Genomic DNA, 57,671 nt, shown 5'->3' on the forward strand with positions numbered 1-57,671 from the left:
AGTTGAGGTAACTCATCAAGGCTCGCTTTTCTGAGCAGGTTTCCAATGCCGGGAATGATCCGAGGATCGTTTTTCAGTTTCTGATTGAGATCCCACTCAGTCTTCATCTCCGGATGTGCATTGAGATAGTCGATGAGTGCCTGATCTGCATTCACGACCATTGTACGAATCTTCCATGCACGGAAGGTTTTTCTGTCTTTTCCGACCCGATCCTGGCTGTAGAAAATCGGACCTGGCGAGTTCCACTTCATACAGACATACGTGACGATGAAGAGAGGAACGAGAATGGGGCTCAGCAGCAGGGACCCCAAAAGCACTGCAGAAATATCAAAAGCTCGTTTACAGAATTGTGCCCAAGGATCGAGTAGCCGTTCTCGATAGCAGATCCCCAGCAGTCCGCCAATATCCTGAGTGTGGTTCCACAAACTCGGGTATTCACTGAACCCCGGAATCACGACGACATTCGGGATCTCTTTGCAGTGGTGGACTAGCTCAGACACCGTTTCAGAATGATTCTCACTTGGGGCAATCACCGCCCAGCTGATGTGGTGTTTACGGGCGATTGCTGAGAGATTGTGCAATGTGCCCAGTGAGTCAGCATTGTTCGGGCCGAGGAGATGGTCTTGGATGTAACCGACAGGTCGGAGGCCAATTGAAGATTTTTGCTTAAGAACTTGAATCAGTCGTTCGCACGAATCTTTGGGGCCAATGACGACCGCAGGCTGACCCCACCAAGATAGGTAAGAGAGAACAGAACGCGCGGTGCATCGCACTGGAGGGCAGATCATCAGTGCAAGCATTGAAAGGACGACAGCGAAGACTGAGCGGTAAAACACATCGTGGCCTGACGCGACCGCAAAAATGAACAGCACCACTCCCGCCGCTAATGTCCCACGAGCGATTGTTCGCATCTCGGTGATCGGGTTCAGGCCGATTCCGGGGTACAACGACAGGAGTGTGAATATGCTGATAAACACCAAGCTGTAGAGACACAAATGGGGCCCCAAAGCGATTGATTGGGGGGCATTCGGAAGGAAAAAAGTCAGTGCAGTCGAGGCGACCAGCGTGCAAAGTAGCAGTCCGACGACATCCAGAAAAAGCAGCGGCAATGCAGACTTAAAATTGTCAAAAGACCTCTTCAGGCCTCGAACAATTGAAGAGGTTTCGGCGCTGGATGGTGATGATACTGGGACGCCAACTTTTACTGGTGATGGAGCTTCGTGCTGAAGATTCGACTTTGAATTCCCTTTCGCAGGGGGGCCATCCGATACAGCGATCGTCGTTTCGCTTGAATCTGAATCAAGGGAACTTCGAGTAGCAGAAGAATGCTGTGTCATATTAACTATCGTCCTCAGTAATCTCGAGAACTCATCAAGGTTCGGTCGCAGACCCGACGCCATTTGTTCTGAATAAAGCTCGCGTCCAAGAATCCATGCAAAACATTTGACGCGAGTCTAACTAACAACCCAATTGTAACCGAAACGCTGCGTCCAAATCCGTCTGGAAATCGCGTGCCAAAGGCTCCAAATTTTCAATATTTGAGGGCTGTAGAGCATTTTCGGCTTCGAATGCTTGTGCGCTCATGGGTTTTGGCCGGTTGACGCCGTAAGCTGTGGTGTTTGGGAGTTCTAACTGCAATCCCATGGAAAGCCTGAGTCGACCCGCTTACATCTTTTCCAGCCCCTCCACCAAAAACAATCGAAAAGTGTGAAATTCTGATTTATTCGAAGATCTGATGCGAGTTGTACAAACGGCCCATGTCGCAGTAGATCGATGTTCGGGATGTGTCGGTTTCAGCGAATCCAATGGAATATCCAGCAATATTCGTTTTGCCTCAGCTACTAACTGAGAAGACTACGGATTTCCCCTAGATTCACTCGCGGGTATTGGCTGATTGCGGGTAAAGGCCCTGTGAACAGATCGTAAATGCATCAATTTCTATTTGTGCAGAATCTGTTTTAAAACAAAAGCACGCCATTGTGCCCTGCTCATGTGCGTCCTGTATTGGTTCGTCTCAGATGGTGTGGTTTTGCGACACAGCTGACAAGTGGCAACTTGTATGCAGTGTTTAATCGATTCTGTTTTTTCCTGTGGCTCTGAGCCCTGTTGATGTTAGCGTCTCGGCGCACACGTTTCTCAATGAGTGAATCGGACCGACAAGGGGGTGCTTCTTTACGGAAGTGGGAGCATTGATTGTCGCTTAGCCTTTTTTGATCTCCCAATATGCCATCTGGGTGGACGTCGTACTTACCAGAGGCAGGTGAGGTGCGAGGAGGTTGCAAATTTGAACTCTCAGTTTATAGACAATAAGGGTGCGATTGTGGTCCCAGCGGATGGCGTGTTTGAAGTGAAGCGCCGCTTTTCCACGTGTCTGAACCTGATTTCGGGATGAACATTACGAAATTTGGAAAGACTTCGTGCAAAGGGTCAAAGCTCGATCTAGAATTTAACTCATTGCGCAGTAGTGACTAATGGATATTGACTTGTGGTTCAGTACCACTCCAAATTTTCTTGCATCGACCGACGTATGCCCGCGTGATGCTGGCTACGGAGATTATTTAGACGGGGGGTTGGCGTAGTATGCGTGAAAAGCGGTACTCGCTACTAACTGGGGGAACAGGTCTGGTCGGGCAAAGTGTGCTGCTTGACCTCATGCGATGTGGATTGCCAGTCGCAGTGTTGGCGAGAGCCACGCGTGACCAAAACGCAGCGGCGAGGATCGAGCTGCAAATGCGTGCAGCTGAAAAGCAATTCAACCGTACCTTTCCGAGACCAGTTGTTATCCCGGGTGAATTGACTCATTCCGAGTTGGGGATGTCGGAGGCAGACCAGCTTTGGGTTCGACGCCATTGTCAGAATGTGATCCACTCCGGAGCGTCGTTATCGTTTCGTCCAGCGCATGTGCATCCACAAAATGAACCGTTTACAACGAATGTGGATGGGACGCGCTCTTTGGCGGAATTCTGCCTGAATCACGGAATTCAGGAGTTTCATCACATTTCTTCTGCTTATATCTGCGGGCGGAGAACTGGTCGGGTCTTCGAAGATGAAACGAACGTGGGGCAGGACTTTTCCAATGACTATGAGAAGAGTAAATGTCAGGCTGAGGACCTGCTGAAAGAAGCATTTCGTCATCAGTCTTTGACGATCTATCGCCCTTCGATTGTCATCGACCCACGCCCAGGGGCGATGCAACTCGGGGATCGTACGATTTACCTGGCATTCAGTTTACTTCAACTGATGGCGAAGAAGTCCGGGTTGCCCGACATTTCAAAAGTTGTTGAAGGGTTGGGACTGACTGGGACTGAGCATAAAAACATCGTTCCGGTTGAGTGGATTTCTCGCATCATCGTGCAAATTGTGCGGCGTCCAAATTTGCACCAGAGTACGTACCATCTTACACATCCAGTCGGTACAACATTTCGAGAGTTGATGACCGGCTTTTATGAAGCCCTCAAATCACAAGGATTCCGGAAGTCAGTTGTTGAGGCTGATGTGGGAGATACTGCAGGGCTGAATCTTTTGATCAGCCAATTCGTTGGAACCTTTCAGCCATATTTTCGCGACGACCCTGTTTTCGATCAGACCAACCTGCTGAAAGCACTTGACGTTTGCGGCGACGAAAATTGTCCGGACATGAGCCGTGTATCGGTGTGTTCATTGGGACAACGACAAATCCACGTCGACCAATCTGCATCGCCGGAATTCAAACATGCGGTCAATTCAGCGGGAATCTGGCGCGGTTTGGCAGGGGAGAATTCGTCTTTTTCAGAGATAGATCGTTGCGACACTGAGGCTGAATGGGGGCTGGTCCTTTCTGGAGAGAATGGCGGAGATTGGGTGATTTCCAGTCGAACTGATGGATTCGTCCGCGCTGAAGGTGGAGCAGAGTCCGCGTCGATGAGAATTTACTGCTCAGCACAGACATGGGAACAGGTTTTGAGGAAGCAGGTGTCGTTGATCGACGTCTACGAGGACGGGCAGATCCATCTCGAATGTTGTCAGTCAAACATCGAAGAGAGTGAGCTGAAGTCACGGTTTATGAAACTTGCTGAGCAGATCATGCAGGAAGCTCATTTTGATTGTGATGGAAGAGATGTGAGCCTTGATGTCCGCTAAATTTGCAAACTCTGGTCACTCAATTGAGTCGAGTCATCCAATTGCGCTCGCAATTGTCGGGATGGACTGCTGTTTGCCCGGTGCATCGAATCTCGCAGAGTTCGAAACGTTGCTGTTTGCTGGAAAGAGAGGGTTTTCTCATCTTCCAGAGGGGAAACTTGAACGAGAACTTTATTTCGACGAACGCCGAGGACAGCCCGGAAAGACCTATACGACTCTGGGAGGAATCGTTCCAGATCGTGTGCTTCGACTTCAGCAGTGGGGGATGAGTGCCAAAGAGATTGCATCCATCGACGTCGTCCATCAGCGTTTTTGTGACGTTGCTCTGAGTGCCTGGGAGTCCGCGGGTTTGCGAGGAGGAGATTCTCGGTGGCGGAAGACAGGAGTATTCGTTGGACATTCTGGAGCGACACAGAATGGCGGCAAACTGAATCTCGCTTCACTCATTGAAGAAGGTCTCGACTTTCTCAATGATCAAGCTGAGATTCAGAAAATCCCGGCAGGAGTCCGGGCAGAAATGCTGCATCGGGTTGCCTCAAAGATTCGATCATCTCGTCCTCGGCGAGATGAAATACAAAATCCCCGCTATCAGGCGTACACTGCTGCATCATTACCGGCGACGCTGCTGGGGTTTGATGGTCCGAGGATCGTCTGCGATGCTGCCTGCGCCTCTTCTCTATTCGCCATGCAGCAGGCGATTCACGCGATTCGCCATGGTCGCATCGAAGCAGCGATTGTCGGTGGAGCGACGACCAATGGGGTCGACAATCTCATTCTGTTTTCACAATCGCAGGCGTGTAGCGATCGCGGTTCTTATCCATTTGATCAAGACGCAAGCGGTCTGATCAGTTCGGAAGGATATGCTGCTGTCGTCATTGTCCCACTGGAGACAGCGAGAGAACTGAAGCTGCCGATCCGCGGTGTGATTGAAGGGCTGGGAACATCCTCTGATGGGCGTGGGAAGTCTTTATGGGCACCACGTGCTGAAGGACAGCAGCTTGCAATCAGACGGGCGTATCCAGACGACCATCCCCTGCAAATCGACTATCTGGAGGCTCATGCCACCAGTACGCAGCTGGGGGACGCGACGGAATTGCAGGCTGTCAACGGAATCCTGCAGTCAATCGATGCTGGTGTCAACGGAGAGCCGTTACTGATCGGAAGTTTAAAGTCGAATCTCGGTCATACATTGGAAACCGCCGGCGTTGCGGGGTTGGTGAAAATTCTCCTCGCGATGAAGAGAGGGGAAATTCCTGAGACGGTCGGCTACACCTCACCTAATACGGGATTCGATTGGTCATCGAAGTCGATTCAGGTCGTCAACAAACGTCGACCGTGGAAACCGAAAACAGATGTTCGACGGGCAGCTGTCAGCGCATTTGGTATCGGGGGACTCAACGCCCATTTGTATGTACGCGAGCCGGGCAATGGAACGGGGTCGAGTGTCGAACGCCGATTGCCGTTATCTCATCTTGATGAACCTATCGCGATTGTTGGGCGCGGAGCGGTCCTACCCGGCGCGCATCATTTGGAGCAATTTCGCCAGTTGCTCAGGTCGAAGACATCAGCGATCGGCCCTGCTCCTGCAGATCGATGGCGAAACCAAATCGGAGTGAAGTCCTCTTCACAACCGGCTCCGTTTCAGACACCGACTTGTCTGGGCGGCTTTATCCACGATTACGAATTTGATAGTCAGAAATATCGAATTCCACCAAAGCAGGTTCGACAGGCGAATCCGTTGCAGATGATGCTGCTGGATGCGGTGAGTCAGGCGATTCACGAGGTTGACCAAGGACTCTGGAATTTCAATCGCCAGAAGACTGGCGTCGTCATCGGGACGATTTTCAGTGGAGATTTCGGAAGTCAGCTGCAATTGGGACTCAGACTTCCCGAGATTTCCAAAGCGATTCGGTCCGAACTTCTCGGGTGGGGGCTCTCGAGTGACCAGGCGGAAAAAATTCTCACGAAATATCGTGAGGATGTACTTGCCAACCGCCCTGCTCTTCTTGACGAAACAGGCAGTTTTACAGCGAGTACACTGGCGTCACGCGTTGCAAAGACCTTCGATTTGATGGGTGGAGCATGCGCGATCGATGTCGATGATGCATCTGGTCTGGCGGCGTTGAATCATGCTCTCGATCAACTTCGATCAGGTGTTTGGGACGTTGCAGTTTGTGGAGCAGCAGAACGTGCAATGGATCTTGCAAAGTTCGAGCAGCTCGATCGGAAAGGTGCTCTTCTTCGCACTAACAACCCATCGGATATTAATGATCAATCCAATCGACTCCTTCCGGGAGAAGGAGCGGTTGTCTTCATACTCGAGCGATTAAGCGTTGCGAGAGAACGGGGGCATTCTGTCTTGGGGGTGATCGATGGAGTCCATTGTGACATGCGACAAGTGAGCGTCGATCAAGATGATCAATCCCAGCGGAAATTTGACCGTTCGTTGGTCCGTCAAATCGGATATTTGACAGGAGCCCAGACGTGTGTTGAGTTGTTGAAACAGACGATACTCTGGGAAGAGAATCCGGACGTCCCTCAGTTGCCGCAGATCAGCTGCCAGGCTGAGGATGGTTTACACTATCAGCTCGATTATCGAACTGCTTCCCAGCCAGAGAAGCAAGATTTGAAACAGACGTTGAATCAAATGGCTCCGACTTCGTCACAAAGCGATTCGAAACCCGACGTGCATAGCCCCCAAGCGGATCAGATGTCTCTGGAGACAGCGCCTCCCCAGGACAATCCTCATTTGATCCGGACAGAATACAAATATTCCATGGCACCGACAGATTCTCAAGATGTTCTTGTTCGTCTCGCTGGCGCGAATACACAGCGGTTGATTGAACAGATTGATCTCGCACTGCAACGACCAGATCAGGCGATGATGAATCGCTCGTCAGTGTTTGCATCGGGAACCCCTTCTCGATTGGCAGTGATTGCAAGTTCGCCTGAACAATTAAAAACACGTTTGGTGGCTGCGAGAAAGCGGTTGTCGGAAGGGCGATTGCGCGGTGTTTTCGAGACGGATCGCACGATTCTCTGGCAGGCAAAAGATCGGGCCTCCCGAACAGCTTGGGTCTTCCCTGGGCAGGGATCGTATTATGTCGAGGGCCCTGCTCTGCTTGAAAAAGGTCAAACTGCTAGCGAAGTTCTGAATGCATTTGACGCCGAGATTGGCTCGATTGGGCTTTCTCCTCTGAGTGCACTTTTGAAGTCACCTCAGACGTTTTCTGCGGATGACATCTGGATGAACCAGCTTTGGGTACTGGGGTGCAGCTTAGCACTGACGGCTGAACTCAAAGCCCGTGGATGGAGCCCGGACGTCGTGTTGGGACACAGTTTTGGAGAGTATGCTGCGCTCGTTGCCTGCGGCGTCCTGACGATGTCGCAGGTCGTTCGAATGGTGAAGTCACGTTCAGATGCGGTCTGCCTTACAGTTCGTGAACCGGGAAGGCTCATCTCTGTCAGAGCAACTCCAAGTGAGGTGAGTTCTGCGATTCGTCGTACCGGAATCGCAGCGACGATTACTCACATGAATGCGCCTCAGCAAACACTGGTGGCGACAGAAGTCGCTCTCGTGGAAACGTTGAGAAAAGAGTTGACGAATTCTGGATTCGCGAGCGTCGTCATTCCGGTTCCAGTGGCATATCACACCCCACGAATGGCAGATGCTGCGGAGATCCTGAGATCCTGTTATTCAAAGGAATGCTTCCTGCCGCCGAAATATGGATTCCTCTCGACAACGTCGTCGAGGTATCTGGCAGAGCCTGACGATCTGCGTCATTCACTGGTCTCTCAGATGAATAACAGCGTCATCTACGCGCCGGCGATTCAGCGACTTGTCGGGGACAATGTTGACCTGATCATCGAGGTAGGACCAAACCAGATCCTCAGTCGAATGAATCAGGAAATCTGCGGATCGGAAACGCTCAGCTTGAGCCTGGACGTTCCCGGGCGATCAGTTGAAGAACGGTTGCTGTTACTTCAGGCTGCGACTGAAATTGTCGGGGCGTCACCAGCCAGCACAAGGATTGTGGGAACAGCGACGAATGTGAGTCCGGGTGCGGCCTTGACGCAGTCTAAGAAGGCTGAAGTCGAAATTATCGATTTCCGACGAGCTGGTCTGAAGCGGGAGTCCAACGACGTTCGTCAGGAACTCACCTTCGGACAACGCGCTGCTGTCGAGCAGTCCTTTCCATCTCAAGTGGATGAGAGCAATTGGATCGAACCGCCTGTAGTTCGTACTCCTGACGCGGAATCTCCGCCTGTGCAATCGCTTCCGATACCGTCTTCGAGCGGGTCGGGAGTTCAGATTGAAGAGATACGCGAATTCCTGATGACCGTCGTGATTGATCTGACAGGATATTCGCCTGATGTCGTTGATTTCGATGCAGACCTCGAAGCTGATCTTGGCATCGACAGTATTAAGAAGGCTCAGATTATTGGGGAGTTGGCAGTCGTTTTTGAATTGTCTGTGGCACCGAACGACATGTCGATGGGCGAGTTACGAACCCTGTCGCAGATTGCTGAAGTCGCTGCCCGATTAGGAAAAACGCAACAGGCAGTGATATCACCAAAGTTGCCTGTGGAGCAGAGCCTCGAAAGTGATGTCAGTGATCCGACCATTCTTCAAGGACACATAACGGGATCGGAAGCAGTTTTTGACGCAGTTGGAGCGGAAAGGTTTCTGATTGACCTTGTCGTCGATCAAACTGGATATGCGCCCGACGTGGTTGATCTCGATGCAGAGCTTGAGGCTGATCTGGGAATTGACAGCATCAAGCAGGCCCAGTTGCTGGGTGAGGTTCAACTGCAGTTCAGCCTCCCGGTGAGTGCTATCCAGGGGCGGACATTATCCTCATTCACGACGCTGAGAAAAATTCTGGAGTTCCTCAAGGAAACGGTGGACGGGAGTTCGGACCGAACTGTTGAGGGCAACGGGCAGCAAAATCACCCGGCATCCCCACTGGAAGAGAATGAACCGTTAAAAAAAAATGGCCCGTTTCATCGTGAAACGAGATTAGATGAGAGCGAAGCTGCCCAGTTCGATCGAAATGTAGAAGCTCCCAACGGTGTTGAAGAGGTTCGGGGCGTTGATCTCGGGGACGAAATCTCCGAGCAGATTTCTCGTCTATTTCTATGTTCGTCTACCGGTAACGTTGGCGAGGGGCGGAATGCCGGTCGTCAGCGAGGGATCGAGAACAAAAAGACTGTTCGTCACGCCCTTCGTCTGTTGATTGACATGAAGGCGGCAGAAGAATCTTCTTCCAAGCTTTCGGACACTGTTGTCGCGGAACTCACGGGGCTTGCGGAAGGTGCGGGGGTCTCTCTCCCTTCTGTGCTGCGCGCACACAGAATCTTCAATTCGACGTCTGTAAACGGGGCTTCCGGTAAAACTGCTCGCGGCGTTTCTGTTCTCAGTAAGCCCCTGTCTATCGCGACTGTTGAAGAGAAGAACGGACCGCAGCTGCATCCTGATCAGTCGATGCGCTTCGCGATGAGAATTGCGGAAGCTTCGCAACGAGAAGGGATATCGCTAGAGCCGAAGTTCAGCGGTCCAGCTCTTGTTGTCGGAAATAATCAGGTTGCCCGTGCCATTCAGCAGCAGTTCCAGCAGCAAGGTCTCGACTGTTTTCTGGTTCCCGATGTCTCCAGTCTCGAAGAACTTGATCGGGCGTTGAGTGGAGTGTGGGCGCGGGCATTGACCCCGCACCTGTTCATTACGACGTCCCATGATGAGAGCTCTCTGCGTGATATCAACGTGGCAGCTTGGAAAAGGCGGCGATTTGCTGCTGTTGAGGTTCCCTATCGAGTCTGTCAGTTGTGGATGCAACGGATGATCGATGATGGGAAAATGGATGGTGCCAGCGTTGTTGCAGTGATGAACCTTGGCGGCGATTTTGGGTTCAGCGGTCAGACCTGCGAAAGTCCTGAGGGAGGACTCGGAGGACTGATCAAAGCGATGTTGATCGAGGCCTGGATGCGGGGCTTCCGTGCGACTCCGATGAAGGTGATCGACGTGGCTCCGGGAACATCCTCGCGGCAGATTGTTCAAGGTATCTGGCGCGAACTCGCTGTGCCGAGCTACGACATGGAAGTTGCGATTCATGGGGATCAGCGATACGCGGTGCAACCTGTATATCTTCCTCTGACCTCCTCGCTCGAGCCACATCCGACGGGTGGCAATGGGCATTCAAGGGTGCGTAGCGGCGGCACATGGGTGGTCACCGGCGGAGCACGTGGGATTACATCTGTCGTTGTCCGCGAGCTTGCGAAACGGCACGATCTCAAGCTGCATTTGCTGGGAACCGCCCCCGTTCCGAAGATCAGCGACGAACTTCGAGTTCAGGCTGACTGCGATCGCCTCCAGTTACGGCGCTGGGTGATGGCTGAAGCAGCGAGAAAAAAGCAGAACGGGATGGAGGCCTGGCGGAACATCGAAAAGGGACTCGAGATCGACGCCACGATCAGGCTCTGTAAGAGTGAGGGGATTCAGGCGACCTATCATTGCTGCGACGTGTCGAACTTTGAACAAGTCCAGCAAACTTTGACTGTCATTCGTCGCACTCACGGGGCGATCTCAGGCGTTATTCATGGGGCCGGTATTGGTCAGGATGCGCGGTTCGATCGCAAACGTCCGGATAAAGTTGATCAATGTCTGCGAGCCAAAATTGATGGCTGCATCAATCTGATGGACGCAACGAGACAGGATGCACTGGAATGGTTTGTTGCGTTCGGTTCCATCAGCGGACGTTTTGGAGCGAATGGACATACCGACTACTCGTTTGCCAATGACAGCCTCGCAAAACTGGTTGGTCGTTATCGTCGTGAACGCCCAGAAGTATTTAGCGTGACGTTTCACTGGCATGCGTGGGGCGATATCGGGATGGCGACGAAGCCTGAAACGAAACTTGCGCTGGAGATGATTCAGCTGGAGTTTATGCCGGCCCAAGAAGGGATTGCTCATTTTCTGAATGAGCTCGAACTTGGCGGCGATGAGCCTGAAGTTCTCATTACAGATCGCGCTTATTACCGCAAGTTCTTCCCCGTTGATCGCAATGTTCTGGATGGGAGCAACGAGTTTAAAACGCTGACGAGCTATCCGATTCTCGATCCTGAACAGGACCTGAATTCGAATCATACGGAATCCTTTGCTGTTGAATTGAATCCTGAAAAGGAACGATTCCTCAATCAGCACTTGGTACAGGGAAAACCGACGTTGCCGTTCGTTGTGGCGATTGAAATGATGGCGGAAGCAGCACGAGCAACGACAGGCAAACCCTTGGTGGTCGAGGCGAGAAACGTCACTGCGATTCAGGCAATCAAATGGTCCTCGCTATCTCCGATGACTGTGAAAGTTCAGGTCACGCCGACGGATTCTGGAATCGATTGTGAGTTGGTTGCCGACGTTCGCCGTCGAGATGGTCGCATCGTCACGAAGGATAAGACTTACTTTGAAGGCCGATTTCTCCCGGCTGAAATCGTTCCTCGATCGACAGCCTCAATTCCAGATCTGTCTACCCTGGACTTCGAGCCAATTGCGTACCTCGATGAAACCGCAGTGATTTTTCATGGACCTGATTTGCAATGCCTTTTGTCGATCGCAATTGAAGGTGATCAGGCATACGGCCGCATCTCAGCATCGTCCACTGTTCAACTTGGCGGCGGGAGTCGCCCCACCTTTGGGTGGTCGATCAATTGTGCGGCGATGGATGCATGTCTCTATGCTGCTGCGGTATTCGCGGGAAGGAAATACGGGCGAGCCAGTCTGCCGGTCAAGTTTGAAAAGATTCTGTTTGGTCGGTTGCCGGACCCGGGAGAGATCTGTCTGGTAACGATTCAGTTAGTGCATCAAGATCAGGATGGCTTGATACTGAACTTCCAATTACATGGTCAGAATGACGAGATTCTTTTGGACGTGAGGGGATATCGAATCGGCTGGTTGCTTTAGACGCAGACTGAACCTTCTCCGAAATCACCCCTAACGCTGCTGGCTGGCAATGTACATTACTCAAACTTCGATGACTCCCGCACTGGCATCACAGGAGTACAGTTCCGAAGAATCGTGGAAGTTGGAGCGTAAATTCGTTTTTGGCAGATCTTGGCATCTCGTTGGGACGAAGACCGAACTGGCCCGCCACGGCGACTATCTCTCGAGGGAGATCCTCGGAGTTCCGGTTGTGATCAGGAATTTTCAGGGAGATCTGGTCGCGTTGCGAAATGTTTTCGCGCATCGTCAGGCGTTACTCACGACGAAGGCGAGCGGTCGAAGTGAGAGTTTGAAGTGCCCGTATCATGGTTGGGAATACGGTGCAGATGGGCTGACGCGGAAGATTCCTGGGGCAGTCAATTTTCCGAAGTTCGATCGACCCAAATACGCGCTGGATCGATTTCATCTGGATAGCTGTGGGGATCTTGTTTTCGTCAGGCTGAGCGAAGAAGGCCCGACGTTGCGTGAGTGGATCGGCGAGCGATTCGACCTGCTGAATGGGTGTTTCTCCACCTCACGCTACCATTTGGCGACACGTTTTCGTTTTGACTATACGGCCAACTGGAAGATCCCAGTTGAGAACTCGCTCGAGAGTTATCATATCCCTTATGTTCATCCGAATACGTTTCACACAGATCCGGCAGAAGCGAATAGCTCCCATTTCCTGCACGACACAGGGACGAGCTTCACTGCCAAATTTCATCCGCCCAGAATGATCGATGCGTTGTTGGATCGAACTGAGCAGGTTGTGCTTCGGATCCTCGGTGAAAAAGGAACCGGGATCTATCATCATCACCACATTTTCCCGAATCTGTTGATCTCCCACACCGACAGCACGAGTTTCATTCAAATGATTTATCCATCCGGTCCAGCGACTTGCCATTCGCTCGTTTGGCAATACGGATTGGGAGATCGCGAAAAGAGCTTCTTCCCGCGGATGGTTGCATTTGGCTGGGGGAAGTTCATGGGGACATTGAGTAAAACAATTGTCAACGAGGACATCGCTGTGTATGCGCTGGTGCAGGCAGGAGCAGCGGCAGCAACTCGTCCCGGGATTCTGGGACGTTGTGAAGAGCGGATTTATGCTTCTCAGGAATATGTGAGAAGTAAAATCGAACAAGGACAATTACAGGCACAAAAAGCCTCGGTTCGATCGGAATGACGTTGTTTCTCTGAGGACGAGAACAGTGGTCCGTGACGTGATTGACAATTAGTGATTTGGACAGAATACATGCAGGATTTGCAGGGCAAAACAGCGCTCGTTACGGGAGCCAGTCGTGGGATCGGGAGAGCGTGTGCGATTGCGCTCGCAGAGAGAGGCGCAAACGTCGCTGTAAACTTCCTGTCCTCCAAAGAGGGAGCGACTGAGACTGTGCAGCGTGTGCAGGCGCATGGCGTACAGAGTGTTGCCCTGCGAGCCGATGTCTCGAACGCCGATGAAATTGAGTCTGCAGTGGACTACGTCGCTGAGCGCTTTGGTCGATTGGATATCGTCGTCAGCAACGCCGCTGCTGGCGGATTCAAGCCGCTTATGGATGTGAGCCCTGCCAACTGGACAAGTGTGGTGAACAGCAACGCTGCTCCATTGCTGTGGCTCGCTCAGGCAGCTCAAAAATGGATGCAGGCAGCAGGCGGAGGGAAATTCATTGCCCTCTCAAGTCATGGTTCAATGCGAGCGTTTCCAAATTATGGTGCGATCGGTGTGTCGAAGGCTGCACTCGAAAGCTTGGTCAGGCATCTGGCGTTCGAACTAGGTGGAGACGGGATCACTTTCAATTGCGTCCTGGCAGGGATGGTTGAAACGCAGGCGGTTGCCTCGATGCCGAATGTTGATTCGATTCTTGAATCGTCGCGAGCGCACATGCTCGTGAAACGAAAACGCCTCCTTCCGGAAGATGTCGCGAATGTTGTGACATTCCTCGCAAGTCCCATGAGCGATATGATTCAAGGGCAAACGATCATTGTCGATGGTGGTGTTTCGATTCGGGTTTGACGATGGAATCGATGATGCATTGCACTGAGAGAACGGGCTTCGCGGGCGATTGATAACACGGTCTCAGCCTACGGGGTGGTTGTGCGTTATCGTTGTCACTGGCAAAAGAGTGCCCTTTTGGCGGGACCAGCGGCGGTTGCCGGGCAGTACTTTGTGTCGCTTCAGTGACGTCTAACGAATAGATGTCGAGTCCATTTGACTGGTACTTTCACGAGCATCGAAAGGAATTCGACTCAGATGTCAATCGGAGAAATTTTCGGGCCGGATCCCGAGAATCGAGCTAGTTCCGACTTGTTGCGTTTGGCGCCAATTGAGCGTCTTTTTGTGTCTATGGATGATGCAGCTCATCCGCCGGTGTTTCGCGTTTTGATGCGGTTTCAAGGTCAGCCCGACCGTGAAAACCTGACTCAAGCATTTAATCGTGCAATTGTCCGTCAGCCGCTACTGACAAGCATCGTCGCTGAAGATTCGTTGGGACTGTTTTGGAAACGGGCTGACTCAATTCCGGAAATTCAGTGGCATGTCGGCGGCTTGTCAGATGCCCAGGTTTCAGAACTTCCGATTGCCGCGATAAACATCCGAGAGGAAGCGGGAGTTCGATGTCAGGTCTGGCAGGTTGATGGAGGGATCACGATACTGATCGATGTGCATCATGCATGTTGTGATGGGCAAGGAGCCCGCCAGTTGTTGGGAGAGTGGTTTGGAACTTACCAGCAGTTGATCGGGCTAATACCTGGCGAATTGAAGCAAACAACCCTGCGTTTCGACGCACTTTCTCAGCGACACGTGTATCGAAAGCCGAGTCCTCCGATTGGATTCTGGGAGGGTCTGAGAAACCTCTACCTCACTGTCCGCGGCAAGACAATCACCCTGAATCCGCGTTTTCCCGCTGTTCAGCCATCGGAAATCCAGTTTGAACGGTGTTTTAGCGAAGAGGAAACTGCACAGATCCGGGGGCAGCTTAAAAAGAACAACGTCACAATCAACGATGTCGGTTTGGCTGCAGCATTCACTGTATTTGCAGAAAGTTATCCAGAATTGATGCATCGTGGACGGGTGATGATCTTGCACCCCATCGACCTGCGTTGGCCTTCAGATTTACGGACTCCTGCCTGTAATCGCGTCGGGATCGCCTACCTCCGTCGAAAGGTGAGCGAGATCAAAAATGAACCCGCCCTTCTGGCTGGGATTCGCGATGAAATGAAATACATTAAAAATCGATACGTCGGTGCCGAATTTCTGCGTGGTCTCGCGAAGGCGGACGGCGTGAAATCGGGAGCGCAGCGAGTTCAGAAGTTGGGTTGGTTTGTCCCCACCCTTCAATACACCTGTCTCGGGGATACGACTCGGGCACTTCACCACAAATTTCACGAAGTCGATGGTGTCATCAATTTTGACGGATTAGTACTCGATCGGATTTCAGGATTCATGCAGCTTGGCGTGATTCACCCGTTGAGCCTCACCTCGTGCGAGACGAATCAGAAGCTGACTCTGACGATTCGTGCAAATTGCCAATACTTTAATGCGGAATTGGCACAAGAATTTCTGGTAAAGTTCTCCCAGCGAATCCAACTCGGTGGAGAATTGAGTTGAATGCGAGTCGAACCGCGATCGTCACCTGGTTATTTTTTGATTCCGGTGTCGATCAGCTTGACGAGTCAACTCTGTCTCCATCGGAACAGGAGAGGCTCAGTCGGTATCGGACTTCGAAGGCCAAACGACAATTCCAGTTTTCACGATGCGTCGGACGGGAGTTATTTGGCCAGATGTTGTCGATTCCCGCTCGGGAAGTGAGTTGGAATCCCAGCGGGCCTCCGACCATCGCAAATGACAAGGGGAAGCAGACATTTTCGGTCAGCGTCTCGCATTCCGGTGGATGGACAGTGATCGCCGTGGGGCCTCGAACGGTTGATATCGGTGTCGATATTGAAGTGAGGCATTCTCGATTGAATTGGGACGCGATCGCTACGGTCGCGCTCGGTTCGGGTGAGAAACTTGAATTTGACATGTGGAACGACGAGCAAAAAAAACGGCTCCTGCCAATGGTTTGGACGATGAAGGAAGCTGCGTTCAAGGCATTGCGAGGAGTTCAACCGGGAAGCATTCGCGATGTGACATTTTGTCGGGATGAGTTTCGGGAATTATCGGGAAACCTACCCAGGGCGATTTCCGTTCATGAGCAGAATCAACCCCTCTGCGACAAAGAACGACGAATCAATCAAGAGGGAATTGGGGTATCTTACAACGACGAAGCAGTTGTGGCGTACCCCGGTTTAGGGACGCTTGTGATTGACGGGTATGGAAGTGGGATGTTGGGGCGGTCGATGCCCGACTGGGGAAGCTTGGCGATCCGTCGACTCGACATCGCTCCGCGACAAAAGAGCGATTGTAGAGAATATGAAGAATTCGTGAGGGATCTGCGGCTTGTCGGCTTGCCTTATTTCAAGGTGGAGAGATTATTAAAGGTATAGGGTTTAAGCGTGAGTGGATGATGAGCGGCCGATGAGTGCTGTCTTCTTCACCTGAGGTTTTGGATTTCATCGTGTGACCGAGGATTCCAATCGCATTGCACATCCCTAGTTCACTTGAGGAATACAATTGAATCGTTCGATATTACTTGGGTTGCTGACGTTCTCCGCGCTGGTGGCAAGCGTCGTGATCGTGATCCAGAAAAAGGTTCCAAAAGACCAGTTGGATGCTTTCTTTGCTGAGGGGAAATTTCCAGAGGCTTTGACAATCAAAAGAGCGAGAGTTGCTCACTCAATTGGTGAAGGTGCGCAGTCTGATGGCGACGTCGAGTTCGAAACGGCTGAACCGATCGAACACACAGACGTCGAGCTCCAGAACGCCATCTCCTCACTCGTGAAACTGGACCACATTCCTTGGGACACAAATTCCCTGCGAAGTGAGTTTTCAAACCCCACGTCAAGAGCTTGCCAGGTGATTGCTCCCAACTTGCCTGCAAATCCTTCCCTGCTTGATGCCGAAAAGGTTGATGGAAAACTGGTCAGTCAGTTTTTCTCGGCATTCACTGTCGGTCTGACACTGGACGCTTCGGCACGAGCAAAAATGAATGGCATCATCAAGGTGCCTGTTGAGAGCTATTTGTCGAAACACCAATTGATTATTCAGCCTGAACTGTGTCGAACTCGAGAAGGCGAGTTCATCTTCACCGGGAATGTTCGAGGAGCATTTGTCTCGAAAGTCAGCCGGAACACGACGGAAGATGCTCATCAAATGATTCGAGATGCCGTCAAGAGTTTTCGGATTTTGGGCGTTGTTCCCGGTGCACAGGACGGTGTGACCGGGGCGTCACTCCCCAGAACTCTGGTGATGGCATTTGGGTATTCAAGACAGCGATTTGATGAGTCGAGCGCTTTTCGCACGGTTGATGAGGAAGAGTTCGAACTGATTTTCCTCCACTTACTGCCGAAGCAGGAAAGTCAATTCAAGCCGTCACTCGCGGTCTTTGTGACAACGGATGGACGAACGAATTTGCAGGAGCTGGATATTCGAGATTCTGCTATTCGTAGTAACGACGCATCGGTGACAGCCTCGATCATGTTCCGCGACTTCACATTGTTGGGAGTCTATCCGGCGAATCCAGTCGTGACCGGACTTACCAATCAGTCTCGAAGTTCTGTGAGTGTGGATGACTTGCGCCGTAAGATCGATGGTTCAGAGGCCGCTGAGGCAACGGTCTTAGGGCAATTGCTGGATTCGATGCATTCTTTGCCGGGATTCTCCCAATCAATAGGGACGCAGGGGGCAGAGACCGCTTTCGGCAAGCGGTGACCCTCATTAAGGATTTATGATTTGATTTGGATCGATTTCCCCGGAACTGTGCAACACGGTTCCGGGGTATTTTTTATCCATGCCACTTCCTGATGGGTCAATGAACACACTTTGAGACGCCATACAGCGATCGGAATAGTTTTCGTTTTCCTCCCAGCTCGCCAAAAGCAATCACTTTTGAAATTCTTCAAAGTTCAGAAATGCACAAATCTTACGAAACCTTTCCAGAATCCGAGTGTTGAATTGGATAGGAGTGACACTACGTTTTGCTCTGGTCCACAATCATCCCCTTAAGACTGCCGAATTGACCGGACAAAGAGGGGGCCAAGATGGTGAATTTCGGGTATCGCTTTAACAGAAAACAGGGAGAGAAGAGATGCTGAATCGACTTAAAGTTGTCGGTACACTGGCTTTGATGGTGATGACTGCAGCTCCTGTGATGGCGCAGGGCCCGGGTGGAGGCGGTCGCGGTGGATTTGGTGGGGGTTTTGGAGGCGGTTTCGGGGGCGGTTCGCCTTATCGACTGCTCTCAAACTCAGCTGTTCAGGAAGATTTGGGGTTGAACGCAGAGCAGAAAGCCAAAGCAACTGCTCTCCTCGAAGAATATCAGAAAGCATCCCGACCTGCAGAAGGGCAACGTCCTTCGTTCAATCGCGAAGAATTCCAGAATCTTTCAGAAGAACAACGCCGTGAACGATTCCAGGAAATGGCTAAGGAAGGACAGGCCCGAGCTGCAAAATTGAACGAAGAATTCAAGCCAAAATTTGCGGCAGTTCTCGACGAAGTTCAACTCCAGCGTCTCCAGCAGATCACATGGCGCAGCCAGGGATCACGCGTTGTTCTTGACGAAGAATTCGCAAAGGCCCTCGGACTCAGCGACGAGCAGAAAGCCAAGATTGCAGCGATCTACGCACCATCACGCGAAGGCTTCGGTCGTGGTGAACAAGGTGGATCGGCTGAAGATCGCCGTGCTCGTCGTGAAAAGCAAGTTGCCGAGGTGAAGGCAGTTCTGACAGATGCTCAGAAGACTCAGCATGACGAACTCCTCGGTGCAGAATTCGACGTTTCCAAGCTCCGCCCAGAAGGTGGACGCGGCCCAGGTGGACGTGAAGGCGGCCCAGGCGGACGTGGTCCAGGTGGACGCGGCGGCCAGAACATCTAATCCCTGACCTAGGCCGATGCGGACTGGTTTGAGCAGTTCAAACCGGTCGAGTGGCGAATTGAACTTGCCTTGCAAATCGTCCCTCGACGAGAAGCTTGCGAGCAAATTCGGATCGGTTCAAAAAATCAGCCTTCGTTCTCATTTGAGGACGAAGGCTTTTTGTTTTATGGCAGCAACATTTGGTCGTTTCCTGGCGAGAATCTTCCTCGCTGGATCACTACTTCCTTTTCTTTTTGGTGACTGGCATCGAACCCTCAAGAGGAAAGTCAAACCGAGAACTTTGACGGTCGGTCAGATTCGCTGAGAGCGTTGTATTCTTGTTGTACTCTGGCGGGATCGTTTCAGCCTGCCCTTTGTTTTTGATCGGGTCGTCAGAGTCCTTATCTGCTTCCACATACGTGGTGATCGTGACGGCGTGGGTTCCGGCCACTGCTCCTGATTCGCCTTGGCCATATGTGAGCACGTATTCACCTTCGGCGTTCGTCTTTCCAGATGAAAGCCTTTTTCCAACTGGGGTAAAGATCACCATCGCTCCTTCAACAGGAGTGCCATTGAGGGTCACCTTGCCCCGTACTGGAATCAGGTCCACTCCGGAAGTTGGTCCCCCGCAGCCAGTCAGACTGGGAATGCAAACGGCACCGACAACCAGGATCGCTCTGAAGGTTTTTGACTGGAATCTGTGCATCGAAGATCCCCAACATGGAGTTGTTGATGTGTTGCAAAATGATGAGTGCTTTTGAAGAACGACGCGACTCTCGAACGGTGAAGTGACCCGATATTTCCAAGCAGGGAAGCTAGAACGAATGCGAATCCTTGTTCATTGATGGTATCTGTTGTCTCACTGGTCACCGCCGGTGAACTGAACACTGAGGGCATCGGGATGAGCCGCTGTTTCAGGGGAGTGTGGCGGCGAATGCTGGTGATCGCTTGTTCGAACGCTGCGTTGATCACCCCCGGAGCGCGACACACGGTCAGCGGAGCTCTAGAATTCGCCGAGTATCTGCCCATCTGACTTTTGACCGAGGAGCATGTAGGTGACTCCACTGGTGTTCTCGCTGAGAAAGCGAACTGAGCCATCACCCATGACAAAGTGAACTCCACCTACGTGCATGCTGCTCGCTGCGTTTGTGCTCGCACTGGGGTCAGAGATATTCGTGGCATTCACAAGCCAGTCCGGGTTGTTGTCTGCTCGCACCAGATTGCCATACTTATTGCCGACGTTCTTCGCTCCTGTCGTTCCATCAGTTTTACCTGCCCAGATCGAACCGCGACGGGTTTCGGAATCGCCTCCGTCTGAACGGCGTTCGGTCACCATCAGGGAGTTGCTGAGACCGTCGGTGACATCGCGAATGCGCACTGCGCTGTTGTACCAGAACATGCCGCGAGTGTTGTCGGCATCGATTTCCACATACTCAACGCTTCCGCTTCCGTAGATTCCGGGATAGTTGGACTTGCCGTGTCCGATGGAGCCTCCGTCGCCACCCATCGCGGTCGCTGTGACAATGGCTGGTGCTGGATCTGAAGGACAGAGAAAGATTGGAATGATCGTTTTTGTCAGGGCGTTGGGGGCAGATGGAAAGTTATTTCCGTTCGGGCTCAACTGCTGATAGAGCGGCGCCTGATCAATAAATGGCAGGCAGAACACTGTCCAGCCCCAGCCCCCTTTGACTGCCGTCCGGCCTGGCTCAGAGTCACCGGGCGCGTAGGCAGTTCCATTCGCTCGCATTGCGAGTGAGCCAGGTGGAAAGGTGTTGTGAGTATCGTGATAGTTGTGGAGAGCCAGTCCGAGTTGTTTGAGGTTGTTTTTGCATTGCGAACGTCGAGCAGCCTCGCGTGCCTGCTGAACCGCGAGAAGCAGTAGGGCGATAAGGACCGCGATGATCGCAATCACGACGAGGAGTTCAATCAGGGTGAAGCCTCGGCGGGTAATCATTGAATTCGGAATCATGATGGCTTTCTGTTATTGAATGCGGCGCGTACCGCGATCCCAGATACGCATGAATATTTTCAAGGAATCAAAACCTGAAGAGAGTTGTTGAGCGAATCGAAGTCGTCTTAGCGTTTTCGGACTTCAAAGATCCTGTTCGTTCCACTCATTTCAAAGGTCACCACGAGCAGTGGTTGACCATTTGGGCTGTCAGTTGCCGCGATGAACAGGACCCCTTCTGGCCCAATGTCACTCGGAGTTCCTTCAAAATTACTGGTGTTAATGTAGTCTTCGAGAACTGGTGCGCGGGGGTCGCGGAGGTTGTACATCAGTACGCTTCCCATGCGTTCCATTGCGATGAACGCGTAGGGACATTCATCGATCAGTCCGATTGCAACGGATTCTGGCTCACACCCTTTGGCTGGGCTTCGTGCGTCGAGTCCGATGCCCGGGTAATTCGAATTAAAGAAGAGCGGGTGCTTCTCAGCCGTCAACCGTTCGAACTCGTCTCCGCTGTCGTAGATGAGTCTTGCGTCATCTGTCCAAATTGTGAATGAGCGTCCCCCAGGGACGAAAAGCTCTTCGAATTGTCCATCTCCATCGTGGTCGCCGAAAGCTGCGGAAACCTTGAGTCGTCCCAGGTTTTCCGGGAGTTGCAGCGTCTCAGCGTCAGGAAATGCGTTCCGGTTCAGTTGGAGGTCTGCGACTCGGATCTCTTCCGGGAGAGCTTCAAAATTGCGTAGCTCCCCTTCATTCGCTGTGATCAGATAGGTCTGTCCGCCCACTTGAAAATTGGCGATTCCATCGGGCTGATACATCCCATGAATCGGCCAGTTACGAATGTTGATTCCACCGTCCTCATCACTGACGTCAATCGCGTTATGAGGGAGTCGGTGGTCCTTGAATCCCAATCCTTGCAGATGGGTAATCTGCTTCGATTCAATGTCCAGAATCGCGATGGCGTTCGCTTCCTGACATGTCACCCAAGCGGTTTTTGAATCTGGAGAGACGGTGATGTATTCCGGTTCGATATCCTGTGCGACTGTTTCTGCTTTGGCGAAAATCCGGATTGTTTGCGAGAGGGCTTCTCGCTGCGAGTTAAATTGTTCGAATCCAACATCGGTCACGTCACTCTGCGTGACGTTTCTCAATCCTCGCGAGACATCGATGATGCTGATCGATCCAATCGGATCGATCGAGTAGTCGCTGCTCGGCTCCCCTTCGTTGGCGACCAGCAAACTCTTGCCATTCGGACTGAATGTGAGCATGTCTGGCTCAAAGCCGACTTGAACTCTATTGAATGAGACGCCTGCGGCATCAAAGAACAAGACGTTTCCTTGGACTCCCTTTTCAAGTTTCATCACCGAAACGGCAATCATTCCATTTTTGATGTTCACTGAGGTGGGTCGGCCCTCCGCCGAGAGGTCGACGCTTTTCACAATGCGAGGAGAGTGTGGATGGGAGAGGTCCACAATATCCAGTGAATTCGCCACCCCGTTGACCGTGAACAGATGCTTGGACTGTGAATCAAATGCCGAGATTTCGGCACCTGAGTTCGGGCCGTGTTCATACACTGAGATGGGGACAAGTTCGAAGTTCGACTGGCCCGATCGAGTTTGATTGGGGTGATCTGCGCTTGCAGTTTGTAGTGCAGCGAGTGATGTGAAAACGGCCAGCGCGACAAACAGCGTTCTCCCGGAAAACAGCTTGTTTGGTTTCGGCGTGTTCATGTCAAAATTTCCAATTGCACTGTGTCGAGTCAATGATCTGTGTGACAAACAACAGAATCGTTCATTGCACCTGAAATGACTACGGCAAATGAAACTGGATTTCTCAGGACTCACTGGCTGAGTCCATCTTGTTTTGGTGTTGTCTTCAAAGCTGGCGGGTAATATGGAATGTTAAGATGAAGAAATCTTTAAGATTCCGTGAGTTCTTCGTAAGCACTTCCAGAAATCCCCTGCGTTGCCTGCCCGAGTACTCCTGCCTCGTTCAAAACAGCGACCGCTACAGGCAGCCTAAAACGTTCACGAGATTGAGAGTTCCACGCAATGCACGATGGAGTCTGGTCAGAGTCGACAACGAATCTTGAGATCACTTTGTAAGGAGGTGGATTCAAGGGAGGCCTGCTCTGGTGAAATCGTCGTCATTGTCGTCATCAGGTTATGACCGACCCCGATGTGGAAATCGTGCGACCTGAATCCATCAATGTTGATTCAATCTGTCGAATCAGGTATTCATATGTGAAATCGATTTCATTGTTGAAATCTGTGGCGATTGATGTCATTTCAGCAGAAGGGGTGCGGATTAATGGCGGAAGACGCGGTGAAGTCGACCGTTCCGACCCTTCAGCGGGGAATGGAGATCCTTGAATTTCTCGGCCGCACGTCCGGTGCAAAGTCGATCGCGGAGATCTCCGAACAACTCGGGTATCCGACCGCATCAGTATTCAGAATCACCCAGGAGTTCGCGGGACTTGGATACCTTCTTCGGGACCCAGTCACGAAGAGATTCTCGCTTACAAATAAATTTCTGCTTCTGGGGCAACCACAAAACGCCAGTCGCGGGTTTGTTGAATCGGCCCTGACGGCGATGCGCAAGATTCATCGGGCCACTCGAGAGACGGTTCAGCTGTGTTGTCTGGTCGAGACACAGGTCGTCATACTTGAGCAGCTGATCTCTACGCACCCTTTCAAATATTCCGCGCAGCTTGGTGCTCGATGCCCTGCATTCAGCTCTGCACCGGGGAAAGCGATCATTGCCATGCTTCCGCCAGATGAGCAGGAAGAGGTGATTTCCCGGATTCGCTTCAAGAAGTACACAGAATCAACACTTCACAAACCGGCGTTGTTTCGATCTGAAATCAATCGCGTGGCTGAGATGAGATATGCCGTTGACCGTTCGGAGGGATTAGAGGGAATTCACTGTGTTGCGACTCCCCTGCTCGATCGAAATGGCTATCCGATTGGAGCCATTACGATCGCTGGCCCCTCCTCAAGGATTCCGGAAGTCGATTTTGCAAGCATTGGGGAGTTCATGAGGACGGTCGTGGGAGACTCTCAGGATGATTTCCAAGAATGAGGTTGGGATATCGCGGCGGTTGGACACGGCACGTCGAATTTGCAGCGTTTCCCACTGCCCGACATTCGGGGTTTTTGTTCAGCTTGAGTGCAACGGTTTCGGGCAGGCTCCGATCAATTCGCGTTCAAATTCAATGAGGGTTCGTGATGCTGAGTAGTTTTGAACGTCGAATTCGGGGTGCTATCACACTCCTTCTATTTTGCTTTTTTCATTGCGTCGTTGGGGGCTCTCCGCTCCTTGCGGACGATAACGCGATGAGCGACAAGGAGTCATTCTTTGAAGCGAAGATTCGCCCTGTCCTCATCGAGCACTGTTATAGTTGTCATAGCAGTGCAGAAAAGATGGAAGGGGGCTTGGCTGTCGACTTTGAAGGAGGGCTCCTGATCGGCGGAGACTCGGGACCGGCGCTGGTGGCTGGAAACGCGAGTGAGAGTCTGTTGTTACAGGTCATTCGACATGAAGTCGATGGCATGGAGATGCCGCTGAACGCGCCCAAGCTTTCCGATGATGTGATCCGGAATTTTGAGATCTGGATCAATCAGGGGGCAGCTGATCCTCGCAAAACACCACCGGTCGCGAACGAGGAATCGAATCAACTCGATTGGTCGGTCGTGCTGGATGGGCGAAAGAAATGGTGGAGTTTGCAGCCAATTGTTCCGGCGGCGGCTCCGGAAGTGAAGAATCACGAGTGGTCAGATCACCCGATTGACCGGTTTCTTCTTTCCAAGCTCGAGCAGGCGGGGTTGGAGCCCGCTGAAGACGCTGCCGTAGAAGTCCTGATTCGACGACTCTTCTTTGTGTTGATCGGACTTCCACCGGATCGAGACGAGTTGACGCTGTGGACAGCACGACTTTCTCACGCAGATGCAGCGGCCCGTGAGCAGGCCTATGTTGAGCTGGTCGATGAGTTGATTGCGCGCCCACAGTTTGGAGAACGCTGGGCGAGACATTGGATGGACTGGTTTCGCTATGCAGAATCGCATGGATCGGAAGGAGATCCAGAGATTGTCGGGGCGTCGGAATACCGCGATTATCTGATCCGCTCCTTCAATGCCGATATCGGCTATGACCAACTGTTACGAGAATATGTTGCGGGTGATTTGCTTGAAAGCCCTCGAGTCGACGCTGAGCTGAAAATTAACGAGTCGATCATCGGGCCAGCTCAGTGGCGCATGGTTTTTCACGGGTTTACTCCGACCGATGCACTTGATGAGAAGGTGAGATTTGTTGATGACGCGATCGACGTCTTCTCAAAGGCGACGCAGGCGATGACAGTTTCGTGCGCGCGGTGCCACCACCACAAATTCGACGCCATCAGTCACGATGATTACTACGCCATTTTCGGGGTCATCAGTTCTTGCCGTCCCGGCCGCACGGTGATTGACCTGCCTGAAGTTCAGGATCGAAATGTCGCTGAGCTTCATCGGCTCAAGTCTGATATTCGAGATGAACTCTTGAAAACGTGGCTGCATTCTCTGGATCAAAATGCCCTGCAATGGGATCAGGGCAACGGGGAAGCGGAAAATTCAATTCTGCATCCACTCCATCAGCTGAAAGAACTGGTTGCACAAGGCAAGAGTGCGCCTGAGGTCTGGAGTTCGATTCAAGCACAACTGCGGGCGCAACAGGAGCAGTCTGCCCAATTCGACAATGCCGATCATTATCAGAACTGGAAGTTTGATGATGCCGATGACGTGAACAGTTGGAATCGGAACGGGCTTGGGCTCAAGCAATCGTCGATCTCCCAGCCTGAATATGTGATCGCGCTCAACGGAGAGAATGTATTGAGTAACATTTTCCCGCGTGGCCTGTACTCGCATGGAATTTCCAACAAGCATGGGGCCCGTGCTGGGTCTGTGGAATTCGATGTTGCAGAAGACCTCGATGTGTGGATGCTCGTGTGCGGCGAGGGGGGTGCAACCGCCCGTTATGTCATTCAGCACTACCCGCGAAACGGGTTAACATTCCCCATTCTCCAGCCGAATGCAAATTGGCAATGGCATCGGCAGGATTTGTCTTACTGGAATGGAGACAAGGCATATGTCGAGTTTGCAACGGCCTTGGATGCACCACTCCCCGTCTCTGGTTCTGAAAGATCGTGGTTTGGCGTTCGCCAAGTTGTCGTTACAAAAAAAGGTGCGACTCCTCCGGCGGTCGGAGCGCATGAAGGATTGAAATCGATCGTTGAGCAGACAGGAACCGCGATTGAATCTGTTGCCGATCTCGAACTCGCTTATGTGACTGCAGTACGCGCAGCATTAAAGGATTGGCAGCGGAATTCGCTCTCCGATGATCAGGCAATTTTGCTGCAAAACTGTCTGAAGGAGCGGGTTCTTTCCAATGATGTCAATCAGTCATCTGAGTTAAAGCGACTCGTGGAACGGTATCGTCAGCTGGAACAGGAGATCCCTGTTCCTCGCCGTGTGCCGGGGTTGGAAGAAGCTGCCCCGCAAGATCAGCATCTCTATGTTCGTGGGAATCACAAAACTCCAGGGCATGTCGTTCCGCGGCGTTTTCTTGAAGCGATTGATGCCCGACCATTTTCTGCAGACGAGAGTGGTCGCCGTGAACTGGCAGAGCGACTTCTCGACCCGAGTAATCCTCTCACACGTCGTGTTATTGTGAACCGCATCTGGCACCACGTATTTGGTCGCGGATTGGTCAGCACCCCGGACAATTTTGGGAAAATGGGTGCGACTCCGACTCATCCGGAATTACTTGATCAACTGGCATTGGACTTTTCGAAAAATCATTGGTCGATCAAACGGCTGATTCGCGAATTGGTGCTGACTCGTGCATGGCGGATGGATTCTGTTCCGTCAGAACTCGCAAGAGAAAAAGATCCTGAGAATGCCCTGCTCTCGCATGCGTTTGTGCGACGACTCGATGCTGAGGCAGTCCGTGATGCTCTTCTTGATGTCTCAACAAAGCTCCAGCTGGAGCAGTACGGTTCCCCTGTCAACGGGACAGTGCCGCGTCGTAGCGTCTACGTTGCGGTGCGGAGGAATGCTCTCGACCCGTTTCTGCGAGTCTTTGATTTTCCAGAGCCATTCAGTGCGGTTGGAAAGCGGGATGTCACGAATGTTCCCGGGCAAGCGCTGACGATGATGAACGACCCGTTTGTCGGGGCGCTCGCGACAGATTGGGCGCGAAACATCTCAGGAGATGTCGACCTCACATCTGATTCCGATCGTCTGGCTGCGATGATGCAGGATGTCGTCTCTAGAATACCGACACAACAGGAACTGGGGCTCCTTAATGACTATCTTCAGAGTCTGCGCAAGGCACATCAGGAACGTCAGCAGCAACGGAGCGAACTGGATGCAAAAGTCGCAGAAGTTGATGGAGAGATTCGGTTGATCCTTGACGTGTTAATGGAACGATCTGGCGGCGAGGCAGGACCGCAACTTGAAGCGTTTGCACGCTGGGATTTTTCGAACGAGCAATCTCTTGCTCAGCATGCAATTCCCTTGCAAAACGAAAATCAAGTGGATTTCAGAGGGGGAACTGCACGCTTTGACGGCGCTAGTTACCTCGTCTCTTCCCCTCTGGAGATGACCCTCAGAGAAAAGTCCATGGAGGTCTGGGTTCAGCCGGATGATTACGATCAGCGAGGTGGCGGGGTCATGACCTTGCAGCTAGCGAACGGAGATCGGTTTGACTCGATCGTTCTGGGGGAGATTGCGGCTGGTGAATGGATTGCGGGGAGTGATTTCTTTAATCGAACACGTTCATTCGAAGGTCCAGCGGAAAATGGTTCTTCTGACGGACCGATTCATCTGATGGTCACCTACAGTGAGTCCGGTCTGGTGACGGCCTATCGCAATGGCGACGTGTACGGGAAGCCATATCAGGTTCAATTGGAAGAGTTCCCGGCAGGTCAAACAATCGTTTCGTTTGGAGTCCGCCATCTGCCCGCAGGTGGGAACCGGATGTTTAAAGGGACTGTTGCGGCTGCCGCCTTATACGATCGATGCCTGACCCCGGATGATGTGAGGTGGGCCTTCAATCATCGTCTTCCAAATATTGGCGGCGCACTCATGTCTCCACTCCTTACGGACGCCGAAAAAACGCAACTCGCAGCGAATTATGAAAAGCAGAAACGACTTCGCGAGCAGATCAACTCCCTGCCCGCATGGGAGCCCGATCAGCAACTCGCTGTCTACACCGAGATCGCCAAGGCAATGTTTCTGATGAAGGAATTCGTGTACCTCCGTTAGATGCACTTTCAGTGTGTGTGGACATCGTGAGGTAGTTAAGAACTGAACTGAGTCTCCACTCAATGGCTATGCCGGACTTTTCATAAGATGTTGATGACAAGCGATGAGTGGGGCGGGAATCTGGTTCTGAACAAGATCAGACATTCACAGGAAAACGAGATGTTCTTTAATCAGCTGACACGTCGGGACGCATTGCGACGTTCTTCAATCGGGTTCGGATCGCTGGCGATGTCTGCTCTGTTTACAGAACAGGTAAGAGCTGAAGAGCTGATCGGAACACCGGGAGCGTTAACAACGCTGCACCACCCCGTAAAAGCGAAGCACGTGATTTTCTGTTTTATGTCCGGAGGCGTGTCGCACGTCGATTCTTTCGATCCGAAGCCGTTGTTAACGGAGATGCACGGAAAGCCGATGCCGGTCAAAGTTGAGCGAACCCAGTTCAACAATAACGGCAACATCATGGGGAGCCCGTTTCAGTTCAGGAAATGCGGCGAATCCGGGATTGAGATCAGTTCGATGTTTCCGGAAGTGTCCAAGGTCGCTGATGAACTGACTGTGATTCGTTCGATGACTTCTCCCGTCAGCGAGCACGCACAAGGCAACTTCTTCATGCATACGGGCTTCCCGTTTATGGGGCACCCGAGTGCAGGAGCCTGGGCAGCCTACGGGCTGGGAACCGGCAATCAGAATCTCCCTGCGTATGTGGTGCTCCAAAGTGGAAGCGCTGTGGCCCCGCATGGTGGTGTCAGTTTGTTCTCAAACGGATTTTTGCCGGCCCAACATCAAGGCTCGATTCTGTCTGCCGACCGCCCGGAGGCGATCCGCAATATTCGATCGATGGACCTTGTTGAATCGCAGCGCCGTCGACTGGATCTCGTTCAGCAGCTTGACACGCAATTTCTGTCATCGGCTGCACAGGATGCACAGGTTGAAGCTGCCATCGAGAACGCTGAAGTCGCGTTCAGAATGCAGTCTGCAGTGCCGGAGCTTTGCGATCTCTCGGGCGAGACTCAGGCGACGCTGGAAATGTACGGCGTTGAATCAACGGATCGTGAGAAGTCAGCGTATGCCAAGCAGTGCTTGCTTGCGCGAAGACTGATTGAGCGCGGAGTTCGCTTTATTGAGCTGAGTTGCCTGACACGGGGGATTGGAGCAGGAAACGGACCAAATCCCTGGGATCAGCACGGTGATCTTGAACTTGGTCATCGAAAAATGGCTGAGCAAGTGGACCAACCGATTTCAGCATTGATTCAGGATCTTCGAGCACGAGGTCTACTGGATGAGACGCTGATCATCTGGGCGGGAGAATTCGGACGCACCCCATTCTCACAAGGAGGGAATGGTCGAGACCATAACCCTTACGGCTTCAGCGTCTGGATGGCTGGCGGGGGTGTCAAAGGGGGAACGATCTATGGTGCGACGGACGAGTTTGGGTACCACGTCGTCGAGAACCCGGCAACCGTCTACGATCTTTGGGCGACTGCGCTGCACCAGTTGGGGGTTGATCATCGAAAGTTAACTTACCGTTATGGTGGCCGAGATGTTCGCTTGACCGATGTGCATGGGAACGTGTTGCACCCGATCCTCAGCTAATCACCTTCGATTGGTGAACGTTCAGCAGGCACTGCTAGGAAGCTAGGAGACGCGTGCGTTGTCGGCCTGGAATTCCGCGACAATGTGGCACAGAGCGAACTTTTGGCGGAGAGACGTGTCTGGTGACGTGTCTACTCAAAGTGAATCAGCGGTTTTCATGAAGTGTAGCAGCCAGGACTTCCTCTCGCTGCTTGCGCTTCTTCTCACATGTGATGAGGTATCCCGAATTTGTGATCTCTTTCCCTGTGAGACGATCAATCAATACCGGATCCGTCAACTCACCAGTCTGAGTGTCGATGACATTCAGTTTGGTACCGTCGTTCGAAAAGTGCTTATTTCCCCAGAGGAGTAGTGCCACGAGGACTGGCTGAAAATCGCGTCCTTTTTCAGTCAGAATGTATTCATCTCGAGGAGGATGATCGCAGTAGCGACGGCGTTCCAAAAGTCCATCGTCGACGAGTCCTTTGAGCCGCCGTGTGAGAATCGTCGGAGCGATTCCGAGGCTTTTTTCGAACGATTCGAATCGAGTCATTCCTTCGATGGCATCTCGGAGGATGAGGATGCTCCACCAGTCGCCGATCTGGTCGACGCAGCGTGCGACGGGGCATTCAAGATGGCTGACACTTTTGCGGCGCATTGACAGTGTCCGATGGAGTGACTACTTTTATGATAGTCACCCGTCTGAGGAGATCGGAAGACGATCCGGGACGAGAAGGGGCAAATTCTTTCAACCTTGTGATAGCACATGATGACTTTTCGTCAAGCTTTAATAACGTGGTCTCCCCTTGCTCTCCTCGCATCGTTGTCGATCATCGGGTTGTCAGGGTGCGAAAAGCCTCAAGCAGAAGGTGGACAGGCCTCCCTTCCCGAAGTTGTTACAACCTCTCCGATCAAGTTCGAGATGGTGGAATGGGATGAGTATGTCGGTCGTCTGAGCCCGACTGACTTCGTCGAAGTTCGTTCGCGAGTGAGCGGTTATCTATCCTCTACGAATTTTGTGGAAGGTCAGATTGTTAAGCAAAATGATCTGCTATGCGTTATTGACCAGCGACCTTTTCTGAATGAACTCCGTCGTGCTCAGTCAGATATCAAACGCTCAAATTCACAGGTGAAGCAGGCTCAAGCGACATCTGCACAGGCTGAAGCCGAATTACAAGCGGCCCAGTCCCGTTTAGCACTTGCTGAAAAGCAGTTGGTCCGGTCGAAAACGCTTGTCGATCAACGGGCCGCATCGCAGGATGATTTCGAAGTTCGAGACTCCGAAGTGTCACAGGCGATTGCGAATGTGAAAGCTGCGGAAGCTCGATTGCAGCTGACAAAAACCGCGATTACTTCAGCACAGTCCGCGGTCAATACAGCTGAAACGAATCTGGCGGTCGCGCAATTGAATCTCGAGTACACCGAAGTGCGTGCTCCGATTACCGGACGCGTGAGTTCAAGGCGAGTGACCGAAGGAAACCTCATCAGCGGCGGTGAAGCAGGTTCCACTCTGATCACGACAATCGTTTCCCTGAATCCAATCTACTGCGAATTCGATACGGACGAAATGTCCTATTTGCGCTACGATCGCCTGGCACGAGAAGGAAAACTCGGGAGCTCTCGGCAGATAAAACACCCGGTCTACGTGGCATTGGCCAATGAAGGGAAGACTTTCCCACACACTGGGCATATGGACTTCGTTGACAACCAGCTTGATCCGTTAACCGGGACCATGCGTTGCCGGGCGATCCTTTCCAATGACGACCACTCGCTTACTCCAGGTCTGTTCACCCGCGTTCGCATTCCCGGAAGTGAACTTCATGAAGCGATTCTGATTCCGGATTTGTGTGTCGGAACTGCACAGGCAGACAAGTTTGTATTCGTGCTGAATGAAAAGAACGAAGTGGAACGCAGGATTGTCACTCTTGGATCGATCGTCCGCGGGTTGCGCTTGATCAAATCGGGCCTGACTGGCGACGAGAGATTGGTTTACAAAGGACTCCAGCGAGTTCGCGGCGGAGAGACTGTCGAGTCGACCCACGAAAAAGTGGAGATATCACAAGACGAACTGCCATTGGATCACTCTCCTGTCCCCGAGGATAAATGGATCTCACGAGAGAGTCCCGGTCCGATTTACACCAATCCAAAGCCAGCCACTCAGCCAGCGACAGTGCCTGCTACCGGAGCTACCGAGTAGTATCCTGATTCATACTGAGACCCGGATCGGAATCGGCTTTTCATTCAGAACGTGTTCTTGGTCTAGTCAAGAGCGATTCTTTCCCACTGCTACAAAAGCTCAGCCGCCACAATGCTCCATCTTCCGACGACTCCCGGAAAGAGATCATGAAGTTCGCACACTTTTTCATTGACCGCCCGATCTTCGCGACGGTGACTTCCATCGTGACGGTGATCCTCGGGGCGATCGCGTATATTTCGCTCCCGGCGGCCCAGTATCCGGACATTGTCCCTCCGACAATCGTCGTGAAAGCGTCTTATCCAGGAGCGTCACCAGAGGTGATCGCCGATACCGTGGCGACGCCGATCGAACAGGAAGTCAACGGTGTGGAAGACATGCTCTATATGTCTTCACAGGCAACCGTTGACGGCCAGATGGATCTCACGATTACGTTCAAGCTAGGGACCGATTTAAACAAAGCTCAGGTTCTTGTTCAGAATCGAGTCGCGGTGGCTCTCGCCCGGCTTCCGGAAGATGTGCGGCGTCTGGGAGTCAACACGATCAAGGCATCGCCCGACCTGCTCATGGTGATTCATCTGATCTCGCCAGAACAGAAGTTTGACCAGCTCTACATTGGGAACTACGCATTGATCCAGGTGCGCGATGCGCTCGCTCGCGTTGAGGGGGTCGGTAGTGTCAACATGCTGGGGTTGCGCGAATACAGCATGCGGATCTGGCTCGACCCGCAGAAGATGGCCCATCTTTCGTTGACTCCCGCTGATGTGGCGACCGCGCTGCGAACGCAGAACGTTCAGGTCGCATCCGGGGTGATTGGCCAGCCGCCGATCGAGCAACCGGGTGATTTTCAGTTGATCGTCAGTACTTTGGGACGGCTGTTGAATCCAGAGCAATTCTCCAACCTGGTTGTTCGTACCGGAGAGGATGGACGTATTGTTCGCGTGAAGGACGTGGCTCGCGTCGAGCTGGGTGGTCGTGAATTTACGATCAACAGCTATCTCGACGGTCAGACGTCCTCTGTCTTGGCGATCACCCAGCAGCCGGGTTCCAACGCGCTGTCGACTGCTGATGGTGTTCAGGCTGAAATCAAAAGACTCTCGGCGGACTTTCCACCGGGACTTGAATACCGCATCGTCTACAACCCGACGGTGTTTGTCCGTGAGTCGATCGATTCTGTGATTCACACGTTATTCGAAGCGGCGATTCTTGTTGTGATTGTCGTTCTGCTGTTTTTGCAGAACTGGCGTGCCAGCGTTATTCCGCTACTGGCCATTCCGGTTTCGCTCATTGGAACCTTCGCAGCGATGGCGGCCTTCGGGTTTTCGCTGAACATGTTGTCGTTGTTCGGACTGGTGCTCGCGATCGGAATTGTGGTGGATGACGCGATCGTGGTGGTGGAAAACGTCGAGCGGCATATAGCAGCTGGACTCTCCCCGCGAGACGCGACTTATAAAGCGATGACTGAGGTGACGGCAGCGGTTATCGCAATCGCAGTTGGTCTCTCGGCGGTGTTCGTTCCGACAGCCTTCATCTCAGGGATCAGCGGGCAGTTTTACAGGCAATTCGCCTTGACGATCGCGGTGTCGACCCTGCTCTCCGCGTTCAACTCGCTGACGCTGACTCCAGCACTGTGTGCGATGCTTTTGAAGCCACACGATGCCCCCAAGGATTTGTTTACGAAAATTTGGGATGCCCTGTTTGGTTGGTTCTTCAAGATTTTTAATGCCACTTTTGAATGGGTGACCGGGAAATATGCGAAACTCGTCGGCTGGAGCGTGCGAGTGATCGCTCTGCCGCTCCTGATGTATGTCGCGCTGGTGGGGGTCACTGGATACGGCTTCTCGAAGGTTCCAACGGGATTCATTCCAACGCAGGACAAGCAGTACCTGATCACTGTGGTTCAATTGCCTGACGGTGCTTCTCTGGCCCGTACCGATGCAGTAGTGAAGCAGGCGACAGAGATCATTCTGAAAAATCCGCTGGCGGCTCATGCTGTTGCGTTTGTCGGGTTTTCTGGAGCGACCCGATCCAATAACCCGAGCCAGGCTGCGATCTTCATCGTTCCACATATAGGCGACGATCAAGGTCACGGCCATTCAGCACCGATTTTGTCGCAGCTACCTGATTTACAAAAAGAACTGGCGACGATTCCCGACGCCAATATCTTCGTCATCCCTCCCCCTCCCGTTCAGGGACTGGGGACTTCGGGCGGGTACAAGTTCCTCGTGCAGGACCGTGGAGGATACGGTTCGCAGGAGCTTCAAAAGGCGACCGACAATTTGATTGCGGCAGCGGCCAAGGAACCCTCGTTGGCTCGCGTTTTCACGACATTCCGCGCATCGACGCCACAGTTGTTCGCTGATGTTGATCGTGTAAAGGCGAATATGTTGAAGGTCTCAATGACCGACATCTTCGACGCGTTGCAGACAAATCTGGGATCGTCTTATATCAACGATTTCAATTTGTATGGACGAACCTTCCAAGTGCGTATGCAGTCCGAGCAGGAATTCCGCGATCAGCCTGAAGACATCTTGCAGATCAAGACCCGTAACGCGACTGGGCAAATGGTGCCACTGGGGTCTGTTTTGAATGTCGAATGGAAGAGTGGACCGGACCGGGTGGTTCGTTACAACATGTTCCCGTCGGCGGAAGTTCAGGGAGATACTGCTGCGGGCTTCAGCTCTGCGGATTCGATCGCTGCGATTGAGCGGTTGGCTAAAGAACATCTTCCGCCGGGGATGGGGATTGCCTGGACCGATCTGGCCTATCAGCAACAGCTCGCGGGAAACACTGCGATATACATTTTCCCGTTATGTGTGTTGTTCGTTTTCCTCGTGCACTCTGCGGAATATGAGAGCTGGACGTTGCCATTGGCGATCATCCTCATTGCTCCTGTCTGTTTGCCATTCGCCCTGTTTGGAGTCTGGTTCCGTGGGATGGACAACAACCTGATTACTCAGATCAGTTTCGTGGTGTTAATTGGGCTCGCGGCCAAAAACGCGGTGCTGATCGTGGAATTCGCCAAGCAGCTTGAAGAAGAGGGACGCTCCACTGTGGAGGCTGCTATTGAAGCCTCTCGCCTCAGGTTGCGTCCGATTATTATGACATCGTTCGCATTTATCCTCGGGGTGTTGCCGCTCGCGAGGGCATCTGGTCCCGGCTTTGAGTTGCGTCAGATCCTCGGAACGGCAGTGTTCTCCGGAATGTTGGGGGTGACCCTGTTCGGGTTGATTCTCACACCAACCTTCTATGTCGCACTCAGGTATCTCTCGAACATGTTTTGGGGACGGTCTGTGCTTCATGTGCATCCGAAAACTGTTCACGGCGAACCGTCGTTGGACATCGCCAGCCACGGGCATCCCGTTCCGCACCGACAGGAAGATCTGTTGACTGTGAACCGGAATGGGGAGCGTGGAAATCATTAAGTTCGAGTGGGAATGACGCTTGACCTAAGCTGAATAAAAAAAGGTCGCCCGAATGTTGAGTTCGGGCGACCTTTTTTGTTTGTCGCGTGAATCCGGCTCACGCTTTCTTTTGGACGGCTAAAAGCGGGTCCGTCAGGCCCCAGGCTCCCGATTCAGCGCGACCAGCATATCGGCGATAGAATGACGGGACGTCTTTTGATGTTACGATCAGATCGTACCAATCGTTGCTGCTATCAATGGCGATAGCTGTGTTCACTGGTAACCCGCGATTTGCAACAACGTCCATAGTGGTCTCCGAATACGAGCCATCTTTCACGGTAAATCGTAACGGCGCCGCTTGTGCGTTGGTGATCGCGATGGAAGTCAGGCGAGGCTTATTGTCCTGGCGCTCGCCTGTCCCGTTTAGGTCATAAAAGGTGAGTTCAACTTTCGGGTCAGCCTGGGTGCCGCGGAATTCGCGATAAAACCCATTTGGTCCGTGAACACGGAGTACGTAACCTTGTTCACCGAAGAGATCCGAACGCCACTCCGCGGTAACGGAGGAGCCCGGCGCGACGGCGTAATGACGGACTTGAATTCCTTCGGTGGTCTCGGCATAGGCGATGAACGGCGCTCCCAGTGACCGGTCTCCGAATCGCTTGTTTCGAGCAGAAAACGTCAACACAAAGTGCTGACGATTTTCATCCCAATCGCCGGTGACCTCCAACTCATAATTTAGCGGGGCATGCGGGCGCTGACCCGGTTCCTGCACTGGCAATGGAGAATTCTTGCGATCCCCTTGTTGAATCGCAGTGATCTCTTCGTCCGTGAGTTCATGAAAGCCCTTCGGAACGGGTTTGTATTTCATTCGGTCGATCTGTTCGATGAAGCCACTCATCGAAGGATGACCAACCCAATCCGACTTCGTACTCGATGCTGAGCGGAATGCAGAAGTGAGGTCGCCACAGATCGTTCTTCTCCACGGGGAAATGTTCGTCTCGGTGATCGTCTTTCCTGTTTTTCGTTGGAGATACGATTCCAGAAAGCGGATGACAGAAGTGTGGTCAAACACTTCCGAACAGATATTTCCGCCAGTCGTCCATGGCGAAGCAATGACCATCGGAACGCGATATCCCAGTCCGATCGGATTCCCGTTGGCGTCCTTGCCTCGATATCGCTTGTCGATCTCTGGGCTCACGTGGTCGAGTGCGGTTTCGAGTCCCGGAGAGCTTCCGCCGCTATTGGGATCATTCGGGCGCGGAGGCATAAATGGCGGAATGTGGTCGAAGAATCCATCGTTTTCATCGTATGTCAAAATGAAAACGGTCTTCTTCCAGACTTCGGGATTCTGCGTGAGGATGCTGACCACTTCGGAGAGATACCATTGTCCGAACCACGCATAGTCGGGATGGTCCGAAAATCGTCCCGGTGGAACGATCCATGAGACTTGAGGGAGATTCCCGGACTCGACGTCTTTCCGGAATTGGTAGAGAACGTCTCCTTTCGGAATGTTAATGGTTCGCTTCTTGCCTTCATCGTTGTATTCGACTGTTTCCAGTTCCCGATAATGCGGATCGCTGACGTTTGTCGTGAAGGCCCGCTGGTGCAGACTCTTGGCGCGTTCGGAGAGTCGATTGAAATTCTCTTCGGTGAATTCCGCAACATCTTTTTGAAGACTGTCGAGTGATTTCGTCAGTTTCTGAATTAGATCATTGAGCTTCTGAAGTTCCTCTCCGCTGGCATTGGAGACCTTTTCCTTTGCTTCCTCCAATTGCTGTTGCGTGGATTCCAGTTGCCTGTGGAGATACGCCCGGTGCGTCGGATGAAATCGGACGTTGAACTGTGAGAACCACTCGATGGGACTATCACCGAAGTTGGAAAGCCAACCGTGTTCCTCACCTGTCATTCCCGTCGGGACATCGAGTTCGTTCTGGTAAATCTTCCAGCTGATGCCGTTGTCTTCCAGTCGTTCAGGGTACGTCGTCCAGTTGCACCAGTTCCCATAAGAACACTGCCCATTCGTAATCGCTGCTGGTGAATTGACCTTTTGTTCCGGAAGAATCGTCCCTGTCCAGAGATGGAGGCGATTCGGTGTCGTCGACGAAATCACCGAGCAGAAGTTGTGATCGCAGACGGTAAAGAGGTCTGCGAGTGCGTAGTAATAAGGAAGGTCTCCCCGCGAGTAATACCCCATCGTCATCGGAAGTGTCTGATAGTCTTTGTGCCCCGGTCGCTTGTACTGTAGCCATTTGTCGTGCAGTCCAAAATTATTGGCTGCAACTTGGTCCCAGTAGCCGTGCGGCAGGCACCCCATCCATGTCGCCTTTGATTCCTGCATGTCGACGCGGAATGGTGCGTAACGGCGTCCATCTTCTTCTGTCTGGACGAACGAGGGATTTCCATCTGGAAGCTTGACCGCACGAGGATCACTGAATCCACGCACTCCGCTGAGTGAGCCGTAGACATGGTCGAGTGACCGGTTCTCCTGCATCAGAATGACAATGTGATCAGCATCGGAGAAGTCGCTGCCTGGAGTGGGCTCAATGGCTGCAGCTTTCTGAAGAGTCTCAATAAAGCTGAGCTGGACGCCTGTTGCTCCGGCCATCAGGAGGATGTCCTTCAGGAAGTCTCGTCGATTGTGCATCGGTTCCCTTTCTCTCAGGAATGCGAAGAATCTGCATGAGTTGATGAGATGTCGCGTGTGCCAGTTCAAATGGAAGCAAGCTGGCGACAGGATCGCAACGGTAACGGAGGGAGTAGCTACCTATCGTGTAGGGAGCTGGCAGTTTCATGGTGGACGAATTCGGTGAAATTCTGGGTGGTGTAAGAGTGTATTTTCGATGAATGCCTGACTCATTCAATCGGATTGATGCACAGAATCGTTCGGAGCATTTTAATTGTTCAAACCAGTGAAGATTGAATGGAGTTGGCAAACTCTCCGGCCTATATGGTGTAATCGGAACCACTTCGGGGGGCGGATCGTCAATGTCACAATTTTGACTCAAGTTTTGCGAAAGGAGGTCGTATGATCGATTGCGGAATTTGTATCAAGGGTACCGTTTAGCAGAACGAAAATTCCGCTTGGGGAATCGAATATTTTGTTTGATCCCCCTATAGGCGTGTGGGAGCATGGATGCGGATGTTCGGATCAGGAGGGTTCGAAGAGATCAGCAATGACGACTGATGAAATCACCTGTGAGGAATGTTCCAAGGAAAGTTGCAATGCGAAAATTGCTCAGGGTGGCAGCAGCCTTATCTGTTGCCATGTGGGGCGGCGCGACCCTGCAAGCCGGTCTGTTTCATGGCCCGAAATACAATCGAATGCCCGTTTCAGCGTGTGCCCCAACTTCATGCTACACAGCGTGCAAAGTAGAGCGCGAAACGTGTTACCGAACCGTGATGGAAACCGTTTGCGAACCGGTTCAGGAAACTTGCTACCGAACCGTCATGGACACCACTTACGAGGATGTCCAGACGACGCACTATCGCAACGTCGTCGAGCAGGCGTTTCGTGAAGAGCAGTATCAGGTACAGCGTCCGATCTACGAAACTTCGTATCAAGAGCAGCAGTATCAGGTGCAGCGACCGGTTTACGAAACACAGTACCGACAGGAAAGCTATCAGGTATCCCGCCCTGTCTACGAAACCGTCAATCAGCAAGTTACACGAACTGTTCAGCGTCCACAGATGACCACTGTGAACCGCCAGGTTCAGCGCACCGTTCTGCGTCCAGTTGTTGAAACATATAATCAGGAACGCTGCTTCACAGTCATGCGTCCTGTGACAACAACACGGACCGTTCAACGAGTGGTGGGACAATGGGTGGATCAGCCGTTTACCATTCCTGGTCGAACAATTCCTCAAGTCACTCGTGACTGCAATGGTTGCCCACGGATTTGTTACACACAGTGCCCACCGACACAGTTGACACGCAAAGTCTGGTGTCCACAAGTCGTTCAGTGCCAGGTTCCTCACACTGAAATGGTTCGGGAAGTCGTACGACAGAACGTTCCGGTTCAGGTGACTCGGATGGTTCCTGAATGCGTGACTGAGAACATTCCGGTTCAGGTCTGCCAGATGGTCTGCGAGCAAGTCACCGAGACGATCCCTGTTCGCACATGTCGCTGGGTGAGCGAAACCAAGACCTGCCAGATTCCAATGCGCGTCTGCAAAATGGTTACTGAGACACGTACCTGCAAGATTCCAACTCAGACTTGCCGCATGGTCACAGAGAATCTGGTTCGCCGGGTCCCTTACTGTGTCACACGTCAAGAGCCTGTGACTGTGACTCAGCGCGTTGCCAAGTGCGTTCCTCGACAGGAAGCGTTCACTGTGACCCGCATGGTTCAGAAATCGGTTCCTCGACAGATTGCATACGAAGTTTGCCGCGTTGTTCCAGTAGAAGCTTGCGGTCCTGAGATGGCTTGCGGAAGCTGCGGACCAACAGGTCTGGGTGGATGTGCTTCGGGTAACTGTGCCGGGAATGTTTCTCCATATGAAGCGACCAAGCCCGTTCCAGAGCCTGCACTCAATAACGGACGTCCTGCAGAACAGAATGGCCCTGCTGTCAATCCAATGCCTCAGGGACCAACGACATAGTTTCGCTTGCATCGGTGCGAAGCTGAGTCAATCAGCAAATTGATGTGGAGCCCGCTCTCAGAGCGGGCTCCATTTTTTATTGCTATCGCCCAAGATTGTCCTGAGAACGTCGAAGCTGCTATTCTTCACGAATCATTCGAATTTGATGGAACGCGAGCGAATCGCACTTGAGCATTGGGCACGCTCGATGAAATTCCGTTCTCAGTCTGTTCATCGACCTGCGCTTACCGCTGCGCTCGCATTCGGATTGGGCATCCTGGCTGACCGGTTGCTCGACATTCCTCATGTCGCTTGGGGAACACTGACGCTGATCTCACTTTTGAGCTCGGCGTTGTTGCTCAAAAAAGCGAAGTCTGCCGCCCCAGCAAGTCTGCTGCTGATACTGACTTTGTTCTCTCTGGGCGGGTGGCGTCATCACCTTCCTTTCAACACTCGCCAGTCGAACGACATTCTGACGTTCTGCAAAGAGGAGTCTCAGCCTGCGAGGCTCGTGGGAGTGATTGCCTCCCCGATCGAAATTCATGAAGCGAAGTTCGGTCCGCGGATCCCTCCCTGGATGGAAGTGGATCGTTCGAAGTCTGTCTTGCAATGCGAACGGGTTGAGGTGAATGGGGAATGGGCGGAGACTGGTGGACTGCTTCAACTGAATGTCAGCGGTCATGTTGTCCATGTACGAGTGGGCGATCAGGTGGAGTTGATTGGCCATGTCGCACTTCCCCGCCGGACTGCGAATCCGGGTGCGGTCGATTTTGGAGCGATCCTCAAGCAGATCGGGATCAGCGGAACGATCAATGTTGAACATCCCGCAGCGATTCTGAAATTGGAAACACTTCGCTCGCCTCGATGGTCACTTGCTCGATTGAGGGAAACGCTTCGAACGGAATGCGTACAACTGATTTTCACTCACCTTCCCGAAAACCAGCGAGGTTTGGCAGCATCACTATTAATTGGTGATCGCACTTCGCTGAGCGATGACATGCGGGATCAGTTTGCAGAAACCGGAACGATGCATTTGCTCGCAATTTCCGGTCTTCACGTGGGGATCTTTCTGGGGATAGTGCTGGCGCTGTGTCGGCTGGCGAATTTGTCCACGAGCATGACTTCAGTCTGCCTGATTGCAACGGTGGCAGCCTACGCATTTATCACGGATCAGAATCCTCCGGTACTCCGCGCCGGCCTCTTGGCGGCCATTGCGGTTCTAGCAGCCTCTTCAGGGAGACGAGTCGATGGAATGAACGCACTTGGTGTGAGCGCGCTCATTCTCCTCCTATGGAAACCGAGTGATCTATTCAATGTCGGCGCGCAGCTCTCGTTTCTCGCAGTCGGCGCCATTTTATGGTCGATGAGTTGGTTGAAACGTGATGAGAACGATGAGTCCGCAACTCTGAGCCAGCTGATCGAGGAGGATCATTGGAAGAAGCGATTCCAGCCTGCGATGCACTATCTCAGAAGCGTTTACGTCATGAGTGTCGCTGTGAATCTGGTGACAATTCCGATCACGATGGCCACCTTTCATCTCTTCAGTCCTGTCGGGCTGTTGTTGAACGTTGTTCTGATTCCCTATTTCGCGATTGTCCTGGCAACCGGGTACCTGATGCTCGTGGGAGGACTGCTTCTCCCCTTCTCTGCTGCAATTCTCGCTGCGCCGTTTCAAGGAAGCCTCGGTTTATTCCTTTTCGCAGTTCAATGGGGCCAAAGTATTCCGTGGGGGCATTTTTATGTTCCTGCAATGGCGGCCTGGTGGCTGATTGGCTTCTATGTGCTTGCGGGATTTTCCTGGAGAATGATCGGAACGTATCGAACGTCTTGGTGGGCGTTCCGCGCCCTCCTCGTCTGGATCATCGTCGGTTTAGGAATCGCGTTGATTCCTTCTCGTCGTGACGGTCTTCGCATGACGGTGCTCTCCGTGGGGCACGGGCTGGCCTGTGTGATTGAACTGCCGAGCGGCGAGACAATCGCCTATGACATCGGGTGCATGGGCGATGGAAGTCGGGCTGCTAACGCGGTTGCTGGATTGTTGTGGTCGCGCGGAGTCACTGAGCTTGACGCGGTGCTGGTTTCTCACGCTGATCACGATCATTTCAGCGGTCTGTTCACACTTCTTGACCGAATCCAAGTTCGCAGAATGTTTGTGACTCAGGACTTTCTTGATTTCAATCAGAAGAGCGTTTCGGAACTGTGCGACCATGTCGTCACAAAGAACGTGGACCTCAAACTGATCCAAGCGGGAGATCAACTGGCGCTGCGTGGTGATCAGGCTGGGGCTGTGTTAATCGAAGTGATCGCCGCTCAGAATACGAGTGGTCCGCATTCGGATAACAGTCGCAGCGTGGTCCTGCAGGTGGACTATGCGGGGCGCCGTATTCTGCTTCCTGGTGATCTTGAGAAATCGGGATTGGCTGAACTGCTTACATTGCCGCCGCGGAAAATTGATGTGTTGTTGTCACCGCATCACGGGGGAAAAGTCGCCAATGTTCTGGATCTTTATCGCTGGGGAGATCCGATCTATGCGGTCGTCAGCAGCAAAGAGACCGCACTTCCGGGATTGAGTGGAGTCCCGGAGGGTTGTCATGTGTTGAATACTGCACTCTCTGGAGCCGTCACTGTTGAAATTCAATCTGATGGAACGATGAGAGTCTCGGAATTTCTCAAATGAAACTCCGAGACTCTCTAAATCAAGGCCACGAGCAGGTTGCTGTGGAGCCGACTTGGGACCCACGGCCATTAAAGGCCGGGACGTGGAGGCATGACGGGAGCTTTGAAGGGGAACAGTCCTTTCGCGTTCAATTTCCGTTTAAACACTTTGTCGCCTGCAGTGACATAAAGGGTGTCCAGCTCGGGACCGCCAAAGACAACATTGGCAAGGGGGCCGGGCTGCGGTGGTGCAATGATCAGATTCACTCGGCCGGGCTGATCGAGAACCTGCAGCCCCGCATTGGTGCAGACGTAGAGCAATCCATCCGTGTCGACAGTCATTCCATCTGCGTGACTCCCACTGATGGCGTCCTTCAGGTGGAGCCAACCGTATGGCTGTTTGTAAGCCAACGATCCATCTGCCTGGATCTGGAAGGAGTAGGTAAATCGGCCAGTGTAATCCGCAACGGTGAGAAGGGTCTGGTCAGGAGAGACAATCACACCGTTCGGGAACCCGATCCCGGAATCAACTTCTTTCAATTCGCCCTGCGAAGAAATGTGCCAGATTCGCTTCTTGGCTGGATCTGTAAAGTACACCGACCCGTTGGCCAGCACGACGAGATCGTTGCTACTCACCTGCTCTGCAATGACCTCCTTTGTGCCGTCCGGGAGGAATCGCACAATCCGTTGGTTTCCCCCTTCGCAGCCATACAGTTTGCCATCGGGACCGAACATCAATCCGTTAATTCCAGGGGAGTTCTCAACAAAGGTGGAGACTGTTCCGTCCAACGCGATTTTGTGAACTTTCCCGGCGGGAACATCGGAGAAGAAGACTTCCCCATGTTCATTGACGGCCGGACCTTCTGTGAAACGATGTCCGGAGCTGACTTCCTGCCAGTTTTCGCCGTGAATCAGGATCTTCGTTCGAGATGCTGCAGGCGGTGCTGGAGTTTCAACCGGAGCCGGGTAGTCGTGCCAGATAAATCGAAGTGCATCGGGGAGGACGACGGTGATTGTTTTCGAATCATGTCCCCCTTCTCCCCAGAAATGTTTCACATCGTAATTTGAGTACTTGAGAGCCGTCAGCATTCCCTCGTTCGAGTTGAACCAGTCTCCGGCATAGATGTTGAGGTCGTTTGATCCATCTTCGAGAAAGACCCGTATGGGCTTTGCTTCGGTTTTACGGATCAGGGTCGGAAATTCATTGGCGCCACGCAGGCCGACGTATGTGCCGATGGAGCTGACGACCCGACGAAATTGGTCGGGTCGCTCCCAGGCAACGTTAAATGCACAAATCGCTCCGGAACTCGAACCTGCAATGGATCGATCATTGGGATCAGAGCTGATGTTGTAGGTCTTCGAGACTTCCGGAATGATCTCTTCAATGAGGAAGCGGGCGTAGCGATCGCCGAGACCATCGTACTCAAAGCTGCGGTTAAATCGTGGCTGCGCGTTCTCGTGCGGGGCAGGAACAACGCCGGGTTCAATGAAGATCGCGACCTGGACTGGAACCTCTTTTTTGTGGATCAAATTGTCCAATACCGTAGGGATCTTCCAGTTGTTTCCGACTCCGATTCCATCCTGAACGACAAGCAGACAGGCCGGTTTGGCTGGATCGTACTGCTTGGGAACATAGACCCAGTAGTTGCGTACGGTGCCTGGGAAAATCTCGCTCTTCCACTGAATCGGGCCGTGGACTTCCCCTTGGGGAACCCCATCCTGCAGCTTGGAGTCTTCGGTTAACTCATTGGCAAATGCGGGGGAAGACATCAGGAGTGTGCTGAGTCCCAATGCGAGACAGGCCAGTCTGCACAGTCGAGTCAGATTCATATCGTTCCTCGTGAGGCGGTGTGAGGGAAATGACGCGTCAGATCCTTTTTGTGAACGTTATAGAAATCTGTCCCGGTTCGCATCTGTGTTGATGAATGTTTCTTGAGAGTCGATTGATGCGCACGAAAAAAGAGCTGCCAGTTTCCTGACAGCTCTTGATGACTCGACATGAGCGTCGCTGGAGTGGGCATTCGGCCCAGCACAGGGACTAGTTGCTTTCAGCGACCAATGGACCAGCGAGTTCTTCGAGGAAGAAGAGTTTTCCGGGAAGAGTTGTCATGTATGTGCTTGGGATCCATGAAGTTGGTTCGTGACGGAGGGTCATCCACAGGCTCAGACCCTGCCACATCATGCCTCGGTTAAATGTTCCATCACATCCGCCGATGATGTGATCAGCACCGAGGAACAAACCTGGGCCGATGGTGTTCGCGTACGCTGGCACCTTGGTTGTACGGCTCTTGAAGCTGTTGATGGCGTTCTGCTCAACGGTGAGTGGATGCAACTTGGCACCGATTCGGTGAGTCTGTGCCTTCCACTCTTTCTCGCTGGAGTAATCTTCAGCGAACTGTGGTTCCCAGAATGCGATGTGGCAAACGCGACCGATTCCGAAGACAACTGCGAGTTTGGCGCCCTTGGCCTTGAGATCAGCGATCTTCTTGGCGTAGGTCGGGAGATTGTCTTTAGTAGCGAAGTTACGCTGCTTCTTAGGAACAGTCAATTTTCCGAGAGGACCGTAGAACGCTTCCTGCATTGCGTTTTGGAATCCACCTGGCTCGGTGCCTGGGATGGTGTTTCCCTTGACGTCTGCCCATTCGTCCATGTTGAAGCCATGAACGTGATCGCAGCTGACATTCCATTCTTTCAGGAAGTACACAGCCCAGCGGTACATTCCCATTGGACCCACTGGAAGGATCATCGCCAACTGTTCGCCAGCTTCACGAGCATTGCGGATCGTCAACGCAATTTCGTGGCCCATGTATGTGTCGAAGTCGCTCAAGGAAGCGAGTGGAACTGGAGTGAATTTCTTGTTCCACCATTTCTGGCGTGTCGTGATGGTTTTTGGATCGTCGTCAATCAAAGCGTCGATCTTGGCGAGATCCCAACCTTTAGGGAAAAAGTTTTCCAGCAACGAACCTTCAATCGTTGAGATCAAATCCATTTTCAATTCACCGTGTTTGCATTTTTAAGGGGCGTCAGAATTAAGTGGCGAAGTTAGACTGTTCTTCAGTTCCCTTCAACCAAGAAGCGTTTTCCTCATCCTTGGGACGGGTGAGAAGGACTTCGTGCGGATGAAAACGGCTTTTATAAGCCATTGAAGTGCATTCATTGATCCAATAGCCCAGATAAACGAACTTGAGTTTCAACTGTCGGGCGATCTCGATTTCACACATCAGTGAGAACGTCCCGGGATTGTGGTCCCGCCATCTGGGGGCGTGATAGAAGTAGACACTCGACAGTGAGTTCGGGAGGCGATCGACCAGACCGACTCCGACCAATTCGTCCTCCTCAAAATAGAGGATATCGTGTAGGGTCGGGAATTCACCGGTGAGGAAACCTTGAGCGTACGTCTGCGGCGATACGGTCTGAGCGGGCCAATTCTTTTCCGTCGCCATCTGTGCGTGCCAGGAGTTGTATAGAGAAACGTGTTCAAGGGTGACCGAAGCTGGCTGAAGTTGAACGGAAATCGCCCCGTTCTTTTTGAGTGTCCTTCTCTGGCTCTTGCTCGGCTGAAATGCATTTACGTCGACGCGAATCGGAATGCACTGCATGCAATTCGCACACGCTGGCCGAAATACGTCAATTCCGAAACGCCTCCACCCCCGTTCGAGCAAGTATTCAAGCTGGAACGGAGTCAGTTCCCGATAGCTCCGGTATTCTAGGGAAGCGGTTTGCTCCGGAAGGTATGAACATCGGCGAGGAGGCTCGATAACGTGGTAAAGCGTAGGAGGAAAATCGGGTGCTGCCATAGCGTCTTCAGATCAGAAAGCAATATTCACACGGCCGCAGTGCCCTATTTGCTCTTTAAGCACGACAGTGTGTGAAAGCCACGCAGGTAGAGTCGCCCGTTCGCGATGGCTGGGGTGGAGTATGACTCATCCGGGATTTTTCCTCCGGGATATGCCCGGAATTTTGGGCTGGCATCGATGATTTTGACATCGCCTTCTTCTGAGATGCAGTAGATTCGCCCATCGATGATCACCGGTGACCCACTATAATTCCCGCCGATCCGCTCGCGCCAGACATTCTTTTGCAGATCATCCCGCAGGTCGAGGCAGCAGGCAGTTCCATCGTCATTCCAGAGATACATGTAATCTCCAAGAGTGAGCGGCGTTGGAACGTAGGGCATCATCTTTTTTCGTACGGCGTGGACAAGAGACAGATCATCGGACTTTCTCAGCGGATCGACCGCGATCATCTGAGTCCCGCGTCCTTCTTCCCCGCACGTCGCAAAGAACAGTCCATTGGCATAAACGGGGGATGCGACAGTCCGTTGTGGTAGCCGCCCGGATGCCCAGATTTCTTTTCCGCTCAATGGATCGAGGCCAGCGATCCCGGTGGCTCCACTCAGGGTGATGATTTGTTCGACACCGTTGATCTGCGCAATCATTGGTGTCGCGTAGGAGGCCGTTTCGACTTTACGCTCCGTGCTCCAGCGAGTCTCCCCTGTTTCCAGATCGAGAGCTTCGATACTACTCGGCCCATCCTGATCATTAGGGACAATCAGCATGTCCTGATAGACCACTGGAGAGATCCCGATTCCGTGTGAGGCAGCGTAAGGGCCGAGATCCCGCTGCCAGACAAGCGATCCTTCAAAATCGTAAGCGTTGATCAGGAAATGCTCGGGATCAGCTTCTGCGACGTAGACTCGCTTGCCATCAGTGGTTGGGCTCCCGGAACCGTAGCTGTTCTTTTTGTGAAGCTTGTTGGGAAGCAGCTGAATGGACTTCGCCCAGCGTTCTTCACCGGAGAAGGAATCGATGCAGAGGATGGTCCGTGTTCCGTCTTCCAGCCCAGAGGTGAGGAACAAAAATTGTCCCCAGACGACGGGGGACGAATGTCCTTTTCCTGGGAGTTGAATGGTCCATTCGTAATCTGTTTCAGACCATTCCGTTGGGATTCCACGCTGAAGGCTGATTCCCTCCCCATTCGGTCCGCGGAAACGAGACCAGTTTTCATCGGCGGAAGCACTGTGATTCTGGGTGGTGAAATGCAGAGTGGCGAGGAAGAGAAGGAATGCCCATCTATGAAAAATGTTTTTCATGCGTTGAATCCCGCTTCTAATGCACTCACAGGGCGATAACACTGTCTGCTTCCAAGGCGACTCGCGGAAACTAGTTTACTTCTTCACGCCCCCTTGTGAAACGCAGGCCGAGCAAATGGGAGCCCGCAATGGACAGCACGAGAAATAAAAAAGGCCATCACGGTAATTTGTGATGGCCTTTCGTCACTCATCGTGTTCAGAGGATTACTGACGTTCTCCGTAGAACTTGGTCATTTCTTCAGCAGAAAGTGGCTCGGAGACACCTTCGCTCATCAGGCTGGCTCGGAAGCGGAGGCTTCCTGAAACTGCTGCTTTCACCTTCACTTTGTAGGTCACAGTCTGGCCTGCAGCGATTTCAGGAATCGAGCGGAAAGCGACTGCGTGACCATCGCCGCGGTGTTCCGTTGGGCCTTCTGCACTCACAAAAGACATCCCCGCAGGCATTTCGCATCCGAGGGAGACTGCTTTGGCTGCTGCGGTTCCTTCGTTTTTGACGCGAATTTCGTAGACCATTTCGGAACCGACTTCCACTGGGTCTTCAAGATCTTTCACTTGGATGGAAAGTGAAGATGTCGATTCAACTGTGGTGACCAATTCGCTGTCGGAGATGACACCGTGCTCGGAAGTCGCCCGTGCAAGGTGCTTGAATTCACCGCTCTGGCGAGCGAGGAGTGTCACTTTGATTTCGGATTTTTCACCCTTTTCAAGGCGTCCCACAAACCATGTGATCAGGCCTGTTGCTGCGTCGAACTGGGCACCGCGGTCAGCACTGACGAAATCAAATCCGGTTGGCATCTTGTAACGCATCTGCACGTTATCTGTTGCCGCTTCCCCGTTGTTCGTGACTTCCAATGTATAGTTTGCTTGACGGCCAAGATATCGCAGCCCTGGGCCATGAATCGCTGAGCCGATACTCGGGGCAATGACAACGACGTCTGAGGAAGTTGATTTGGCAAGTCCACTTTCAGCCCGTGCCTGAATGGCAAGGTTGTGAGTTCCGCCCTGCAGAGCATTCAGAGCGAGGCGGACGCTTCGAGATTCGCCGGGGTTCAGGCTTCCCAGTTCCATTAGGAGTCGTTGGCCTCGAGCGTGTTCCAGTCCTTGTGGAATCATCGCTTCGATTTGAACCGCCGTCGCAATTCCGGTTCCCGGGTTGGAAACTGTGACTGTCTGTGTCGCTGCTTCGCCGATCAAAACTTGTGTTGGGCCTTCAACATGAATGTCCAGGAGTGGTTCCGAGACCGCGAAGCGTCCGTTCGCAATCCCGCTGAAGCGGACTTCTGCTCTTGTGTTGATATCGCCACTTTGAAGAGGAACCATCACCACCTTGATGACTCGTTCTTCTCCCGCTTTGAGTTCATCCATCTGCCATCCCAGATACTGATCACTGGTCGATGGAGCAGGACTTGCATTGATTAAGCGAACGCTCTCAGGGAAATGAGCCTGCAGTTCCATGTTCTGGGCGGAGACTTGGCCGGCGTTCTTCACGATCAGATGGCAGATGCACTCCTGACCGATATTCAAATCGGATTGCTTACGCCATTCGATGGTGATTGACGGCGACGTTGTGATTTCACTTTTGAACGCACTCGGAGCAGGAGTCGTCGCAGATGCGGCCACTGGGGTTGAAGCTGCCATCGGCACTTCTGGAGCTACAGGAGTCGCTGGCACATCTGCACTTAGAACCGGGAGCTTTTGAGCTGGAGGGCTTTGTGCTGGTGGAATGCTGTTTGGGCTGCGACTGAATGTGAGCGATCCGCGACCGGTTGGCTTGGCTGGAGGCGCTGCTGGAACTGGTGCTGCTTTGGGAGTGACCGCCTGTTCCGTTGGGACTGCTGGGAACTCAGGCGCTCGCGGAGGAGCAGCCATCGGCTCGAACTCGTCGAATCCCGGGAAATCTTGGGGTGAAATTCGCTCGCCACCGACTTGTTGAATCGTCGGCCGAGTATTTTCTGGGTTGCTCTGGTAAGTGGCCTGAACGACGCGGTTTGGGTTTCCGGAAGGGAGGCTTGCGCTGGCAGGAACGACTTCGCGTCCGACCGTCATGCTTCTTCCAGATTGGCCAGTGACCGACGGAGCGAACGTCTGATTGGACACGGGCCGATTCATCGGAGGTGCGTTTGGGGATGTCGCTGCGGGCGCTCCATCAGCACCGAAGAGCTCATTGTAGTAATTACGGAGCTCATCGTTCTGGGCAGGCCGCACGACTGCCGCGGGGCTTGAACTCGCACGAGTGAATTTTTGAGGAACGGCGCCAACTCGTGCCGTTCCGGGTGCTGCTGCAGCGGGAATGCTGCGAGTGTTGGCCGAGCCATAGAAATCGTCAGCGACGACTGATTGAACGGACATCCCGATAATCGCCAGTAGGCAAGCGCTACGCCGCATCGAAACCATTGAACCGTTCAGCTTCATGTCATTCATCCTTGATTCGATCACTGTGCAAATATGCAGCAGAATTGTGAGCTGTCAGTAGGATCGGAATGGAGGTTTCGTGCGCTTGAATGGAATGCGGTGATCTTTCCGATTTTGTTCGACTTTTGTCGCGAAAATTTCAACTCCACCTAAAAAATACTGGATTTGCCACGAGTGGTTAAAATGGGTGAATTGGGGTGAGATTGCCGCGTGCCAGCGTTCGACCCGTCCCAGATCCTCGAATTCGGCCGCTTGTCTGAATTCTGTTTCCCGGCCATCACCTCTGGGAAGAGATGGCGGCAGCGGGGCAGTCGCGATGCTCGGTCAGCATCGAAGTGGGGCCGCGGCGGAAGCTGGGGAGAAACTGCGCTCAGATCCTTTGGCCTGAACAAAATACAGAAATTTCTTTGTCAAATTCAGGCTCGATGGCAACGACACGGATCGGTGTCATTCTATAATCCGATGATGCCGGTTTTCTGGCAAATCTGCCCGTTGCAGTCATCGAAGTATTTGTTGTGCAAGTTCATACGTGAAAAGAAGGTTTTACTCACGATGTTTGTGACACATCTGGTTCAACAGAATTCTTCCCGGAGTGGCAATCTGCTCGCTCGAGTTTTGGGAAGTCTCTTGGTGCTCGTTGCATTAGGTGTGGTGATGGCATTCACCCTCCCGAAAGATGCAAACGTCGTTCAGCCAGAAAAAAAAGAAGACAAGATTCTCAATGACAAAGCGCGCCGATGCGATGACCAGCTTGCAGATCTCATTGAAGCGATGAACCCCGGGCGACTGGGGATTTCTTCTGACAGAACCCAATTGATCGATCGTTTGAATGTCTGGAAGACTGAGTGCGGTTCCGTCTCGGGGGAAGCCAAGCCAAGTGAAGATCAGGAACTGCTCGCCAGCAAGCTTTCAGGAGAGATTCTGGAGCGAACCGTCGCTGACCGTTTTCTCGTGGAAGATGCCTCTCATATCCGGATGAGCATTCTGGCCAGAGACATCGTCAGCAGCATCGTTGAAGGGACTGCTTCGACTCAGGAACGGGTCACCCTTCTCTTCGATTTCGTCAGCGACAATGTTTTGCTGATCGACGATAAGTTGCGAGAAGACATTGACCTGACTCCCTATGAATCACTCGTCTTTGGACTCGGAACAGACAAAGATCGTGCGTGGATTTTCGCTGAGTTACTCCGCCAGTTGCGACTCGACGTCGTGATTCTGACTCCTGCCGATGACGCTAAGAAGGACGATTGGCTGGTGGGCGTGATTGACCATCCCCATGGGATCTACCTATTTGATCCACGACTGGGGCTCCCTGTTCCTGCTGAGGGATCGTCAGAGGAGACGATTTATCCGGATGTGCCAGCGACTCTGCAACAGGTAGTCGCTTCGGATGCCAGTTTCCGCAATTTTGATACTGCGGAATCTCCCTATCCGCTGACCTCGGCGGATATGTCCAATTTGAAAGTTTCACTCATCGGAACGAGTAGTTTGTGGGCTCCTCGTATGGCAACTCTGCAATTTCTGTTGCCTCAGGGAGTGTCCGTTGAGTTCTATGATGGATTGGGCAAAAACTCCTTCCGGGCCGAAGGGTTGCAGCAGCGCGTCATCGATGCGGGGCGAGATGGACTCTGGACCGCCGACCAAGTCTCTTTGTGGGATTACTCGCAAAAGCAGGAGTTGAAATTCGAATCGACTCGCGGCGAAGGGGCACCAGAAAGCCAGTTGGCGAACTTTCTGTACGTTTTCAAAGGGCCGTATACCCTACGTCGTACTGACGACAAAAGTGAAGAGCTCCTGCCGACTCCAATTAATAAGTCCCTTCACTTCGTGAGAGTGGAACATCTGCGCGGGAAATATGCTGAAGCGGTGCGGGATTATCTCCCAGTGAGAACCACCGTTAATATTGTCCCCAACCGTGTGAACGCGACAGCGACCGACTTTGCAACTGCCTGGACTGGGCTCTGCCAAATGAAGATGCAGAAAATCCGCACTGCATTGGGAACATTGAACCGGTTCATCAGTTCTCCGTCGCACAGCGTCGGGCTGCATCGAGCAGCACGTGAGGCGTTTGCGGAGTGCCTGGTCATGCAGAAGAATTATGCAACCGCCGTGCAGGTTCTGGAGACCATGCCCAAAGGATTTGCTCCACGTCGTGATCAGTATTTGATCGAACGCTGGAAGAAAGCCGGAGGACTCAACAAACCTGCAGAAGAGGCTCCTGCGACGGAAGCTGAAGAGAAACCAAGTGAATCTCCTGTAGAGAGCACTCCAGAGGCCCCGGTAGACGGCGAGATGTCGACACCGGAACCGACACCAGAACCGACACCAGAACCGACACCAGAACCGACACCAGAACCGACACCAGAACCGGAACCGACACCGGAACCGACACCAGTACCGACTCCGGAACCGACTCCAACTGAATGAGTTGAGATCACTGTCTAACTCTGTTGACGCGTCGTTCGTGACGCCTGGCTGCAAACCCAAAAGGCTTTCAATCTTCGTTCGATTGAAAGCCTTTCTTCTTCGAGTGCTCAATCAACCTGAATCCAATGTTTCAATTTCTCGCGCGACGTTGGTTTTTGCTCGCCCTCATGGGAATTATCCCGTTCGGCGTGTCGCTGGGCTTGTCGTCCGGCAGTCGCGAAGAAGAGCTCATTTCCAGAAACGCAACACAGCTATTCAGCGGGACAGTCACCGCGATTGTCCTCTTCCTGATGTCTGTAACTTTGGAATCAGGGAAGATTTTACGTGCGATTCGAAGTCCGGCCGCAGTGATCTGGGGGACCGCGATCTGTCTTCTCATCATCCCAGCGGCTGCTCTCGCAGTGGTCGGCTGTCAGTCGAATATCGATTTGCAGAGCGGACTGATTGCTGTGGCAGCGGTGCCGAGTACCCTAGCGACGGCGAGCGTCTGGACGCGTAAAGCAGGCGGAAACGATGCGGTTGCACTTCTCGTGACGATGTTGACCAATGTCGTCAGCTTCGTCGTGACGCCACTTTGGTTGTCGTGGGGACTGGATGAATCGACCCACTTTGAGGCTTTTGCTCTCAACAAGCAGCTGTTTCTGACTGCCTTGCTTCCAATCCTTGCGGGGCAGCTCATGCGGATGGTTCGTCCCGTCCGTGAATTCGCAGATCGAACACAATCGACTCTCAACACAGTCGCCCAGCTGTGTATCCTCGTGACAATTCTCACCGTGGCGTTTCAGAGTGGAGCGAGGTTTCGGATCGATTCCCAGAATCAAGCAGACTCGATTCAGCTGCCGATTCTAGTGTCATTAGGGATCTGCGTTGGTCTCCATTTAGCGGGGCTGATCGCAGCACTTTTAGGGGGCGAACTACTCCGCTTCCCGAAAGAGGATTCAATCGGGGCTGCGTTTTCTGGGAGTCAGAAGTCGCTTCCGATCGGTCTGTATGTCGTTTCATCTTTTGAAGACGTCGGGCCCATCGCGTGTGTTCCGGTGATGCTATATTACGTGTCGCAGCTCGTATTTGACGCGGTGCTGATCGATTGGTTTCACGGGTGGATGCGTAAAAACGACGACCTCCACAGTGATGAAAATCCAAGCGAGATCAGTTGATCTCATCGGACAGAGATCGTCTGACGCAGCGTCACTTTCAAACTGCCATTTTCGTAAGCGACATCGATATCATCCAGTTGGGAGATGATGGCATCTGCGTGCCGCAGGTTCTCAGGCGGATTTGTGGTGGCGATGGCGACGACGGTCGCTCCGGCAGCTTTTCCGGCAGCAATTCCCGAGGGGGCGTCTTCAAACACCAGACATTTCTCAGGGCGAAATCCCAGCCCCGCTGCGCCGAGCAGATAAGGCTCTGGATCGGGCTTGCCAACCTTCACGTCGTCGGCCGTAATCAGAATCCGGGGAATTGGAAGATTGGTAAACGACAGTCGTGTCGTCGCTGTCCGGCGTCTTCCACTCGTCCCAATGGCCCATCGATCCTCAGGAATGGATGAAAGAAGCCGGAGTGCCCCTGTAAACGCTGAGAGACCGTCGGTATCGTCTGCTTCGCGATTTTCTTTTTCCGCAGCTTCTTTCTCAATATCCAGGTGTGGAGCAAATTCCCGCATCGTTTGGAGCGTCGGACGCCCGTGATGAGCGGCAGCAATCGGGCCAAATGGCAGGCCATGTTTGGCAGCCCACATTTCCCAGTGCCGGTCGGCGAGATGGTTGGAGTCGACCAGAACGCCATCGAGATCGAATAGGATGGCATCGACGATTAAGAGAGACGATTCATTAATGATGGAAGCACCAGATTCGAAAAGCTGAGAGAAGTAGAATCGCAATCAGTGTATTTCAGCTTTTCGTTGAATGAAATCGACCAGACCTGATTCTTGCAAATCAGACAGCCCGGATCATCAGTATTCGGGCTGTTTTGCCGTGTAATATCATTCGAAGTTGGATGTGTTGGAGACCCGCTGGCGAACGTCGGGACGCACGTACATCGCTGCACTGAGTGTCGACCAGAGATGCATGATCCATCCCATTGTTCCAAACGAGATCACCCAGATGATTCCAGCGAGTAGAAAATGAACGAGCGCCGTGATTGGCCGCCCCTGAACAAGTTGTCCGAGGCCGGGGAGAAAGAAGCTACAGACCGCGGCAATCACATTGCCTGCCGATGCAGGACCTTCTGACGAAGAAAGCGCCTGTTTCATTGAGATGGTCCTTTCCAGTTGAGTCACATTGCCCGTTTCGATGGAATTATTCGCGTCGACCAGCAACTCATCCAGTAGAAATCAAACCTGTCGATGGAGAAGTTTCCAATCCGATTATTTCCTCCTGTTTTCACTGATATCCGAGGTCGGATCGCACTTGAACGTTATTCGCCGATCGGCATGAATTCTTGGAGTCAAAATCGGAATTTTTAAGATTTCGTGGAATGGCAGCTGTTGGTGGAAATGCGGCATCTGCTGGATGGCTTCAGCTCCCGGCAATGGGGAGAAGAGCGGGAACACCATATTGCTCCCAAGGGATTCCCAGCCGACGCCGTCCTCGATTTGAGTTTTCGATCAACATCCTGTAATCAATGGGTCAGTAAATCAGGCGATTTACTGAATTCTCGCTGAGGGGAGCGAGATCGCAATTGTTTTCGAGCCGGGCGGAATCGACATGTTTGAGTTTCTCGTCAATCTGATCATCAACGCTGCAATCCTGATGTTGGTCGCCCATATCGTCAAAGGATTTCAAATTCAGGGTTGGGGCCCCGCCATTTTCACGGCGCTCGCACTCTCAGTGATCAATTCAACGATTCGCTATGTCGTCCTGCTTCTGACCCTGCCACTGACGATTCTCACGCTGGGATTGTTTCTCTTCGTCGTCAACGCATTGATGTTGTGGTTGGCGACTGCGATCGTACCGGGGGCGAAAGTCGAGAAATTTGGAACCGCTCTTCTCGCGAGCCTTCTGTTGACATTCTTCAATTTCCTGGTGGCATGGGCTCTGTAACGTGCGTGATTACTGACTTCGCTCGCCCCCGAGATGACGTTCGGTCGGCAGAATCGACCAGGCAGACGTCGAAAAGGTCTCTTCAGAGATCCAAGCCGAAGCAGTCCATTCCCGGAGCAGACACCGGCGGAATCTGATCAACGTAAATTCTGGCCCAGCATTCCAGACAGAGGAGATTCCAGAGTCGATAAGCATGATCCCAGCGACCGCTGAGGTGTTCCTGAATCAGGCGTTCGATGAATTCACGACGAATAATTCCTCGTGCTTCACACCGGTCTGATAAGAGAATCGATTTCAGGAGTGGGGCGAGTTCGTTACGGAACCAGTGGTCAATGGGAACACCAAATCCCATCTTCGGGCGAGTCTGAATCGGCTGTGGGATCAAGTCCGCGAAGGTTTCGATCAGAATCTTTTTCCCTTTTCCGGGTTCGAATTTTAATTCGATCGGCATTCTGGCAGCGAGTTCCACAACGCGATGGTCCATGAATGGACTTCTCGCTTCCAACCCGAACGTCATACTCGCGATATCAACTTTAGTGAGGATGTCACACGGCAGATAGGTTTGAACGTCGACGAATGTCGTCCGTGTGATGAAGTCGCGATTCGGACAGGCTGCGTAGGCATCTGTGATCAAATGGCTGCTGTCGAAGTGCGACAACTGATCGCGGAACGATTGCTGATAAAGCTCGTTCCGGGCTTCCTGATCAAAAATTCCGATCCACCGCAAATACCGCTTTTCCGGTGTTTGGCTGATGGCAGCGATAAAACGTTTTGCCCGTCGTCCAAAGGAGCGTTGCCGTGTCGATGTCGGGATTTTCTGCCAGATTTTCCACGCCAGGACGTTCTTGATGGGGGCGGGGAGCCGATCTGAACGGCCTGCGAGACTGACAGCCTGATAACGGGAATAGCCGGCGAATAACTCATCGCCCCCATCTCCGGATAATGCGACCTTCACAATTTCTCGCGCACATCGAGAGACTTCGGTTGTTGGAATCGCAGAGCTGTCGCCGAACGGCTCATCGTATTGCCAGATGAGTCTTGAGAGAGAGCGAGCTGCATCTGGCTCGACGACAAATTCATGGTGTGTCGTCTTCAGGTGCTCGGCAGCCATTCGTGCGAACTGCCGCTCATCATACTCCGGCTGAGGAAAGCCCATTGAAAACGTGTGGATCGGATGAGGAGATAATGACTGCATCAACCCGGCGATGATCGTTGAATCGACCCCTCCGGAAAGAAACGCTCCGACCGGAACATCCGATCGCATCCGTAGTCGGACCGCTTCAGTCAATGTCTCGCGGAGTTCCGCCTTCCACGTCGACGTTGTCATCGGCGGACTGGCTGAAGACGTCGCTTGAGATTCTGCGTACGGGGCTGTCCAATACTTGCGCAGAGTCAGCTCACCGTCTTTGAATGTCGCTGTATGAGCGGGGGGAAGTTTCTGAAACCCCTTGAGAATCGTCTTCGGATGGGGGATGTACTGGTATGTCAGATAGAGGTCGACCGCTTCAGGATCAATGATTCGAGGGAGTCCGGGGACCTGCAGGATCGCTTTGAGCTCACTGGCGAAAAGGAACTGATGGTCTGCGTGTCGGTAAAACAGAGGCTTCTGCCCCATCCGATCGCGTGCCAGAAGCAGCGAACCTTCTCGTTGATCCCAGACTGCGAATGCAAACATGCCACGCATCACTTCCACGCAGGCTGCCCCCATCTCCTCATAAAGATGGACGATGACCTCGGTGTCGCTGTTGGTCTGGAATGTGTGATTTCGAGCAATTAACCCTTCGCGAAGTTCTCGGTAGTTGTAAATCTCCCCGTTGAAGACTGTCCAAATCGTTCCATCTTCATTCGAAAGGGGTTGGTGTCCGCCGCCCAGGTCGATGATCGAGAGTCGGCGGTGCCCGAGGGCGCATTCCGTGCGCGAGGCCTTGGGTGTGGAGAGGTCCTGCGAGAGAAGGGTTCCGGAGTCGTCGGGGCCACGATGGGCAATCGCATCGATCATCCGTGTGAGA

At 52.7% G+C, this 57,671-nt stretch carries 32 protein-coding genes (2 of these 32 cut by a window edge); 18 read left to right on the forward strand and 14 right to left on the reverse strand.

Going from position 1 to position 57,671, the window contains the following annotated elements:
* Positions 1-1,109, reverse strand: partial view of an undecaprenyl-phosphate galactose phosphotransferase WbaP gene (gene wbaP / locus SH668x_RS11395; protein ID WP_437185182.1) — the 5' portion only. The gene continues 271 nt to the left of window position 1, outside the view; the window shows 1,109 of its 1,380 coding nt (coding positions 1-1,109); the start codon lies at positions 1,107-1,109; the stop codon falls past the left edge of the window.
* A 1,471-nt stretch (positions 1,110-2,580) separates the two neighbouring features.
* On the opposite strand from wbaP, the gene SH668x_RS11400 reads away from it, so the two are divergent.
* From SH668x_RS11400 to SH668x_RS11435, 8 genes are all read left to right on the forward strand, one after another.
* Entirely contained in the window at positions 2,581-4,119 is a 1,539-nt protein-coding gene (locus SH668x_RS11400) for an SDR family oxidoreductase (RefSeq protein WP_437185183.1), read from the forward strand.
* Positions 4,109-12,070, forward strand: a complete 7,962-nt coding sequence (locus SH668x_RS11405) for an SDR family NAD(P)-dependent oxidoreductase (RefSeq protein WP_437185184.1) — start codon at positions 4,109-4,111, stop codon at positions 12,068-12,070. Before SH668x_RS11400 ends, SH668x_RS11405 begins: the two co-directional genes overlap by 11 nt.
* Before the next feature lie 49 nt (positions 12,071-12,119).
* Positions 12,120-13,271, forward strand: a complete 1,152-nt coding sequence (locus SH668x_RS11410) for an aromatic ring-hydroxylating oxygenase subunit alpha (protein ID WP_437185185.1) — start codon at positions 12,120-12,122, stop codon at positions 13,269-13,271.
* A gap of 69 nt (positions 13,272-13,340) precedes the next feature.
* A complete protein-coding gene (locus SH668x_RS11415; RefSeq protein ID WP_437185186.1) occupies positions 13,341-14,102 on the forward strand; it encodes an SDR family oxidoreductase in 762 nt (253 codons plus the stop codon).
* Between the two features lie 324 nt (positions 14,103-14,426).
* Positions 14,427-15,695, forward strand: a complete 1,269-nt coding sequence (locus SH668x_RS11420; protein WP_437185187.1) for a hypothetical protein — start codon at positions 14,427-14,429, stop codon at positions 15,693-15,695.
* The gene (locus tag SH668x_RS11425) at positions 15,692-16,573 is read left to right on the forward strand and encodes a 4'-phosphopantetheinyl transferase family protein (protein ID WP_437185188.1); all 882 of its coding nucleotides are present in this window, start codon (positions 15,692-15,694) and stop codon (positions 16,571-16,573) included. The genes SH668x_RS11420 and SH668x_RS11425 overlap by 4 nt, the downstream gene beginning before the upstream one ends.
* A gap of 127 nt (positions 16,574-16,700) precedes the next feature.
* Positions 16,701-17,897: a hypothetical protein gene (locus SH668x_RS11430; RefSeq protein WP_437185189.1), complete on the forward strand. Its 1,197-nt coding sequence runs from the start codon at positions 16,701-16,703 to the stop codon at positions 17,895-17,897.
* A gap of 376 nt (positions 17,898-18,273) precedes the next feature.
* Positions 18,274-19,059: a hypothetical protein gene (locus SH668x_RS11435; protein ID WP_437185190.1), complete on the forward strand. Its 786-nt coding sequence runs from the start codon at positions 18,274-18,276 to the stop codon at positions 19,057-19,059.
* A 217-nt stretch (positions 19,060-19,276) separates the two neighbouring features.
* Here the strand turns inward: SH668x_RS11435 and SH668x_RS11440 are convergent, their stop codons facing one another.
* The 3 genes from SH668x_RS11440 to SH668x_RS11450 form a co-directional block, all read right to left on the reverse strand.
* Positions 19,277-19,744, reverse strand: coding sequence for an Ig-like domain-containing protein (locus SH668x_RS11440; protein ID WP_437185191.1), 468 nt, complete (start codon positions 19,742-19,744; stop codon positions 19,277-19,279).
* A 297-nt stretch (positions 19,745-20,041) separates the two neighbouring features.
* On the reverse strand, positions 20,042-21,007 hold the full coding sequence (locus tag SH668x_RS11445) for a DUF1559 domain-containing protein (RefSeq protein ID WP_437185192.1): 966 nt from the start codon (positions 21,005-21,007) through the stop codon (positions 20,042-20,044).
* A 107-nt stretch (positions 21,008-21,114) separates the two neighbouring features.
* Positions 21,115-22,716, reverse strand: a complete 1,602-nt coding sequence (locus SH668x_RS11450) for a choice-of-anchor I family protein (protein WP_437185193.1) — start codon at positions 22,714-22,716, stop codon at positions 21,115-21,117.
* Positions 22,717-23,266: 550 nt separating this feature from the next.
* Here SH668x_RS11450 and SH668x_RS11455 point away from each other — a divergent pair.
* The 3 genes from SH668x_RS11455 to SH668x_RS11465 all read left to right on the forward strand — a co-directional run bounded on the left by SH668x_RS11455 (position 23,267) and on the right by SH668x_RS11465 (position 29,880).
* On the forward strand, positions 23,267-24,067 hold the full coding sequence (locus SH668x_RS11455) for an IclR family transcriptional regulator (protein ID WP_437185194.1): 801 nt from the start codon (positions 23,267-23,269) through the stop codon (positions 24,065-24,067).
* Positions 24,068-24,213: 146 nt separating this feature from the next.
* Positions 24,214-28,287 (forward strand): DUF1553 domain-containing protein, encoded by a 4,074-nt coding sequence (locus tag SH668x_RS11460; RefSeq protein WP_437185195.1) that lies wholly within the window; start codon positions 24,214-24,216, stop codon positions 28,285-28,287.
* Positions 28,288-28,446: 159 nt separating this feature from the next.
* Positions 28,447-29,880 carry a DUF1501 domain-containing protein gene (locus SH668x_RS11465; protein WP_437188539.1) on the forward strand — a complete coding sequence of 478 codons (1,434 nt, stop codon included), beginning with the start codon at positions 28,447-28,449 and terminating at the stop codon, positions 29,878-29,880.
* Between the two features lie 145 nt (positions 29,881-30,025).
* On the opposite strand, the gene SH668x_RS11470 is transcribed toward SH668x_RS11465, so the two are convergent.
* Positions 30,026-30,517, reverse strand: a complete 492-nt coding sequence (locus SH668x_RS11470; protein WP_437185196.1) for a winged helix-turn-helix transcriptional regulator — start codon at positions 30,515-30,517, stop codon at positions 30,026-30,028.
* Positions 30,518-30,625: 108 nt separating this feature from the next.
* Here SH668x_RS11470 and SH668x_RS11475 point away from each other — a divergent pair, with 108 nt between their 5' ends.
* Positions 30,626-32,056 carry an efflux RND transporter periplasmic adaptor subunit gene (locus tag SH668x_RS11475; RefSeq protein ID WP_437185197.1) on the forward strand — a complete coding sequence of 477 codons (1,431 nt, stop codon included), beginning with the start codon at positions 30,626-30,628 and terminating at the stop codon, positions 32,054-32,056.
* Positions 32,057-32,202: 146 nt separating this feature from the next.
* Positions 32,203-35,478: an efflux RND transporter permease subunit gene (locus SH668x_RS11480; RefSeq protein WP_437185198.1), complete on the forward strand. Its 3,276-nt coding sequence runs from the start codon at positions 32,203-32,205 to the stop codon at positions 35,476-35,478.
* A 97-nt stretch (positions 35,479-35,575) separates the two neighbouring features.
* Here SH668x_RS11480 and SH668x_RS11485 read toward each other — a convergent pair whose 3' ends face one another.
* Positions 35,576-38,101: a phosphocholine-specific phospholipase C gene (locus tag SH668x_RS11485; RefSeq protein WP_437185199.1), complete on the reverse strand. Its 2,526-nt coding sequence runs from the start codon at positions 38,099-38,101 to the stop codon at positions 35,576-35,578.
* A 578-nt stretch (positions 38,102-38,679) separates the two neighbouring features.
* Between SH668x_RS11485 and SH668x_RS11490 the strand changes: the two genes are divergently transcribed.
* Both SH668x_RS11490 and SH668x_RS11495 read left to right on the forward strand, forming a co-directional pair.
* Positions 38,680-40,056, forward strand: a complete 1,377-nt coding sequence (locus SH668x_RS11490; protein ID WP_437185200.1) for a hypothetical protein — start codon at positions 38,680-38,682, stop codon at positions 40,054-40,056.
* A 187-nt stretch (positions 40,057-40,243) separates the two neighbouring features.
* Entirely contained in the window at positions 40,244-42,712 is a 2,469-nt protein-coding gene (locus SH668x_RS11495) for a DNA internalization-related competence protein ComEC/Rec2 (protein ID WP_437185201.1), read from the forward strand.
* A gap of 68 nt (positions 42,713-42,780) precedes the next feature.
* Here the strand turns inward: SH668x_RS11495 and SH668x_RS11500 are convergent, their stop codons facing one another.
* The 5 genes from SH668x_RS11500 to SH668x_RS11520 all read right to left on the reverse strand — a co-directional run bounded on the left by SH668x_RS11500 (position 42,781) and on the right by SH668x_RS11520 (position 50,194).
* A complete protein-coding gene (locus SH668x_RS11500) occupies positions 42,781-44,520 on the reverse strand; it encodes an SMP-30/gluconolactonase/LRE family protein (protein ID WP_437185202.1) in 1,740 nt (579 codons plus the stop codon).
* Positions 44,521-44,728: 208 nt separating this feature from the next.
* On the reverse strand, positions 44,729-45,679 hold the full coding sequence (locus SH668x_RS11505) for a 6-phosphogluconolactonase (protein ID WP_437185203.1): 951 nt from the start codon (positions 45,677-45,679) through the stop codon (positions 44,729-44,731).
* Positions 45,680-45,719: 40 nt separating this feature from the next.
* On the reverse strand, positions 45,720-46,487 hold the full coding sequence (locus SH668x_RS11510; protein WP_437185204.1) for an arginyltransferase: 768 nt from the start codon (positions 46,485-46,487) through the stop codon (positions 45,720-45,722).
* Between the two features lie 44 nt (positions 46,488-46,531).
* Positions 46,532-47,782: a PQQ-binding-like beta-propeller repeat protein gene (locus SH668x_RS11515; RefSeq protein ID WP_437185205.1), complete on the reverse strand. Its 1,251-nt coding sequence runs from the start codon at positions 47,780-47,782 to the stop codon at positions 46,532-46,534.
* A gap of 204 nt (positions 47,783-47,986) precedes the next feature.
* A complete protein-coding gene (locus SH668x_RS11520; RefSeq protein ID WP_437185206.1) occupies positions 47,987-50,194 on the reverse strand; it encodes a hypothetical protein in 2,208 nt (735 codons plus the stop codon).
* Positions 50,195-50,638: 444 nt separating this feature from the next.
* On the opposite strand from SH668x_RS11520, the gene SH668x_RS11525 reads away from it, so the two are divergent.
* Both SH668x_RS11525 and SH668x_RS11530 read left to right on the forward strand, forming a co-directional pair.
* On the forward strand, positions 50,639-52,621 hold the full coding sequence (locus SH668x_RS11525; protein WP_437185207.1) for a hypothetical protein: 1,983 nt from the start codon (positions 50,639-50,641) through the stop codon (positions 52,619-52,621).
* 125 nt (positions 52,622-52,746) lie between these two features.
* Complete coding sequence (locus SH668x_RS11530; protein WP_437185208.1) at positions 52,747-53,778, forward strand: bile acid:sodium symporter family protein; 1,032 nt, start codon at positions 52,747-52,749, stop codon at positions 53,776-53,778.
* 2 nt (positions 53,779-53,780) lie between these two features.
* Here the strand turns inward: SH668x_RS11530 and SH668x_RS11535 are convergent, their stop codons facing one another.
* The gene (locus tag SH668x_RS11535; RefSeq protein WP_437185209.1) at positions 53,781-54,500 is read right to left on the reverse strand and encodes an HAD-IA family hydrolase; all 720 of its coding nucleotides are present in this window, start codon (positions 54,498-54,500) and stop codon (positions 53,781-53,783) included.
* A gap of 102 nt (positions 54,501-54,602) precedes the next feature.
* Positions 54,603-54,872 (reverse strand): hypothetical protein, encoded by a 270-nt coding sequence (locus SH668x_RS11540; protein WP_437185210.1) that lies wholly within the window; start codon positions 54,870-54,872, stop codon positions 54,603-54,605.
* A gap of 454 nt (positions 54,873-55,326) precedes the next feature.
* On the opposite strand from SH668x_RS11540, the gene SH668x_RS11545 reads away from it, so the two are divergent.
* Positions 55,327-55,662 carry a phage holin family protein gene (locus SH668x_RS11545; RefSeq protein ID WP_437185211.1) on the forward strand — a complete coding sequence of 112 codons (336 nt, stop codon included), beginning with the start codon at positions 55,327-55,329 and terminating at the stop codon, positions 55,660-55,662.
* 82 nt (positions 55,663-55,744) lie between these two features.
* On the opposite strand, the gene asnB is transcribed toward SH668x_RS11545, so the two are convergent.
* Positions 55,745-57,671 carry the 3' portion of an asparagine synthase (glutamine-hydrolyzing) gene (gene asnB / locus SH668x_RS11550; RefSeq protein WP_437185212.1) on the reverse strand. It continues 59 nt past the right edge of the window, so the window shows 1,927 of its 1,986 coding nt (coding positions 60-1,986); the start codon falls outside the window, past its right edge; it ends in the stop codon at positions 55,745-55,747.

Source organism: Planctomicrobium mucosum (assembly GCF_051466335.1).
GTDB lineage: Bacteria > Planctomycetota > Planctomycetia > Planctomycetales > Planctomycetaceae > Planctomicrobium.

What these genes read in the sequence shown, in the direction of transcription:
- SH668x_RS11545 (WP_437185211.1), top strand. Translation starts at nt 55,327, where the DNA reads ATGTTTGAGTTTCTCGTCAATCTGATCATCAACGCTGCAATCCTGATG.
- SH668x_RS11400 (WP_437185183.1), top strand. Translation starts at nt 2,581, where the DNA reads ATGCGTGAAAAGCGGTACTCGCTACTAACTGGGGGAACAGGTCTGGTC.
- SH668x_RS11415 (WP_437185186.1), top strand. Translation starts at nt 13,341, where the DNA reads ATGCAGGATTTGCAGGGCAAAACAGCGCTCGTTACGGGAGCCAGTCGT.
- SH668x_RS11470 (WP_437185196.1), bottom strand. Translation starts at nt 30,517, where the DNA reads ATGCGCCGCAAAAGTGTCAGCCATCTTGAATGCCCCGTCGCACGCTGC.
- SH668x_RS11510 (WP_437185204.1), bottom strand. Translation starts at nt 46,487, where the DNA reads ATGGCAGCACCCGATTTTCCTCCTACGCTTTACCACGTTATCGAGCCT.
- SH668x_RS11520 (WP_437185206.1), bottom strand. Translation starts at nt 50,194, where the DNA reads ATGAAGCTGAACGGTTCAATGGTTTCGATGCGGCGTAGCGCTTGCCTA.
- SH668x_RS11540 (WP_437185210.1), bottom strand. Translation starts at nt 54,872, where the DNA reads ATGAAACAGGCGCTTTCTTCGTCAGAAGGTCCTGCATCGGCAGGCAAT.
- SH668x_RS11475 (WP_437185197.1), top strand. Translation starts at nt 30,626, where the DNA reads ATGATGACTTTTCGTCAAGCTTTAATAACGTGGTCTCCCCTTGCTCTC.
- SH668x_RS11460 (WP_437185195.1), top strand. Translation starts at nt 24,214, where the DNA reads ATGCTGAGTAGTTTTGAACGTCGAATTCGGGGTGCTATCACACTCCTT.
- SH668x_RS11495 (WP_437185201.1), top strand. Translation starts at nt 40,244, where the DNA reads ATGAAATTCCGTTCTCAGTCTGTTCATCGACCTGCGCTTACCGCTGCG.
- SH668x_RS11480 (WP_437185198.1), top strand. Translation starts at nt 32,203, where the DNA reads ATGAAGTTCGCACACTTTTTCATTGACCGCCCGATCTTCGCGACGGTG.
- SH668x_RS11505 (WP_437185203.1), bottom strand. Translation starts at nt 45,679, where the DNA reads ATGGATTTGATCTCAACGATTGAAGGTTCGTTGCTGGAAAACTTTTTC.
- SH668x_RS11445 (WP_437185192.1), bottom strand. Translation starts at nt 21,007, where the DNA reads ATGATTCCGAATTCAATGATTACCCGCCGAGGCTTCACCCTGATTGAA.
- SH668x_RS11530 (WP_437185208.1), top strand. Translation starts at nt 52,747, where the DNA reads ATGTTTCAATTTCTCGCGCGACGTTGGTTTTTGCTCGCCCTCATGGGA.
- SH668x_RS11405 (WP_437185184.1), top strand. Translation starts at nt 4,109, where the DNA reads ATGTCCGCTAAATTTGCAAACTCTGGTCACTCAATTGAGTCGAGTCAT.
- SH668x_RS11435 (WP_437185190.1), top strand. Translation starts at nt 18,274, where the DNA reads ATGCTGAATCGACTTAAAGTTGTCGGTACACTGGCTTTGATGGTGATG.
- SH668x_RS11515 (WP_437185205.1), bottom strand. Translation starts at nt 47,782, where the DNA reads ATGAAAAACATTTTTCATAGATGGGCATTCCTTCTCTTCCTCGCCACT.
- SH668x_RS11490 (WP_437185200.1), top strand. Translation starts at nt 38,680, where the DNA reads ATGCGAAAATTGCTCAGGGTGGCAGCAGCCTTATCTGTTGCCATGTGG.
- SH668x_RS11500 (WP_437185202.1), bottom strand. Translation starts at nt 44,520, where the DNA reads ATGAATCTGACTCGACTGTGCAGACTGGCCTGTCTCGCATTGGGACTC.
- SH668x_RS11450 (WP_437185193.1), bottom strand. Translation starts at nt 22,716, where the DNA reads ATGAACACGCCGAAACCAAACAAGCTGTTTTCCGGGAGAACGCTGTTT.
- SH668x_RS11465 (WP_437188539.1), top strand. Translation starts at nt 28,447, where the DNA reads ATGTTCTTTAATCAGCTGACACGTCGGGACGCATTGCGACGTTCTTCA.
- SH668x_RS11485 (WP_437185199.1), bottom strand. Translation starts at nt 38,101, where the DNA reads ATGCACAATCGACGAGACTTCCTGAAGGACATCCTCCTGATGGCCGGA.
- SH668x_RS11410 (WP_437185185.1), top strand. Translation starts at nt 12,120, where the DNA reads ATGTACATTACTCAAACTTCGATGACTCCCGCACTGGCATCACAGGAG.
- SH668x_RS11455 (WP_437185194.1), top strand. Translation starts at nt 23,267, where the DNA reads ATGTCATTTCAGCAGAAGGGGTGCGGATTAATGGCGGAAGACGCGGTG.
- SH668x_RS11440 (WP_437185191.1), bottom strand. Translation starts at nt 19,744, where the DNA reads ATGCACAGATTCCAGTCAAAAACCTTCAGAGCGATCCTGGTTGTCGGT.